Source organism: Mesorhizobium sp. WSM4842 (assembly GCF_055901575.1).
In genome coordinates this window covers 400,794-457,563 of record NZ_CM148372.1, presented here as the reverse complement: position 1 = coordinate 457,563, position 56,770 = coordinate 400,794, and the positions used below count along the sequence as shown (strand labels likewise).

Sequence of the window (56,770 nt, the reverse complement as noted above, 5' to 3'; positions counted from 1 at the left end):
TACGCCCGAACCAGGCGCTGTAGCCGCCGAGGCGGATAGAGCCGGCGGCAGTCTGTCCCGAAAACCCGTGCCCCGGCAAGGGCTGCAGCGAGCGTCGGCCAAGATCGATTTCGGCCGGTCGGCTGCCAAGATTGAAGGCGCAGACGATCTGCTCATTGCCCTCGCGGCGCGTGAAGGCGACCGTATCGCCCTCGCTTTCGATGAAGTCGATATCGCCCTTGGCCAGCGCCGGATGTAAACGGCGGAAGGCAAGAAAGCGCCGGTAATGTTCGAACAGCGAGCTGTCGTCGCCCTGCTGCACATCGACCGCTTGCGAAAGGTGCTTGGCGGGCACGGGCAGCCATGGCTTTGCCTTGGAGAAGCCGCCATTGCTGTCGGCGCCATTCCAGACCATCGGCGTGCGGCAGCCGTCGCGGCCCTTGAATTCCGGCCAGAAGCGGATGCCGTAGGGGTCCTGCAGATCCTCGAATTGCAATTCCGCTTCGCCAAGACCGAGTTCCTCGCCCTGGTAGATACAGACCGAGCCGCGCAGCGACATCAGCAGCGCCGAGATTACCTTGAGATAAGCCGTCTGGTCGGCCTCGCCGGCCGCCCAGCGCGAGGCAGTGCGCATCACGTCGTGGTTGGAAAAGGCCCAACACGACCAGCCGTCGCTGGCGACCTTGCCAAAGGCTTCCAGCACCGAACGCACCTTTGCCGCGCTGATCTTTTCGGGCGCCAGGAAGTCGAACGAATAGCACATGTGCACGCGCTTGCTGCCGGCGGTATAGGCCGCCACCACCTCCAGTCCGCGCTGCGAATCGCCGACTTCGCCGACCGCCGCCGTCGCCGGATATTCGTCGAGCAAGGCGCGGAAGCGCTCGAGGAAGCCGAGGTTTTCGGGGCGGCTCTTGTCGTAGAGATGGTCCTGGTAGTTGTAGGGGTTTACGGAAGGAGCAGTCTGGTCGTTGCGCTGTTCGGGCGGCAGCGGCGGATTGTCCTCCAGGCCCTGGCTGTGGAAGTAGAAATTGATGGTGTCGAGGCGGAAGCCGTCGACGCCGCGCTCCAGCCAGAAGCGGGTGACATCGAGCAGCGCATCCTGGACCGCGCGGCTGTGGAAGTTGAGATCGGGCTGCTCGGCCAGGAAATTATGCAGGTAATATTGCTGGCGGCTGGTGTCCCACTGCCAGGCCGAACCGCCGAAGATCGACAGCCAGTTGTTGGGTGGCGTGCCGTCGGGCTTGGCGTCGGCCCAGACATACCAGTCCGCCTTCGGGTTGGTGCGGCTCGAGCGGCTTTCCCTGAACCACGGATGGATGTCGGCGGTATGCGACAGCACCTCGTCGATCATCACCTTGAGCCCGAGCCTGTGCGCCTCGGCGGTCAGGGCATCGAAATCGGCCAGCGTGCCGAACATCGGATCGACGTCGCAATAGTCTGATACGTCGTAGCCGAAATCCTTCATCGGCGACTTGAAGAACGGCGAGATCCAAATGGCATTGACGCCGAGCGCTGCGATGTAGGGCAGCCTGCGGATGATGCCCCTGAGGTCGCCGATGCCGTCGCCGTTGGAGTCCTGGTAGCTGCGCGGATAGATCTGGTAGATCACGGCACCTCGCCACCAGTCGCGGTCGACGGCGACGTAGGGACTCAACGTCGCTTTCACAGCGGATTGCATGAGCTCAACCTCCTTTCACCGAGCCGGCGAGCAGCCCGCGGACGAAATAGCGCTGCAGCGAGAAGAACACGATCAACGGCACGACAATGGTGATGAAGGCCGATGTCGTCAGGATCTCCCAGTCGCCGCCGCGCGAGCCGAGCAACGCGTTAAGCTTGGCGGTCAGCACGATCTGGTCGCCCTCGGTACCGAGGAAAACCATCGCAACCAGCAGATCGTTCCACACCCAAAGGAACTGGAAGATGGCGAAGGAGGCCAGCACCGGGAACGACAGCGGCAGTACGATCTTGACGAAGATCTCGAAATCACTGGCGCCGTCGATCCGCGCCGATTCCATGATTTCGCGCGGCAGGCCGGCAATGTAGCTTCTGAGGAGATATATGGCGAAGGGCAGGCCGAAGCCGGTATGCGCCAGCCAGATGCCGAGATAGGTTTTCGACGGCACGCCGAAGAAGCTGCCGACGCCGTTGTAGAGCTTCAGCAGCGGGATCAGCGACATCTGCAGCGGCACGACCAAGAGGCCGATGATCACCGCGATGAGCAACGCCCGGCCGGGAAAGCGCATCCAGGCCAGCGCATAGGCCGCGAACGCCGCGATCAGGATCGGGATGACCGTCGCCGGAATGGTGACGGTCAGCGAATTCATGAAGGAGCGGCCGATGCCTTCCGAAAACAGCACCGTACTGTAATTGTCGGTGGTGAATTTCGGCGGCGCCGACGAGGCGTAGTAGACGCGCTGGCCGCGCTCGCCCTCGAAGGCCTTCGTTGAGGTCATGACGAAACTGCCGTCGGCGTTGAGCTGCAAGGTCTCGCCGTCGCCGAGATCGGCTGTGGTGCCGGCGGGATATTGCGTCGGCGCCGACGACTTGACGCCGAAGGCGCTGATGTCGCGGGCCGGATCGTCGCCGAAGATGTTGCCCTCGAGGACGAACTTGCCGTCCTTCTCGACTTGCGCCGAGGCGGGTGGCAGCCGGCCCGCTTCCGTCTGGGTGGAACTGGCGAACGAGTTCCACCAGCCCGAGGCGATGATCTGATCCTTGTCGCGCAGCGACGAGACGAGAATGCCGAGCGTCGGGATAGTCCAGATCGCGACGAAGATGAAGACCGCGATATGGACGCCGAAACGGCTGGCAAAGGACTTTCCGGTCGCCGCGGCCATCTCAATGCCCTCCCGTCTCTTTGTTGGCCTGGCGGATGTTCCAGACCATGATCGGAATGACCGCGATCATGATGATGATGGCGATGGTGGCGCCGCGGCCGAAATCGCCGCCGCCGCGGAACATCCAGTCGAACATCAGATTGGCCAGAACCTGGCTGTTCCATTGGCCGTTGGTCATGGTCAGCACGATGTCGAAAACCTTCAGCACCAGGATGGTGATCGTGGTCCAGACGACGGCGATCGTGCCCCAGATCTGCGGCACCATGATCTTCCAGAAGATCTGGAACGGATTGGCGCCGTCGATGACGGCCGCCTCCAGCGTCTCTTCGGGAATACCCCGCAAGGCAGAGGACAGGATGACCATGGCAAAGCCGGTTTGGATCCAGATCAGGATGATCATCAGGAAGAAATTGTTCCAGAACGGCAGCGAGATCCAGACCTGAGGCTGGCCGCCGAAATACTGGATGATGGCGTTGAGCAGACCGATCTGCGTCTGGCCCGCGCCGCGATACTCGTAGATGAATTTCCAGATGACGCTGGCGCCGACGAAGGAGATGGCCAGCGGCAGGAAAATCAGGCTCTTGGCGATGGTGCCCCACCAGATCTTGTCGGTAAGGACGGCGATGATCAGCCCGAGGAAGGTGCAGGCGGCAGGCACGACCGCCAGCCAGATGATGTTGTTGAAGATGGCGTTGCGGAACTCGCGGTCGCCGAACGCCCATTCATAATTGGCGAAGCCGACGAAATTGGCGCCACCGCGATCGAGCAACGACAGCCTCAGAGTCTCCACGACCGGGTAGATCAGGTAGATGGTGAGGATGATCATGGCCGGGCCGACGAACAGCCACGGCCGGATCATCCCCTGCCGGCGCAGATTGTCGATGGCCGCAGCACCTGCAACGCCGCGCGACGGGAAGATGATGTCCACCAGTTTGTTGGCGCCCCAGAAATAGGCGACGCAGCTGCCGACGCCGACGATGATGACTGTTATGGCCGAGAAAATCTGAGCCGCCACGGGTCCCTCCCTCTGCGCATGATCCGCCAGTCGAGAATGGATTTGGCGACGGGATCATGGGCCGATTCAGTTGTTTGGAACGCAACCGGATGCAAGGCAGGGTTCTGCTCTTGCGGGTCGCGCGTCATGCCGGAATGTGCTCATAAATAAAGATTGCTGCGCCGCGGGCCGCCGGTCGGATCCGGGCCACTGGGGCCCGGATCCATTCAGGATCGGCAGTCCGAACGTTCAGCCGGGCCGCCTACTTGATCGCGTCCCAGCTCTTCTGGATGTCGGTGGCGACATCCTGGGCGGACTTGCCGCCGACGAGATCGATCATGCCGGTCCAGAAGGCGCCGGCGCCGATCTTGCCCGGCATCAGATCGGACCCGTCGAAGCGGAACGTCGAGGCTTCGGCAAGGATTTCGCCCTGCTTCTTCAGCGCGTCGCTGGCATAGGCGTCCTTGTTGGCCGACTTGAACGGCGTCACGAAGCCGCCCTGCGCCATCCAGATCTCATGGGCGAGCGGCATCTTCAGGAATTCGATGAACGCGCGGGCACTCTTGCTATCCTTGGTGATCATGGCCAGCGTGCCGGCGCCGAGCACCGGGGTGCCGAGGTCGGGCTTGGAGGCGTAAGGTGGGAAGTAGAAGAAGTCGACGTCCTGGCCGACCTCAGTGCCTTCCGGGAAGAAGGTCGGGATGAACGAAGCCTGATGATGCAAGTAGCATTTAGGCGGCACCGAGAAGAGGCCTTTCGGGCTGTCGCGGAAGTCGGTCGCCGCAACTGCCTTGGCGCCGCCGTCGACCATCTTGTCGTCGGTCGCGATCTTGCCGAACATGTCGATGGCGTTGACCACCGCGGGGTCGTTGAACGGAATCTCGTTCTTCACCCATTTGTCGTAAGTCTCGGGCGTCTGGGTGCGCAGCATGATGTCCTCGACCCAGTCGGTCGCCGGCCAGCCGGTGGCGCCGCCCGAACCGAGCCCGATGCACCATGGTGTGCCGCCGTCGGCGATGATCTTCTTTTCAAGCTCGGCGAGCTCTTCCTGCGTCTTCGGCACCTCGTAGTCGGCTTCCTCGAAATTGTCCGGCGAGTACCAGACCAGCGATTTCACGTCGGCCTTGTACGGGAAGGCGAAGAAGCCCGGCTTGCCGTCCTTGTCGTTGAAGGTGCCGAGATCGACCCATGACTGGCCGGCGCCGTAATTGTCCTTGATCCAGTTGGCGGTGTCGTCGCCGAGCGGCGTCAGCAGGCCCTTGGACGCCAGATCCTGGATCAGGCCCGGCTGCGGCAGCACGGCGATGTTGGGCGGGCTGCCGGCCTGCGTGTCGATGACGATCTGCTGTTCGTAATTTTCCGACGAGGAGTATTTGATCTCGGCGCCGGTGGCCTCCGAGAAATAGTCGAGAACGGTGCGGATGAGGGCTTCGTCCTCGCCGCGCCATGGTCCGAAGATCGACAGCGTCTCGCCCTTGAGGTCGACCTTCTTGAGCTCTTCGTAGTTCGCCCAGTTGAAGCGGGGGTCTTCACCCGGCTTGAACTTCAGTTCGGCTTGCGCCGGCGCGCCTAGGGCGAGCGTGACAAACGCGGCGCCCAGCAGAAGCATTTTCTTCATCGGTATTCCTCCCAGTGGTCACAAGCACTCGGACGAAACCTCCATTCCGTCCGCCGACGCTGCAGGACTGTGACTCAGTCGGAAAGGAACCGCAACCTTTCGAAGAGTCTTCCAAAGCGCTTTGGTCTGTTCGATCACGCCACTGAATCGATCATAAGTCAAGAGGGGGCAGGCTAATCGATTTAGTATCTGTCATATAAGAGCAAAGAAAGTGCGCTGCAGCATGCTTTTTTGGCGCTGCAGCAGCAAATTTTGCTTCAAACCGGTCAGAAACGGTGCTTATGGTCTTTGCATTCGGCAGCGCCGCCCGTAGCGGTCCAAGCGATCCATAGTTAAAGCGCTTTGAGGCTTGGAGGCCTCCGGTGAACCTCAAACAGCTCTCCCACATGCTGGCGCTTTCGCAGACCACGGTAAGCCGCGCGCTGAATGGCTATCCGGAAGTCAACGAGGAAACGCGCCGGCGGGTGATCGACGCCGCCAAGCGCCACGGCTACCGCCCCAACCCGAGCGCGCGCCGGCTGGCTACCGGCAAGACCGGGATGATCGGTTATGTCTTGCCGACCGGGACGGCCGTCGACATCGACCCGCATTTCGTCGAGTTCCTGTCCGGTCTCGGCGACTACGCCCGTTCGCACGAACTCGACCTGGTGCTGTCCCCGGCCGATGCCGACGACCAGGAGACCACCTATCGGCGCGTCGTCGCCAACCGGCAGGTCGACGCCGTCTATATCTCGTCGCCGAGGCCGGCCGATCGGCGGGTGGCGCTGGTCAACGCGCTCGGCATCCCCTTCATCGTCCATGGCCGCAGCGAAGGCCTGGATTTCGACTATCCTTTCACCGACATCGACAATGAGGGCGCCTTCCACGAAGCGGCACGGCTGCTCGTCCAGCTCGGGCACCGGCGGCTGGCGCTGATCAACGGCGACGACCGCGAGACCTTCGCCATTCACCGCGAGCGTGGCGTGCGCCGGGCGCTGGCGGCGAGCGGTCTGGTGCTTGGCGAAGGCCATGTCTGTTCCCTCGCCATGACCGAGGAGAACGGCTACCGCGCCGCCAGACGGTTGCTCGAGCTGAGCGATGCGCCGACCGCGATCGCCTGCTCCAGCCTGATCATGGCGCTCGGCGTCGTGCGCGCAGTGCGCGACCTCGGCCTGACCATTCCGGGCGACCTTTCGCTGATCGCCCATGACGACGTCTTCCCCTGGCTGAAGCCGGAGAATTTTTCGGTGCCTTTGTCGACGACGCGTTCGTCGATCCGCTTGGCCGGCGCGCGCATTGCCGAGCGGCTGGCGGCGCGGATTTCCGGATTGGAGGAAGGCGCCCGCGGCGAAGTCTGGCCGGTCGATCTGGTGATCAGGGGATCTGTCGCCGGCGCGCCGACGTAGGGATCAAATTCCAATCACTCTGAGCGACCGAGTTCGACCCGCTGCAGACATAAGACCGCAATCACGTTTGAGGCCAACGCTTCTTCGGTGTTTGTGCGGCCAAGGCAATGGTTTTTTCGTCACGTTCGCGAATATCGATCACATCACGGGCGGAAAACGGTAACTCAACCCCACTCCAAAGCTCATCATTCTGATCAACTGCATACGGATCGTTATCGAGGACACCCAAGTAGCCTCCGTCGATCCGCTCACCCACCAGCACCCACATGCGCTCTACGGCGACGGGTTCATTCTCATCATCGACCGAAATTCGAAAGATCAGTTTCGCGAGATCTCCCGGTTGCAACCCTTCTCGTTCATGCGAATCGGGTATCCAGAATGTGTTCGGCGACGCCCGATGATATTCCTCGCCATCATCCAGGCACCACCCGTCCAATTGGAAATCCGGTTCACGCATTGCTCTATCTTAGGGGCCACATGGATGTCGGGAAACCACCCATCTCGGCCATCAGCGACAACGAGTTTTGAGCCTATTCCATGTCGCCCAAAAATGCTGCGGTTTGCGATAATGCATAAAACAGAAGCTTGAAGCGTTAGACCTATTCCTTCGCCGCCTCGGCCGCCTTGGTGTCCAGCAGCCCATAGCCGAAATCATTGTCTCGTCCCTTGGGGCCGAGATCCTTGGCGGTGGCGGCCAGCGCTTTCTCGACCCAGTCGGCGGAACGGTCGGGCGCGGCATGAAAGAGATTGGCGATCGCGCCGGTCACGATGGCTGCGGCAAACGAGGTGCCGGTGACCACATCCGAACCGGCCCCGCTCGGCGCCACCATCTCGACGCCGGGAGCGGAGAGGAAGACGTAGGCGCCGCGATTGGCTTGCTGCATCAGCCCGTCCTTGGCATCGGTAGCAGTCACCGCGATGACGCCGTCGAAGGCGGCCGGGTAGCCGTAGGGCGCCTTGGGTCCGTTGTTGCCGGCGGCGGCGACCAGCACGATGCCCAAGGCGCGAGCATTGCGGCAGGCGATGCCGAGCAGGTCGTTCTTCGGGCCGACGAAGCTCATATTGATGATGCGGACATCCTGCTCCGCCGCCCAGTCGAGCGCCGCCAGGATGACATCCATGGTCGACTTGCCGCCCTCGAAGGCGCGGGCGTGATAGATCTTGGCGCCCGGCGCCATGCCCTTAAGCGCGCCGACGCCGGCGATCAGGCCGTCGATCGAGGTGCCGTGATCGCGCGCCTCGATCGGCACGTCGGGCATGGCGTCGAACTGATCGGCGATGACGCCGGAGAGCGCCGGATTGGTATCGTCGATGGCGGTGTCGATGACGGCGACGCGTACATTCTCGCCGCTCGCCGCTCTCGAATCGAGCGCGATGCGCTCGAAGGCATAGTTGACGATGGTGGCTGCCTGCTGCAGCGAGTAGATATGGTTGGGCTCGCGCCGCAGGGTGCGGCCGTCGGCGGCAAGCTGCGCCAGCACGACACCGACCGGGCGGCCGTCGGGAATGCCGAAGCGCACCAGCGTGGTGCCGAGCAGCTGAGACTGGCGCTGCGAGCGCACCTCGAGGCCAAAGGAAGCGGCGATCTGCTGGACGGCGTCGCCATCCACCGTCACCAGCACCTCGTCGGGCACGAAATCACCGATGACGGCGCGCCGCGGCCCGGCCGCGATGAGATTGGTGGGCGAAACGATCGGACCGCCCGGCGCGGCGGTCTGTATCGCTGCCGCACCGGCAGGCGGGACCGGCGGCGGCAACGCACCGCTGGCCGGATCGCGGCGCGGATCGGGCGTCGGCAGCGGCGCCTGGCCGCCGCCGACCGGATTGGGGAACAGGTCGACGATCAGCGCGGGGAGAAAGACAGCACCTGTCGCGGCGGAACCTGTGCCGGGCCTTTCGCCGCTACCATCCTCTGTGTCGCCCTTGACGCAGTCGGCCGCCGCCGTCCCTCGGTTCAGGCAGTCGATTTCTGCCTGGGTGAGGTTCGGATCATTGGTCTGCGCCAAGGCAGGCGCGGCGGCGATCGTCATCGCCGCCACAACGAGCGCCGCAAATCGAATGACCGCCCTAGCCGCCATCGACCGGCTTCCTTCCCTCGACCACAGCCTCCGCGAAAGGCTGGGCGGCAATAAGCCCAAGCACTTTTTCATAGTCGGCGGCAGTCGTGGCCGGGATGCCAAGGCGGAAGACACCGTCGGCGGTCGGCCCGCCGGCAATCTTCAGCTGGTGTTCGCCAAGAAAAGCGACAATGTCGGCCATCTTCGCGTCCGGCTTGAACTTCACCAGCGCGAACGGCATTTTCGCCAGATCGCCTTGCTGGCCGGCAATTTCGAAATCGCTGTCCAAGCCGCCGGGCTGCTCAAACGACTGCACGACAACAAGCGCCAGCAGAGCCGCGGCCGCAGCCCAGGCGACGGCGGCGGGAACCGCCGTGAAGCGGCCCCACGCTTGTGCCAGCCAGGACGACGACGCCGGCGCGCGCACCGGGCCGGCCTCGGCGTCGAGCGCCCGGGCGAGGCGGCTGAGCGCATCGGCCGGCGGACGGATCGCCTCATTGGATGCAGCGGTGCTGGAGAATTCTGCTTCGGCCTCGCCGAGTGCGGCAAGCGCTGCCGGGTCAGTCGCCAGCCATTCCTCGACGGCTTCGAGCTCCGCACCTTCAAGCGAGCCGTTCAGATAGAACGGCAGCAGCGTTTCCATTTCATCGCGACGCGACATCTTTTCAGCGGCGCTCATGGCCACCCCCTGTCGTAACCGGCGGCCTTGAGGGCCTCGCCGAGTTTCTTGCGGGCGTAGAACATCCTGGTCTTGACGGTGGCAACCGGAATGCCGAGCACCTCGCCGATCTCGGTCACCGACTGTCCGTGGTAATAGGCAAGGTCGATCACCGTTCGGTGTTCTTCCGGCAAGGCATCGACGAAGCGCCGCAACGCGGCGCCCTTGTCTTCCTTCATGGTGACGACTTCCGGCGTATCGGCGCCGTCGGCGATCTGGGCCGCGTCATCGTCGTCGATCCAGTCTTCCTTTTTCTTGCGCAGCGACGACAGCGCCTTGAAGCGGGCGATGCCGAGCAGCCATGTCGAGACTTCCGAGCGGCCCTCGAAGCCGGGCGCCTGGCGCCAGAGTTCGAGAAACACTTCGTTGGCGATATCGTCGGCCATCATTTCCGATCCGGTCTGGCGCACCACGAAACGGTAGACCCGCGCGTGGTGGCGCATGAACAGGAGCCGCACGGCGGCGCGGTCGCCCTTCGCGACCCGGCCGACAAGCGCGCGATCGGTTTCCGTCGCTGCCGTCATGGCCGATCGAGCCGCCTGGCTCCTGTCTGCTCTGTCGCTGATCGGCCCAAAAAGGTTCACCGCTTTCCGCCCGGATTTTCGAAAGCTAACCGAAGAGCGGAGAGGTTGCCAGAGTATACCGTTCCCCCGTTCTTAGGGGTCCAGTCTCAGTCAGGGGCGCCAAGCAAAAGGCGGCCGTCAGGCTCGCAATGACGACGGCCACAAGGCGGCTCATGCGCGTCGGGCAAGGTGCAGTCCTTCAGCCTCGGACGGAGCGCCATTGGACGACACCGCCGCGCAGGATTCCCGACAGTTTTGTAACTCACCGGTCCGCTGCCGGGCGACTAAGGTCCCGATCGCAACCACTAACCCAGCTGAAGAAGCGAATGTCATGACCAACTACAGCTTTGCGGCCGCGACTCGCGGATCGATCGCCGATGCCGGTGTTGGATGCGCTCAATCGTCCATGCGACTGGTGGGGCGCATGAAGCCTTGCGCGGTCGGAAGGAGCTATCCATGAGACAGATTAGGCTGAAAGCGCCGGGAGGCTTGGAAAATCTCAAGCTGGTCGAGACGGATTGCCCGGAACCAGGGCCGGGTGAGTTGCTTGTCAGGATACGGGCGTGTTCGTTGAATTTCCACGACAGCATGGTGGCGCTGGGAAAGAAACCGTGCGCCGATGGCCGTATCCCGCTGTCCGATGGCGCTGGAGAAGTGGTTGCGGTCTCAGATGATGTCCAAGAATTCAAGGCCGGAGATGCCGTCGTCAGCACCTATTGGCCCCATTGGCTGGCCGGCGAACCGACGCCAGCCAATAAGACGGGCGAATTGGGAGATGATGTTGACGGCTATGCCCGCGAATATGTGTGCATGCCGTGGCACGCCTTCACAAGGGCACCGGCAGACTTCACGCATATGGAGGCGGCAACGCTTACCTGTGCCGGCGTTACCGCCTGGAAAGCCCTGATGGTGTGCGGGCAGGTAAAGCCCGGTGATACGGTGCTGGTCCTTGGCACGGGAAGTGTATCGCTGTTCGCGCTGCAATTCGCAAAAATTGCGGGCGCTCGCGTTATTGCAACCTCCTCATCGGAGGAGAAGCTGGAAAAGCTGAAGCGGTTTGGAGCCGACATTGTCGTCAATTACAAGGCAGTGCCGGATTGGGGCCAGAAGGTAAGGATTTTGACGGACGGACGCGGCGTCGATCATGTGATCGAGGTTGGCGGGCCCGGCACGTTGGAGCAGTCGATAACAGCTTGCAGGATGGGCGGCCACATCGCACTAATCGGTGTCTTGACTGGTTTTGCCGGACAAGTTTCGATCCCGGCCCTGTTTTCCAATCAGACTAGGGTAAGCGGAATCTCGATTGGCAGCAGGGCAGACCAAGAAGACATGATTCGTGCCATAGAGGCCAACCGTTTGAAGCCTGCTATCGACCGCGGTTTTCCGCTGCAGGAGATCGCCAATGCCTTCAAGCACTACGAGTCCCAAAAGCATTTTGGCAAGGTCTGTCTCGAACTTTGACTGCTGTATCTGGCCTCCATTTGGCGTTGCGCATTTCGGCCCCAGCTTCATGTTCTCCGTAAGCAAGCAGGCTAGGCACCCCATTCAGTCGAGAAACGACTTGGCCTTCATGGTGGCGGGCACCGGCACGCCGAGGCGCGCTAGCACAGTCGGCGCAAGCTGCAGCTGGTTGAGCAGTGGATCGGCCTCCGGACCCTTGCCCAGTCCGAAATAATACAGAGCAAAATCCTGCATCTCGTCGTCATGGCCGCCATGATGGCCGCGATCGGTCTGGCCGTGATCGGCGGTGACGATGACCTCGTAGCCGGCTTCCCGCCACCTCGGCAGGAAGGTGGCGAGCATGCCGTCCATCGCATAGACGGCATGGTCCATCTCGTGGCAGTCGTGGCCGAAGCGGTGGCCCATCGAATCCAGCGTGCAGGTGTGCAGGATGCCGTAGTCGATGCCGTGGCGTCTGGTCAGCATGGTCAGCGTCGCGAACAGGTCGACGTCGCTCGGCGTCATCTGGTTCCTGGCATTGTAGCCGGTCATGGTGTGGAACCGGCCATGGGTGATCGGCCCGCCCGGCTCGTCGAACTCCATGTCCTCGACCAGATCGAACGGAGAGGCCCGGAAGAATTCGGACCAGTAGGAATGGGTGACCGCACCGGTCTTGCCGCCGGCCCTGCTGACCTCGGAGAAGATGTCCGGCTGCTCGACGCGGAACCGGTTCTCGTTGGACAATATACCATGCACCTGCGGCGCCACGCCGGTGTGGATCGAGGCATAGCAGCAGGCCGAGGTCGACGGCAGCACGGAACGCATCTTCCAGATCCGCGCTTCGCCCGATTGCACCCAGCCTTCGAGATTGCCCATCAGCCGGCGCCAGTTGCGGTAAGGCACGCCGTCGAGGATGATCAGCAGAAGTTTTGTCGTCAGCGCCACCGGGATGTTTAATTCCCCGCGCTGGCCATGCGCCGTCCCTTGATCGCCTTTTCCAGCCAGCCGATCTCCATTTCAGGGACTGAGGACAAGAGAAGGTCGGTATAGGCATCGAAGGGCGGCGCCAGCACCTGGCTCTTGGCGCCGTAGCGCACCACCTCGCCGCGATACATCACCGCGATCGAATCGGCGATCGACTTCACCGTCGCGAGGTCGTGGGTGATGAACAGATAGGCGACGTTTTCCTCCTTCTGCAGCTCGAGCAGCAGCTTCAGGATGCCGTTGGCCACCAGCGGGTCGAGCGCCGAGGTCACCTCGTCGCAGATGATCAGCTTCGGCTTGGCCGCAAGCGAGCGGGCGATGCAGACGCGCTGCTTCTGGCCGCCGGAAAGCTCGGCCGGGTAGCGGTCGACGAAGCCCTTGCCCATCTCGATCTTGTCGAGCAGTTCGGCGACGCGGGCGTCACGTTGCCTTCCACGCAGACCGAAATAGAATTCGAGCGGCCGGCCGATGATGGTGCCGACGGTCTGGCGCGGATTCATCGCCACGTCAGCCATCTGGTAGATCATCTGCAACTGGCGCAGATCTTCCTTGGGCCGGTCGGCAAGTCGGTTGGCGAGCGGACGTCCGTCGAAGGTGACGGTGCCTTGTTCGGGTGGCAAGAGGCCGGTGATGGCGCGCGCCAGTGTCGACTTGCCCGACCCGGACTCGCCGACCACGGCCAGCGTCTGGCCCGGATAGATGTCGACCGAGACGTTCTTCAGCACCTTGATGTGGCTGCGGCCGTAGGCGGCGGTGATGTTCTTGACCGACAGGAACGGCGTCGTGCCGGGCTTCTGCTCCTGGTGCTCGATCTCATGCACCGAGACCAGTGCATTGGTGTATTCCTGGCGCGGTTCCTTGATGATCTGGCGGGTGCCGCCCCATTCGACCAGCCGGCCATGGCGCAGCACCATGATCTCGTCCGACACCTGCGCGACGACGGCCAGGTCATGGGTGATGTACAGCGCTGCGACATGGGTGTCGCGGATGGCGTCCTTGATCGCCGCCAGCACGTCGATCTGCGTCGTCACGTCGAGCGCCGTGGTCGGCTCGTCGAAGACGATCAGGTCGGGCTCGGAGCACAGCGCCATCGCCGTCATCACGCGCTGCAGCTGGCCGCCGGACACCTGGTGCGGAAAGCGTTCGCCGATGCTTTCAGGGTTCGGCAGGCTGAGCTTCTTGAACAGCGCGACGGCGCGTTTTTCGGCTGCGGCCCGTGTCGCCGTGCCATGCAGCAGCGTCGCCTCGACCACCTGGTCCATCAGTCTGTGCGCCGGGTTGAAGGCGGCGGCGGCCGATTGCGCGACATAGCAGACCTCGCGGCCGCGCAGCTTGCGAAAACCCTCCTTGCCGCCCTTAAGGATGTCGCGGCCGTTCAGCATGACCTCGCCGCCGGTGATGCGGACGCCGCCGCGGCCATAGCCCATCGACGCCAGGCCAATGGTCGACTTGCCGGCGCCGGACTCGCCGATCAGGCCGAGCACTTTGCCCTTCTCGAGCGTCAGCGAGACGTCGTGGACCAGCACGATGTTCTTCGGCGCCTCGCCGGGCGGGAACACCGTGGCCTCGATGCGCAGATTGCGGATATCGAGCAGCACGGACTTTGCTCGCTGGTCAGCCATTACCCCCGCCCTCCCTTCAGGCTTGTCGTGCGGTTGAGCACCCAGTCGGCGACAAGGTTGACGGAAATCGCCAGCATGGCGATCGCCGCCGCAGGGATCAGTGCCGCCGCGATGCCAAAGACGATACCATCCTTGTTTTCCTTGACCATGCCGCCCCAATCGGCGCTAGGCGGCTGCACGCCGAGACCGAGGAAGGACAGCGTCGACAGGAACAGCACCGCATAGATGAAGCGCAGGCCGAGTTCCGAAACCAGCGGCGACAACGCATTGGGCAGGATCTCGCGGAAGATGATCCACACGCTGCCTTCGCCGCGCAGCTTGGCCGCCTCGACGAAATCCATGACGTTGATATCGACGGCGACCGCCCGCGACAGGCGGTAGACGCGGGTCGAGTCGAGAATGCCCATGACCAGGATCAGCGTCACCAGATTGGTTGGCAGAACCGAGAGCACGACCAGGCCCATGATCAGCGTCGGGATCGACATCAGGAGATCGACGAGGCGCGACATAAGCGTGTCGAACCAGCCGCCGAAAACCGCCGCCGAGAAGCCAAGGATGGCACCCAGTGAGAAGGACAGCGCGGTGGCCAGAACCGCGATGAACAGCGTGACGCGGGCGCCGTAGATCATGCGTGAAAGAAGGTCGCGGCCGAGATTGTCGGTGCCCAGCCAATGTGTCGCCGACATCGGTCCCCAGACGTCGCCGACGATCTCGCCATTGCCGTACGGCGCGATCCACGGCGCGAAGATCGCCGCCAGCACGAACAGCGCCGTCAGCACCAGGCCGATCAGCGCCGGGATGGGGATGCGTTTTATATCGAGCATGCCCGCTCCCCTTATTTCGGATGTCTGAGACGCGGATTGGCGACGATCGCCGCTATGTCCGCAATGATGTTGAGGCTGATATAAACGGCGGCGAAGATCAGGCCGACCGCCTGCACCACCGGCACGTCGCGCTTGGTGACGTGGTCGACGAGATATTGGCCCATGCCCGGGTAGACGAAGATCACTTCGACCACGACGACGCCGACGATGAGGTAGGCAAGGTTGAGCATGACGACGTTGATGATAGGTGCAATCGCATTGGGGAAGGCATGCCTGCGGATGACGGCGAATGCTGAAAGCCCCTTGAGCTCCGCCGTCTCGACATAGGCCGACTGCATCACGTTGAGGATCGCGGCGCGCGTCATCCGCATCATGTGGGCGAGCACCACCAGAGTCAGTGCCGCCGCCGGCAGCATGATCGCCTGCATGCGCTCGCCGAAAGGCATTCCGTCATAGACGGTCGAGATGCCGGGGAAGATCTGGTATTTCACGGCAAAGAAATAGACGAGCACGTAGCCGACGAAGAATTCGGGAAACGACGTCGAGGCGAGCGCCAGTCCGGAGATCAGCTTATCGACCCAGCCATTGCGGTAGCGCACCGCGATCAGGCCGAGGATGATCGCCAGCGGCACGGCCACGACCGCCGCCCAGAAGGCGAGGAACAGCGTGTTCCATAGCCGTCCCTTGATCGACGTCGCTATATCCTGGCCGCTCGACATGGCGGTGCCGAGATCGCCGGTCACGACGCCGCCGAGCCAGCGGAAATAGCGGACAAAGGCCGGATCGTTGAGGCCGAGCTGCTCGCGCAGATTAGCGAGCGATTCCGGTGTCGCCGACTGTCCGAGGATGGCTTGCGCGACGTCGCCGGGCAGGATCTGGGTGCCGGCGAAGATCAGGACCGATACGGCCAACAGCAGCAGGATGCCCAGCGCAATGCGCTGGGCCACCAGTTTCACGAGGGGTGAGGACATATCCGCAAGGCCGGGCTCAGGCTTCGAGCCAGCACTTTGCCAGAGCGTACCCGTTCATCAGCTCCTGATGCGGATCGTCGACCCAGCCGGCGACCTTGGCGCCCGTCGCGTCGATGAACTGGTTGAACATCGGCAGGATCAGGCCGCCCTCGTCGCGGACGAGCATCGCCATGTCGCGATACATCGCCTTGCGCTTGGCCTCGTCGAGCTCGGCGCGGGCCGCCAGCACCATCTTGTCGAAATCCGGACGCAGGAAACGCGTGTCGTTCCAGTCGGCTGTCGACAGGTAGGCAGTCGAATACATCTGGTCCTGCGTCGAGCGCCCGCCCCAGTAGGAAGCGCAGAAGGGTTGCTTGTTCCAGACCTCCGACCAGTAGCCGTCGCCCGGTTCGCGCTTGATCTCCAGCGTGATGCCGGCCTTGGCCGCGCTCTGCTGAAAGAGCTGCGCTGCATCGACGGCGCCGGGGAAGGCGACGTCGGACGTCCTGAGCAGGACAGCACCGTCATGGCCCGACTTCTTGAAATGGAACTTGGCCTTGTCGGGATCGTATTTGCGCTGCTCGATGTCGTCGGAGAACAATGGGTAGGACGCATTGATCGGAAAGTCGTTGCCGAGCGAGCCGTAGCCCCTGAGGATCTTGTCGAGCATCTCCTCGCGGTCGATCGCCAGCTTCAGCGCCATGCGCAGATCGTTGTTGTCGAACGGCGCCGTGTTGCAATGCATGATGAAGACGTAGTGGCCAGGTCCCGAATGGTTGCGGATGGTGACGCCCGGCAGACGCTTGATCAGGTCGACGATCTTCGGCTCGACGCGGTTGATCATGTTGACCTGGCCGCCTTGCAGCGCCGAGGTGCGAGCCGTGGCGTCGTTGATGACAATGATCTCGATCTGGTCGGCATGGCCCATCTTGTCGCCCTGCCAGTAATTGGCGAACCGCTCGCCGCCATGGCGCACGCCGGGCTCGTTGGTGGTGACCTTGTAGGGCCCGGCGCCGACGCCGGCATCCGCCTTGTCCTTGCCGCCATTGGGCTGGACAATCAGATGGTAGTCGCTGAGCAGATAAGGCAGGTCGGCATTGGCCTCCTTCAGCGTCAGCACGACTTCTTTGCCGCTGGCCTTGATGCTCTCGATGCCCTCCATGTAGCCGAGCGCGCCCGACTTCGACTTCTCGTCCGAATGGCGTTCGAGCGTGGCGGCCACGTCCTCGGCGGTCACCGTCTTGCCATTGTGGAATTCGACGCCGTCGCGAATCTTCAGCGTCCAGACCTTGGCGTCGTCCGACGAGCCGATCTCCTCGGCGATGCGGTTCTCGAGAGTACCTTCCGGGGAAAGCTCGACGATCAGTTCGCCCCACATCTTGCCGAAGGCGAACGGCACCTGGGTCATGAACAGGGCCGGATCGAGGCTGTTGGTGGACTCGCCGCCGACCAGGCCGGCCTTCAGCGTGCCGCCCTTGACCGGACCCGCGGCGCGCGCCGCACTTGAAAGCAGTGAGTTGGCGAAGGTTGCGGTGATGCCGAGCGCTGCCGCCCGGCCGAGAAAATCACGACGGCTCAGTTTGCCGGATGCGACGCGCCGGCTAAGAAATTCCAGTTCGTTCGACATGTTGAGTTCCTCACTCTGTTGGTTCGACCTTATGGTCGTTTTTTTATGGTTTCTTGTGAGGAGAATAATGACCGCAAGGGAACGCCGTAAGCAAGACCGAATGCGACATGCCGTGGCGTAAATCGTACGTCGCAATTGGACCAATCCGCATAAGCGCTCAGAGCAGAGCGCGCGGGATTTTCTCTTCGAAATTACGCTCGAAAACCAGTTTTTCGCCTTCATAGGCCTCGATTCTGGCGCTAACCATGAAGTTTTGCACGTCGGACCGCATCTCGGCGAAGATTTCGGTGCGCACCGACCATCCATTTCGCGACAGCGTCTGCGTCCAGTGCGTCTTGCCCGACGCCGACAGCGGATTGTCGGGATGGATCGCCCATGTCTCTCGCGCGATGCTGCCATTGGCGAGGCCATGCTCCAGATCGCGCACCTCGCCGAAATCGTCGACGATGGAAAGCGTGATTTTCCCGGTCTTTTCGTCGCGATCGACATGACGTTCGCAATTGGCAGCGCGGATCGTTTCGGTCGCCCACGGCGCGGCTGCCTCAGGCGTGGGGAACATGACTTCATCGCCTTGCGCCAGCGGGCGCAGCGGCAATTTCACCGTCGCCGCCGACAGGTCGAGCCGGACCGGTTCCGGCGATGGCCAGATCATCGGCCAGTAGGCGTTCGAAATGGCAATGCGCAGGCGATGGCCTGATGGCACGCGATAGGCGCATTGGTCGAGCACCACCCGGGCGCTGACGGTTTCGCCCGGGACCAGCGCTTGCGGGAATTCGTGCGAGTTGCGCTGCGTCAGGTTGAGCACACCGTAGGAGATCAGCTCGGACGCGCCGTCGGGGTGCACGTCGCAGAGCCGGATCGCGATGTTCGCTTGCGGCCGGTCCGACGAGACCCTGACCAGCACCTCCGGCGCGCCGACAATGTCGATCGCCTCTGTGAGCACCGGCTGGTCGAAACACACCGACAGCGCATCGTCGGAGCGCTGATCGCCGGGCAGTTCCGGGCCGAAGGTGAAGGGAAAGTATTCGCCGCCGGCAAGGCCGCAGCTTTGCGGCGAGGCGACGATGGCCGGCTTGCTGCCTTCGGGGATCAGCTCGATTTCCTGCGTATTGATATCAGGCGACGGCCACACCCGTTCCGCCACCCACCGGCCCGGCCGTTCGGGATGCCAGCGTGCGGGACGGACGCTGTCCATGACATAGGCGCGGTAGGCGGGGTCGGTCTCGACGCCGGTATCGATGTCCTTCAGCCAGCGGTCCCACCAGCGCAAGGCCTCCTGCAGGAAACCCATGCGCGGTTCAGGTGCCGCATAATGCGGGTATTTGTGGATCCACGGGCCGACGATGCCTTTGACCGGCGCCTCGATATTGGCGGCGAGATGGGAAATGGTGTTGCGATAGCCGTCGTGCCAGCCGCCGATCGACAGCACGGCGGCTTGGATGGCGGAATAGTCCTCGCAGATCGAGCCGCGCTTCCAATACGCGTCGCGGTGCTGATGCTTCAGCCACAGCGGCGCCAGGAAGGGCTGGTTCTCCAGCCGGGTCAGCCACAGGTCACGCCACCTGACGTCGCCGGCCAGCAGCGGATCCGGCGGCCGCGACGAGTAGGACAGCATGGTCGAGGCCCAGCCGACATTCTCGATCAGCAGGCAGCCGCCCTTGTAGTGGATATCGTCGGCATAGCGGTCGACAGTCGAGCACAGGCTGATCACCGCCTTCAGCGCCGGCGGCTGCTTGGCTGCCGTCTGCAGGCAGTTGAAGCCGCCCCAGGAGATGCCCATCATGCCGACACTGCCGTTGCACCAGGGCTGGGCCGCCGCCCAGGCGATCACATTGCAAGCATCTTGCAATTCCTGCTCGGAATATTCGTCGTCCATCAGCCCTTCGGAATCGCCATTGCCGCGCATGTCGACGCGGATGGAGGCGTAGCCGTGGCCGGCGAAATAGGGATGCGTCAGCTGGTCGCGAAAGATCGTGCCGTCGCGCTTGCGATAGGGCAGGTGCTCGAGAATCGCTGGCACCGGATCGTCACCGGCGTCGACTGGCATCCACACCCGCGCCGACAGCCTGCAGCCATCCGGCATGACGATCCCCATATCCGGAAACTCAACGACCTTACGGGGAAATTCAGTGACGGTTTTCATGCGGCCACATGATGGAGCCGCTGCCGATGCGTCGTGGGCCAGCCAACGAAATCGGCTGGTCAATCCGCGTCAACTCAGCGGAATGTCGTTTTCGGCCTTGCTCGCCTGGTAGGCGTCGGAAAGTTCGTCGTAGCGTGCGGCGATCGTGCCGATCCGCGTTTCCAGCCGCCGGCGCTCGGCCTCGGGCAACGACCGCACCAGTCTGCGGATCGAAAAGCTCTTCCAATAGGCGTTCTCGGCATTGTAGCCACCTGGGTCGAGGGTGAAGACCTCCTTCAGGATCTTCAGATCGTGCGGGATGGCGAAGCTGTCGCGCGAATCCTCGTGCGAAAACAGATAGTAGAAATTGTCGAAGCCGGTCCAGGTGATCGCCGACAGGCAGAGCGAGCAGGGTTCATGCGTGGCGAGAAAAATCGCGTCCTTGGTATCGATGCGCTCGGCCTTCGGCATTTCATAGAACCGCTTCAGGCAGTGCACCTCGCCATGCCAGAGCGGATTTTCCGTCTCGTTGTTGGTTTCGGAGAGCACCAGAGAGCGGTCGTCCTTCCGCAGGATCGCCGCGCCGAACAGCTTGTTGCCATGGGCAACGCCTTCGGCCGTCTTCGGCAGGATGTCATGCTCGATGACGTCGAGCAGGCGGTCGATCAGCGAGACGTCGACCATCACTGGCTCCCGTCGGGGAGGTCGATCTCGTAGGCGTGCGAGAAATGGCACTCTTCGAGATTGGAGCCGTCGCCACCGCGGTCGACGACGAGAAAATCCTGAACCTCGCCGATCGGCGTCAGCACGCCGTGCCACCGATTGCGGGGGTAATTGACGCCTTGCCCAGGCGCGGTGATGAAGGCGTGCGGCTCGCCCGGACCTTCGTCGCCATCATCGCAAACGATGACCAGGAACGGCCGTGGCGACAGCGGGATGAAAGCTTGGCTGCCGAACGGGTGACGCTCAACCATGGTCAGCTTCAGCGGAAATTCGTAAGGCGTGCCGCGCACCATGGATATCAGCACGCGCGCATTCGGCCCCTGCGCTTCGACGGCGGCGAGGTCATGGTAGCGCTCGGCCTGGCCGCCATTGATCGGGTAGTGATTGTCGCCGCCCATATCGATGACGTCGCCGAACTCGGCAAAATTTTCGCGGGTCAGCGGCCGCGCGATGATGCGGGTCATGGCGCGCGTCTCGCGACGCCGGCGCCGCCAAGCTTGGCATGCCGGTTGACGTCCTTGTAGAGCAGATAGCGGAACTGGCCCGGACCGCCGGCATAGCAGGCCTGCGGGCAGAAGGCGCGCAGCCACATATAGTCGCCGGCCTCGACCTCGACCCAGTCCTGGTTGAGGCGATAGACCGCCTTGCCCTCCAGCACATAGAGGCCGTGCTCCATGACATGGGTCTCGGCGAAGGGAATGACCGCGCCCGGTTCGAGCGTGACGATGGTGACATGCATGTCGTGGCGCATGTCTTCAGGATCGACGAAGCGGGTCGTCGCCCACCGACCGTCGGTGCCGGGCATCGGGCTCGGTGCGACATCTTGCTCGTTGGTGAAGAAGGCCTGCGGCGGATCGATGCCTTCGACGGCGTCGTAGGCCTTGCGGATCCAGTGGAAGCGGACAGCAGCACCGCTCTCGTTGCGAACGGTCCATCCGCTGGCGGGCGGCAGGAAAGCAAAGCCACCCGGCTGCAGGACATGCGTCTTGCCGGCAAGCGAGACGCTTAGCTCGCCCTCGACCACGAACAAGGCGCCCTCGGCGCCGGCATCCGGTTCCGGCCGGTTGCTGCCGCCGCCGGGCGCCACCTCGACGATGTACTGCGAAAACGTCTCGGCAAAGCCGGACAGCGGCCGCGACAGCACCCAGACGCGGGTCTTGTCCCAGAACGGCAAGGCGCTGGTGACGATGTCCTGCATCACGCCCCTTGGAATGACGGCATAGGCCTCGGTGAAGACGGCGCGGCCGGTCAGCAGCTCACTCTGGCCGGGGTGGCCGCCATGCGGCGCGTAATAGGTTCGATCGGCCATTTTCATCGTATCCATCAGTTCAAAGCCTATTGCAGAACCCAAAGCTTATTACGAAAGCCAAAGCTTATTACGGAAGAATGTCCTTGAGGCGAAGCAGCGCGATGCACTCGACCTGTTTGCAGGCGGTTTCGAATTCGACGTCGTGGCCGTTGCCGATGCGCGCCTCGAACTCAGCCAGGATTTCCGCCTTGGTCTTGCCTTTCACCGCGATAATGAAGGGAAAGCCAAAGGAAGTGACGTAGGCGGCATTGAATTTTGAGAACAGCTCGCGCTCCTTGTCGGTCAGCGCATCAAGCCCGACGGAGGCCTGTTCCCTCGCCGATTCCGCCGTCAGCCGCTTGGCACGCGCCAGTTTTCCGGCAAGGTCGGGATGGGCGTTGAGCACGGAGAGCCGCTCGGCCTCGCTGGCGCCGCGAAAGATACGGCACAGCGCATTATGGAGGCCGCCGGCGCTGTCATGCGCCGGGCCGAGTTCCAGTTCGTAGGCGCGCTCGGCGATCCACGGCGAATGCTCGAACACGCCGCCGAAAGCCTGGACGAAAGCCTCGAACTCCATCTTCGACGGGCGCAGCGCCGGCGGCCGGAACGGATGGGTTTCCTGCCAGTGCCTGGCGATGTCGATGCGCCGCGCCAGCCAGACCCTGTCGTGCGATTTGACGTAGTCGACGAAGCGCTTGAGCGCCGCGGCCCGACCCGGCCGCCCAACGAGACGGCAGTGCAGGCCGATGTTCATCATGCGCGGCCGTCCTGCCTTGCCCTCGGCATAGAGCGTCTCGAAACTGTCTCTGAGATAGGCGAAGAACTGGTCACCCGAGTTGAAGCCCTGCGGCGTGGCGAAGCGCATGTCGTTGGCGTCGAGCGTATAGGGGATGATGAGCTGCGGCTTCGCCGATCCGTCAGGCCCGTCATGCTCGAACCAGTAGGGCAACTCGTCGTCATAAGTGTCCGACACATAGTCGAAGCCACCTTCTTCCGCCGCCAGCCGCACGGTGTTGATCGAGGTGCGGCCGGTGTACCAGCCGGTCGGCCGTGCCCCGGTCACCTCGTAGTGCAGTTCGATCGCCTCTTCCATGTCGCGGCGCTCGTCCTCTGGCGCATGGTCGCGGTAGTCGATCCATTTCAGGCCGTGCGAGGCGATTTCCCAGCCGGCCTCCTGCATCGCCGCGACCTGATCGGGCGAACGCGCCAGCGCCGTGGCGACGCCGTAGCAGGTGACCGGCACCTCAGCCTCGGTGAACAGACGCAGCAATCGCCAGAAGCCGGCACGCGCGCCATATTCGTAGATCGATTCCATATTCCAGTGGCGCTGGCCGGGCCAGGGCGCGGCGCCGACGATCTCGGACAGGAAGGCCTCCGAAGCCTTGTCGCCGTGCAGGACGCAGTTCTCGCCGCCCTCTTCGTAATTGACGACGAACTGCACCGCTACATGCGCCCCGCCAGGCCATTTCGGATCCGGCGGATTTGCGCCGTAGCCACGCATGTCTCGTTCGTAACGCATTGTCACTCCTGCCGGATAGTGTGATCAGGATAGTCGAAAGGGCCGCTTGCGCATTCCCCCGAAAATTTTTGAAAGTGTTTTTGCAGCACTTCACTCGACCGGGACTTATGCATCGCCTTTAATTGGCGCACAATTCGTCAAGCACGTTTTGAGTGTACCGGAATGGGAGCAGCCAGTGGCGGAAACGTCGAAAGCCGAAGGCGGACGTCTGACGACCCATGTCCTCGACACCGCGACCGGCAGGCCGGCGGCAGGTTTGTCGATCGAGCTTTACCGCATCAACGACGACATGCGGACGCATCTGAAGACAGCGGTCACCAATGCCGACGGCCGCTGTGACGCGCCGCTGCTTGCCGATGCGGAATTCCGCACCGGCGAATACGAGCTGGTCTTCGCTGCCGGCGACTATCTGCGCCGGCAGGGGTTGAGACTGCCGGAACCGGCCTTCCTCGACAGCGTGCCGATCCGCTTCGGCATGGCCGAGCCGGTGCACTATCATGTGCCGCTGCTTATATCCCCCTACGGCTATTCGACCTATCGGGGGAGCTGAGACATGACGAGGCTCAAAACACGCAGCGAGATACGCTTCATCCTCAATGGCGAGAAGGTTGCGTTGACCAAGGTTGCGCCCGACGAGACCTTGCTCGACTGGCTGCGGCTCGAGCGCTCGCTGCGCGGCACCAAGGAAGGTTGCGCCGAGGGCGATTGCGGCGCCTGCACCGTTCTGGTCGGAAGGCTCTCTGCCGGCCGGCTGGTCTATGAAAGCGTCAATGCCTGCATCCGCTTCCTTGGCTCGCTCGATGGCACGCATGTCGTGACCGTCGAGCATCTGCGTGGCGACGGCGATAGGCTGCATCCGGTGCAGCAGGCGATGGTCGACTTTCACGGCTCGCAATGCGGTTTCTGCACGCCGGGCATCGTCATGTCGCTTTACGCTCTGTGGATGCGGTCGCCGGAGCCGTCGGATGCGGCCATCGAAAAGGCGCTGCAGGGCAATCTCTGCCGTTGCACCGGCTACGAAGCGATCATCCGCGCCGCGCGCGCCATCTCCAGCTACGGCAAGACGGCGAAAGACCCGCTGGCGGCGGAGCGCGAGGCCATCACGGCCAAGCTTGCGGCCGTGAAAGACGGGTCGCGTATCGAGATCGGCGCCGGCAAGCAGCGGCTGATCGTGCCGGCGAATACCGACGATCTCGCCGCTGTGCTCGATAAGGAGCCCGGCGCTACCATCGTTGCCGGTTCGACTGATGTCGGCCTATGGGTGACCAAACATATGCGCGAGATTTCGCCGGCGATCTTCATCGGCAATCTCGACGGGCTCTGCGCGGTTTCCGAGGATAAGGGCATCATCTCGATCGGCGCTGGTGTCACCTATACCGAAGCTTTCTCAATATTGGCGAAGCGCATACCCGCGCTCGGGCCGCTGTTCGATCGCATCGGCGGAGACCAGGTGCGCAATATGGGCACGATCGGCGGCAACATCGCCAATGGCTCGCCGATCGGCGACACGCCGCCGCCGCTGATCGCACTCGGCGCGCGGCTGACGCTGCGCCGGGGCAACAAGCGGCGGACGATCCCGCTCGAAGATTTCTTCATCGCCTATGGCAAGCAGGATCGGCAGCCGGGCGAGTTCGTCGAGGCCGTGCATGTCCCAGTGCCGGGCAGGGACACCAAATTCGCCGTCTACAAGATCACCAAGCGCCGTGACGAGGACATCACCGCAGCGCTTGGCGCATTCCTGCTGACCCTGGCCGGCGACGGCACGGTGGCGGATATCCGGATCGCCTATGGCGGCATGGCGGCAACGCCGAAGCGGGCGGCCGCAGTTGAAGAGGCGCTGCTTGGCAGGCCCTGGACGGAGGCGACGGTCGAGGCGGCCATGGCCGAGTACGCCAAAGACTTTACCCCGCTGACCGACATGCGAGCGAGCGCCGAATACCGGGCGCTGGCGGCGCGCAACCTGCTGTTGCGGTTCTTCGCCGAGACCAGCGGCACCAAGGCGCCGATCCAGATATCGCGCCACGAGGTGGCGTGATGAGCTTGTATATTACCTCAGGCAAACAGACAGCCGAACGATCACGAGTAGCGTCCTTTTCCCCGTTTACGGGGAGAGGATGCCGGCAGGCAGATGAGGGGCGGCGCCGTCCTCGATCGATATTCGCAAGCTCGTCAACGTCAACGCTGCCCCTCATCCGGCCCTTCGGGCCACCTTCTCCCCGTGGACGGGGAGAAGGGAGGAGAGGCGCGCCATGACCCGCCACGCTCCCAACCTCAGGGCACAGAAAATCGCTGGTGGCGTTGCCACCGACCAGCGCCATGATTCCGCCCACAAGCATGTCCGCGGCACCGCCGTCTACATCGACGACATGCCGGAACCATCAGGCACGCTGCATGGCTGCCTCGGGCTTTCGAGGGCCACGCACGCCACCATCACCAGCATGGACCTGTCGGCGGTGCGCGCAGCACCCGGTGTCGTCGACGTGCTGACGGCCAGTGACGTGCCGGGCGAAAACGACATTTCGCCGACCGGCCGTCACGACGAACCGGTGCTGGCCGACGGCAAGGTGCAGTTCTTCGGCCAGCCGATCTTCTGCGTTATCGCCGAAACCCGCGAGCAGGGGCGCCGTGCAACGAGGCTGGCCAAGGTCGAATACAAGGAATTGCCTTTCGTCACCGACATCGGCGTCCTCGATCCCAGGAAGGACAAGCTTGTCACGCCGCCGCTGACCCTGAGGCGCGGCGATGCCGCGGCTGCGATCAACGCGGCGCCGCGCCGGCTGAAGGGAAAAATGCGCATCGGGGGCCAGGACCATTTTTATCTCGAAGGCCAGATCGCCATGGCCATTCCGGGCGAGGATCAGGACGTCACGATTTATTCCTCGACCCAGCATCCGAGTGAAATCCAGCACATGGTCAGCCATGCGCTCGGCGTGCCGAGCCATGCCGTCACGGTCGAGATCCGCCGGATGGGCGGCGCTTTCGGCGGCAAGGAAACGCAGGGCAACCAGTTTGCAGTATTGGCCGCTATTGCCGCGAAGAAACATCATCGCGCCGTCAAAATCCGGCCCGACCGTGACGACGACATGATCGCCACCGGCAAGCGCCACGACTTTCTGGTCGACTACGAGGTCGGCTTCGACGACGAGGGCAATATTCTCGGTGTCGATTTCATGTTCGCGACGCGCTGCGGCTTCTCGGCGGACCTCTCAGGACCAGTGACCGACCGAGCGCTGTTCCACTGTGACAACACCTATTTCTGGCCGGCGGTGCACGCGCAATCGGCGCCGCTCTACACCAACACCGTGTCGAACACCGCCTTCCGCGGCTTCGGCGGTCCGCAAGGCATGGTCGGGGCCGAGCGCGTCATCGAAGAGGTCGCCTTTGCCGTCGGCAAGGACCCGCTCGAAATCCGCAAGAAGAACTTTTATGGCACCAGCGACCGCAATGTCACGCCCTATCACCAGACGATCGAGGACAACATCATCCACCGCATCGTCGCCGAACTGGAGGCGAGTTGCGACTATGCGAGGCGCCGCCGCACCATTGAAGCGTTCAACGCCAACAGCCGCTTCATCAAACGTGGATTGGCGCTGACGCCGGTCAAGTTCGGCATCTCGTTCACCGCCACCCACTACAACCAGGCCGGCGCGCTGGTGCATGTCTACACCGACGGTTCGGTGCATCTGAACCATGGCGGCACCGAGATGGGGCAGGGCCTCTACGTCAAGGTGGCGCAGGTGGTGGCGGAAGAATTCCAGATCGACCTCGACCAGGTCAAGATCACCGCGACGACGACCGGCAAGGTGCCGAACACCTCGGCGACCGCCGCATCGTCCGGTTCCGACCTCAATGGTATGGCGGCGCAGAACGCGGCCCGGCAGATCAAGGAGCGGTTGACCAACTTCGCAGCCGAAAAATACCAGGTGCCGCGCGATCAGGTATTGTTCCTGCCCAACCGGGTGCGTATCGGCAACCAGGAGATCGCCTTCGCCGATCTCGTCAGGCAGGCCTACATGGCGCGCATCCAGCTTTCGGCGGCGGGCTTCTACAAGACGCCGAAAATCCATTGGGATCGCGACAAGGGCGAGGGCCGCCCCTTCTATTATTTCGCCTATGGCGCCGCGTGCTCGGAAGTCTCGGTCGATACGCTGACAGGCGAATACATGGTCGAGCGCACAGACATCCTGCACGAGACCGGCCGCTCGCTGAACCGCGCCATAGACCTCGGCCAGGTCGAGGGCGGATTCATCCAGGGCATGGGCTGGCTGACGACGGAGGAACTGTGGTGGGACGACAAGGGCCGGCTACGCACCCATGCGCCGTCGACCTACAAGATTCCGCTCGCCTCGGACCGGCCGAAGATCTTCAATGTGACGCTGGCCGACTGGCCTGAGGCACACGAGCCGACGGTGCACCGCTCCAAGGCGGTCGGCGAGCCGCCGCTCCCGCTCGGCATGTCGGTGCTGCATGCGCTGTCGGATGCGGTGGCAAGCGTTGCCGACCACCGGATCTGCCCGCGCCTCGACCCACCGGCGACGCCGGAGCGGGTGCTGATGGCGATCGAACGGCTGAAGAGGGAAGCCAAGACCAGCACGTGAACCAGCCTTGGAATCCCAGAAAGCGTGCAATTCAGGCCGAAAAACTCTATATTTCCCGACAGGGAAAGCGAATGATGAACGCGAAAGTGCAAAGCCTAAAAGCCTTTCTTGCCGGCGCCGGCCGGGTCGCCCTGGTCGAAGTGGCCGGGACAAAGGGCTCGACCCCACGCGAGAAGGGCGCCTTTATGCTCGTCTCGGGCTCGGCGATTTTTGGCACGATCGGCGGCGGCCAACTCGAATACATGGCAATCGACAAGGCACGGCAGATGCTTTTCTCCCCCCTTGAGGGGGAGATGGCCGCGGAGCGGCCAGAGGGGGTCGTCTCAGAAGGCACCGCCAGAGCGTCGAGCACTGCCGCGGCGACCCCACCCGACGGCTTCGCCGCCACCCTCCCCTCGAGGGGGAGGGATATCCGCGCCACGCTCGACATCCCGCTCGGGCCGGAGATCGGGCAGTGCTGCGGCGGCAGGGTCGAGGTGCTGATCCGGCTGGTCGACGCGGCGCTGGCGCGAGAGCTGGTTGCTGCGGCGGAAGCCGAGGAAGCGCATCTGCCGCACGTCTACATCTTCGGCGGTGGCCATGTCGGCCATGCGCTGGCTTCGGCAGTGGCCTTGCTGCCGGTACGTGTCGTCGTTGTCGAGACGCGGGCCGAGGCACTGGAGGGCATGCCGGGCGCGGTCGAAACAGGGCTGACGCCAATGCCCGAGGCGATGGTGCGCAAGGCCCCGGCCGGGGCTGCCTTCGTCGTCCTCACCCACGACCACGCGTTGGATTTCCTGATCGTCGCCGAGGCGCTGAAACGCCGGGATGCCGCCTATGTCGGGATGATCGGCTCGAAAACCAAAAGGGCGACCTTCAGGAGCTGGTTCCTGAAGTCGGCGGATGGCAGCGAGGCGGAATTTGCCCGCCTCGTCTCGCCGATCGGCGGCGATGCGGTCAAGGACAAGCGCCCGCAGGTGATCGCGGCACTCGCCGCAGCCGAGATCATGACGGCGTTGGCCGCCCATGCCACGGCATCAGCCGCGCCGCGCCCAGCCTCTCACAGCAAGGCGATGGCCGGCTGACGGCTAATATCCCGCCGAGTTGCATTTTCGCGCAGGCGCGCTTCCGTAGCGTGCTGCTCACATCGGCCGCTTCAAACCCAGATGGTCGCGCAGCGTGGTGCCTTTATAGTCCTTGCGGAACAGGCCGCGCCGCTGCAGTTCCGGCACGACAAGCGTGGCAAAGGCATCGAACTCACCAGGGAAATAAGATGGCATGACGTTGAAGCCGTCAGCTGCGCCGCCCTCGAACCGTGCTTCGAGCTCGTCGGCGATCTGAGCCGGTGTGCCGACGACGCGCCAATGGCCGCGCGCGCCGGCGAAATGGCGCGCAAGCTGCCGAATGGACAGGTTATCGCGGCGTGACTGCTCGATGACCAGCGCCTGCCGGCTCTGCATGCCTTCGCTGGGCGGCAGCTCCGGCAAGGGCCCATCGATGGGATAGCGCGCGAGATCGGAGATACTGAGATAGCTGGACAGCAGCGCGACGCCGACATCGTCAGGGATCAGCTCCTGCAACTCCTCATGTTTTGCCCGGGCTTCCGCTTCAGTTGCCGCCACGATCGGCGCGACGCCCGGCATGATCTTGATGTCGTCCGGCTCGCGCCCATAAGCCGCCAGCCGTCCCTTGAGATCATCATAAAAGGCCTTTGCCTCCTCGAACGTTTGCGCCGCCGTGAACACTACGTCAGCGGTCCGGGCGGCGAGATCCCTGCCCTCGTCCGATGCTCCGGCCTGAACCATGACCGGCGCGCCTTGGGGCGAGCGCGGCAGGTCGAGTGGGTCGCGCACCGAAAAGCTTCTGCCGTCGTGACCAGGTCCGGAAACCCCGTCGAGCTTGCCTCGCCAGAGTGCGGTCACCACGCCAGCGAATTCACGCGCGCGCTCATAACGGTCGGCATGCGGGCGCAGGCCGGTCGAGCCGAAATTGGCGGCTTCGATGTGGCTGGCGGACGTGACGAGATTCCAGCCGGCACGGCCGCTGCTCAGATGGTCGAGCGACAAAAAAGTCCGCGCCAGCCCGTAAGGCTCGTTGTAGCTTGTTGACGCCGTGGAGACGAGACCGATGTGGCTGGTCTGGACCGCGAGAGTTGCAAGCAGGCTGATGGGTTCGAAGCCGATCGAGCGTGACGTCTGGCTGGCAATATTAACATTGGCCTCGCGCACGCCGGCGGCGTCCTCGCAGAACAACAGGTCGAATTTCGCCGCCTCCGCCGTCCGCGCCAGCTGGACGTAATGGTCGATGTCGACCCCCGCCGTCGCATGCGCCTGCGGATGGCGCCAGGCGGCAATGTGGTGGCCTGTTGCCCACAGGAAGGCGCCGAGCTTCATCTGACGGGCGGTCATTGTCCCTCCTCCCCGGCCAGTCCGAGATGGGAGCGCAGCGTCGCGCCGGGATAATCCGACCGGAGAAGGCCGCGGCGACGAAGCTCCGGCAGTACGAGGTCGACGAAATTGTCGAGCACAGACTCGAGCGGCGGCATGAGTATATTGAAACCGTCGCAGCTTTTCGACCGGAAGGACTCTTCGAGCCTGTCCGCGATAACGTCCGGCCTGGCGGCCATTTCAGCACCCGGCGCGACGTTCATCAGCACCTTTATCGCGCCGGGGCTACGCCCGAACGCAAGCGCGCGGCGCTTCAGATCGTCAGCCTTGGCGCCCGCGATCGATGGCTCGTCCAGCAGGATGACATCGGCGACGCGGGCACCGATGTCCATGTCGGGCTCCGACAGGCCTGACATGACGAGCACCGGCATATCCTGCGGCGAGCGTGCAACGTTCAGCGGCCCGCGCACAGAGAAAAACTCGCCCTTGTGGTCGAGCAGGTGCATCTTTTCGGGATCGAAGAAGCGGCCTTCGCTTTTGTCGAACAGCAGGGCATCCGCATCCCAGCCTCGCCACAAGCCTTGCACGATACCGATGAATTCCTCGGCGCGTCGGCGAAAATCGTCGCCGGAAAACCCTTCTGGCCGGCTGAAATTGGCCGCCTCGGTCGGATCCTGCATCATCGTCGAATTCCAGCCGCCACGACCATGGCTGATGATGTCGAGCGATGCGAAACGGCGCGCCAGATTGTAGGGCTGGTGGGCGACCGTCGATGTCGCGGCGACGAGGCCGATCCTGCTGGTCACCGTCGCCAGCGCCGCCAGCAGGGTCGTCGCTTCGAAGGGCAGTTGCCGGTTCGGTGCGTCGCCGCCTGCAGCTGGCGCGGAATCGGCAAGAAGCACCATGTCCAGCCCGGCTGCTTCGGCTTTTTGCAAGAACTGCGCCAGAAGGCTGAAATCCGCGCCGCCGGCTGGCGGCTCGCTGGAAGGAGCATTTCCCGGCAACAAGGAAACGGCGAGATGCATTGTGGGGCCGTTGCCCATCGATAGTCCTTGCAAGGCGAAAGTTCTACCAGAACTATGTTCGCCACCTCCAGGGATGGCAACCGGTTGCGCTGGTCCAGCAAGCCGTCACTTGCCTGCCAGAATATCCTTGATCAGCCGTTGGCAGCGCTCGGCCATGAAGTCGAGCAGCAGCCGCACCTTCGGGTCCTGCAGCTTCTTGTGCGGGTAGACGGCGGCGAACTGCACCGGTGTCGGCGGGGTGTCTGGCAGGATCACCTTCAGCCGCCGATCGCGGATGAACGGCTCGACCTCGAAGCGCGGCTTGTTGATGATGCCGCGGCCGGACAGCGCCCAGCCGGTCAGCACGTCGCCATCGTCGGTGTCATAGGGCCCGTGCACTTCGAATTTCCGCGGGCCGTCGGCCATCTGCAGCGTCCACACATATTCGCGCGCGCCGGCGTAGCGCAGCATCAGGCAGTCGTGCTTCTTGCCGATCAGTTCCTGCGGTTCGTTCGGTTCGCCGCGCGCCTCCAGATATTTCGGTGCCGCCACCAGCACCCGTTCGCACTCCATGATGCCGCGCATCCTGAGGCTGGAATCCTCGATGATGCCGAGCCGGAAGGCAACGTCGATGCCTTCCTTCATGATGTCGACATTGTGGTCGGAAAGCCTCAACCGAACCTCGATGTCAGGATATTTGTCGTGGAAATCCGGGATGCCGGATGCCACCAGCCGGCGGCCGAGGCCGAGCGGCGCTGTCACCTTGATGGTGCCGCGCGGCTGGCCGGAAAGCGCCGAGACGGCGGCTTCGGCCTCGGTGATCGCCTCCAGTACCTGCTTGGCGCCGGAATAGAACACGGTGCCGTGCTCGGTCGGCATCAATTGCCGCGTCGTGCGATTGAACAGCCTGACACCAAGGTGCTTTTCGAGCTCCTTGATGCGGTTGGAGGCGACCGCCGGCGAGATGCGCATGTCGCGGCCCGCCGCCGACAGGTTGCCAAGCTCGACGACGCGGACGAAGACGGCGATGTTGTCGAGATAGGCCATGCGGCTTTAGGGCTCTCATGCGGCTGCGTAGGGATAACCCTAGTATTTTCCAATTTTTTTTGAAAGTCATCGTGCAGCTCGGCCCTTTCCGTTTGCGCTCCAGTCCGTAAAGTCACCCGATCGGCAGGGACGACTTTTCAATGATGGATTTCGCGATTTTCTGGGACTGGCTGAGTTTCGCCGTGCGCTGGCTGCATGTCGTCACCAGCATAGCCTGGATCGGCTCGTCCTTCTATTTCGTCGCGCTCGATCTTGGCTTGCGCCAGCGTCCGGGCATGCCTGTCGGCGCCTTCGGCGAGGAATGGCAGGTGCATGGCGGCGGCTTCTACCACATCCAGAAATATCTGGTGGCGCCGGCCGAAATGCCCGAGCACCTGACCTGGTTCAAATGGGAATCCTACGCCACCTGGCTGTCGGGCTTTGCCATGCTGTGCGTCGTCTACTATGCCGGGGCGGACCTCTTCCTGATCGATCCCAATGTGCTCGCCATGTCGGTGCCTACAGGCATCTTGCTGTCGCTGGCGACGATCGGCGTCGGCTGGGTGGTCTACGATCTCCTATGCCGTTCGCCGCTTGGCAGGAGCGACACCGGCCTGATGCTGGTGCTCTATGGCGTGCTGGTGTTCATCGCCTGGGGTCTTACCCATCTGTTCACCGGCCGCGCCGCCTTCCTGCACCTTGGCGCCATCACCGCGACGATCATGTCGGCCAATGTCTTCATGGTCATCATTCCGAACCAGAAGATCGTTGTCGCCGACCTGATTGCCGGCCGCAAGCCCGACCCGAAATACGGCAAGATCGCCAAGCAGCGCTCGCTGCACAACAATTACCTGACGCTGCCCGTTCTGTTCCTCATGCTGTCGAACCACTACCCGCTGGCGTTCGGCACCGAGTTCAACTGGGTGATCGCCTCGCTGGTTTTCATCATCGGCGTGCTGATCCGGCACTATTTCAACACCATGCATGCGCGCAAAGGCAACCCGACCTGGACCTGGTTGGCGGCGGCCGTCCTGTTCGTCGTCATCATGTGGCTGTCAACGGTGCCGAAAGTGCTGACCGGCGAAGTCAAGGCGTCCTCGGCGGCACAGGTCTATGTCGCCTCGGCGCACTTTCCCGCAGTGCGCGACACGGTGCTTGGCCGCTGCTCGATGTGTCATGCGCAGGAGCCGTCCTACGAGGGCATCTATCACGCGCCGAAAGGTGTGATGCTCGACACGGACGCCGGTATCGCTGAGCAAGCCCGCGAGATCTACCTGCAGGCTGGCCGCAGCCACGCGATGCCGCCCGCCAACGTCACCCATATCACCGACAATGAGCGGGCGCTGCTGGTGGCATGGTTCGAGGAGGCGGGGAAATAAGCATGACCAGCACGCTCCTGCGCGGCCGCACGCTGTCCTTCCTGCGCTGGCCTGAGACCGTCGACGACCATGCCGCCTGGCGCTACGAGGATGACGGCGGCCTGCTGCTCCGCGACGGCAGGATCGTGGCCGCGGGCGCCTATGCCGACGTCGAGAGAAAAGCTCATGAAGGCGTAATAAAGATTGACCACCGCCCGCACCTGCTGCTGCCGGGCTTCATCGACGCGCATGCGCATTTTCCGCAGATGCAGGTTATCGCTTCCTACGGCGCCGAGCTGCTCGACTGGCTGAACACTTACACCTTTCCCGAGGAAACCAAATTCCAGAACGCCCAGCATGGCCGCCGCATCGCCAGGCTGTTCCTCGACGAGATGGTGCGCCACGGCACGACGACAGTCGCCGCCTATTGCTCGGTCCACAGGGAATCGGCCGAAGCGTTCTTCGCCGAGTCGCATGACCGGAACATGCTCAACATCGCCGGCAAGGTGATGATGGATCGCAACGCGCCGGAGGGCGTGCTCGACACGCCGCAATCGGCCTATGACGACAGCAAGGCGCTGATCGCCGAGTGGCACGGCAAGGGGCGCCAGCACTATGCCATCACACCGCGCTTCGCCATCACCTCCTCACCCGAGCAATTGGAGATGGCGGGCGCGCTCTGCCGCGAACATCCTGATCTGCACATGCAGACGCATCTGTCGGAAAACCACGCCGAGATTGCCTTTACGCTGCAACTCTACCCGCAGGCACACGACTATACCGATGTCTACGAGCAATACGGACTGCTCGGGCGCAAAAGCCTGTTCGGCCACTGCATCCATCTGTCGGAACGCGAGGCGGATGCGCTTTCGGACGCGGGCTCGGTGGCCGTGTTCTGCCCGACCTCGAACCTGTTCCTCGGTTCCGGCCTGTTCGATTATCAGCGCTACCGCACGCGCGACAAAGCTCTTCGGATCGCGGCCGCCACCGATGTCGGCGGCGGCACTAACTATTCGATGCTGCGCACCATGGACGAGGGCTACAAGGCGATCGCCCTGAACGGCGAAAAACTCAACCCGTTCCAGTCGTTCTGGCAGCTCACCCGCGGCAATGCCGAGGCGCTGTCGATCGTGGAAAGGATCGGCACGCTCGACCCAGGCAGCGATGCCGACATCGTGGTCCTCGATGCCCGCGCCACGCCGGCCATGCGGTTGCGGATGGAGATGGCGGACACGCTGGCGGAGGAGCTGTTTCTGCTGCAGACGCTGGGCGACGACCGCGCCGTGCGCGAGGTCTACGTCGCCGGGCGGGCGATGAAGACCGATATGGCGGCTTAGCTATCCCACACGTCCCGGCTTGACCCGGCGGCAGCCATCGGTCAAAGCCTGCAGCGAATTTGACAGGGGAACGACATGGCCGTTGCGGACGACATCGCTCTGATCAAGAAACAGGAAGCCACGCTTGTCTTCCCCGTCTTCGACGAGGCTGTCGCCTTCAAGATCGGCTCGGCGATCCGCGACCGGGCGCTAGCCGAAGACCTGCCGATCATCGTCGACATCAGGACCTTCGACCGGCCGCTGTTCTATGCAGCGATGCCGGGGTCGAATGCCTCCAACCCGGACTGGGCGCGGCGCAAGACCAACGTCGTGCGGCGGTTTTTGAGAAGCACCTACCGCCTGGTGCTGGAGCAACAGCGCCCCGACCGCAGCTTCAAACCCGGTGAGGGGCTCGACATATCAGACTATGTGCTGGCCGGTGGTGGCTTTCCCATAACGGTCAAAGGTGCCGGCGTGATCGGTGTGATCGCGGTCTCGGGCCTGCCGGAGCGTGAGGATCACGGCGTTGTCGTCGACGCGCTGTGCAGCCATCTCGGCGTCGACGGGCGTGAGCTGGCACTGCCGCCGGAAGCAAAATGACCGCGCTCGATCCCAAGCCCTTCCTCATCGCCATCTTCAATGCCGCCGTCGCCGCCGCCGATCCGCAGAGGACCATCAGGGATCATCTGCCGGCAAGGCCTAAGGGGCGCACCATCGTCATTGGTGCGGGAAAAGGCTCGGCGCAGATGGCGGCGGCCTTCGAAAGGGTGTGGGACGGGCCGATAGAAGGGCTGGTCGTCACCCGTTACGGCTATGGCGCGACCTGCCAGCGCATCGAGATCATCGAGGCGGCGCACCCGGTGCCGGACGCCGCCGGTCTCGAAGCCTCGCGCCGGTTGCTCGAAAAGGTGCAGGGGCTGACCGCGGATGATCTGGTCGTGGCGCTCATCTCCGGCGGGGGTTCGGCGCTGCTGCCGTCGCCTGCCGAAGGTCTGACGCTGGCCGACGAGATCGCCGTCAACGAGGCGCTGCTTGCCTCCGGCGCACCGATCGCCGCCATGAACACCATCCGCAAGCATGTTTCCACGATCAAGGGCGGCAGGCTGGCGGCAGCTGCCTATCCGGCAAAGGTGGTGTCGCTGGTGGTCTCCGACATTCCCGGCGACAATCCGGCGCTGGTTGCCTCCGGCCCGACCGTTCCCGATTCCGGCAACCGCCAAGAGGCGCTGGCATCGATCGCCGCCTATGGCATGAAACTGCCGGCTTCGGTGATGGCGCATATCAATTCGCCGGCCGCCGATGCGCCGCGCGTCGATGATCCGCGTTTTTCGCGCAACGAAGTGCATCTGATCGCCTCGGCCGGCGTATCGCTGGAAACCGCCGCAGCCGAAGCCAGGCGCCAAGGTATCGAGGCGGTCATCCTCTCCGATTCTATTGAGGGCGAGGCGCGCGAGGTCGGCGGTGTCCACGCCGCGATCGCGCGCGAGGTGGCGACGCGCAACCGGCCTTTCCCGAAGCCTGTGCTGATCCTGTCGGGCGGCGAGACGACGGTGACCTTGCGGGCAAAGGGCCGGGGCGGCCGTAACTCGGAATTCCTGCTCGCCTTCGCCATCGGCATCGGCGGCATGGAGGGCGTCCATGCACTGGCCGCTGACACCGATGGCATCGACGGTTCGGAGGACAATGCCGGCGCCTTTGCCGACGGTTCGACGGTTTCGCGGATGCGGGCGGCAGGCGTCGATGCCAAGGCGATGCTTGCCGGCAACAATGCCTGGACGGCATTCAACGCCGTCGGCGATCTCTTCGTGCCCGGCCCAACCGGGACGAACGTCAATGATCTCCGGGCCGTATTGATCAGATAGGCTCAGGCAGCCATCAGCCTCTTCACCGCCTTCATATCCTTCAGGAACCGCTCGCGTTCGGCCTGTTTGTCCGCCGGCTCGCGGATGCGCAGGATAAAGGACGGGTGGATTGTGACGAAGACACGCAAGCCATCCTCGCGCTCCACGACCGCGCCGCGCATCTTCATGATCGGCACAACTTTACCGAGCAGAGACTGCGCAGCCGTTGCCCCGAGCGCCACCGCCAGATTGGGCTTTATCAGATCGAGTTCCTTGTCGAGCCACCAGCGGCAGGCCTGCACCTCGCCGGCATTCGGCTTGGAGTGGATGCGCCGCTTGCCGCGCGGCTCGAATTTGAAATGCTTGACCGCATTGGTGACATAGACTTTCAGCCGGTCGACGCCGGCATCGTCAAGGATGGCGTCGAAGACCTTACCGGCCGGCCCGACGAAAGGTTTGCCGGCCAGATCCTCTTGGTCGCCAGGCTGTTCACCGACGAAGATCACCTTGGCTTTATCAGGCCCTTCGCCAAACACGGTCTGTGTCGCGTTGCGCCATAGCGGACAGCGGCGACAGGCCTTCGCCACTTCGCTGAGTTCGGGAATGGTGCTTGCGCCATCGTCTTCCGCCGTCTCAGGCAATTCACGGTTGGGCCAGCGTCTTGCCTGCACCTTGGCGTGGTGCGGCGCGGGAGTTGTCTGCATCCTGGCGATCATGGCTGATGCGGCCTTGTCCGCTGCTGCGATCAGATGCGGAATGAGCGAAGCCCCGAAAGGTTCCTTCAAATAGCCCGGACCCAGGCTTTCGCTGGGAGAGTGACCGGCGATGCGATCGCCTCACACCTCATGCAGATAGAGGTGATAGTCCAGTTCGCTGACCGTACGCGCCACCCGCAGATATTCGGATTGCTTGATCGCCACGAAGGTCCGGTGCAGGTCTTCCCCCAGCGCCCCTTTGAGGAATGTGGAGGCCCTTGCCGCCTCGATCGCGGCGCGCCAGTCCACCGGCATGTTGGTGCGCGTGATTGCCGATTCGTAGCCATTGCCGGTGGTTTCAGGGCCGGGATCGAGGCCTTCGTCGAGACCCTTAGTGATGCCGGCCAGCACAGTTGCCGCTACCAAATAGGGGTTGGCGTCGACGCCCGACGGCCGGTGCTCGATGCGCCGGTTTTTCGCGTCACCCGCTGGCACGCGCAGCGCCACCGAGCGGTTGTTGACGCCCCAGGTCGGCGCCACCGGTGCATAGGATTGCGAAACGAAACGCCGCCATGAATTGGCGTGCGGTGCAAACACCAGCATCGATTCAGCCATGGTCTGGATGAGGCCGCCCAGGCCGCGCAGCAGCGGCAAGGACCAAGTCTCGCCGCTGGCTTCGGCAAAGACGTTGTTGCCGGCCTTGTCCTGCAGCGAGACATGGAAATGCATGCCGGAGCCGGCATATTTCTCGATCGGCTTGGCCATGAAGCAAGCGGTGACGCCGTGGCGGCGCGCCTGTGCCCGCACCAGCCGCTTCAGCATTATGAGGTCGTCGGCCGCGCGGATCACGTCCTGGCGGTAGTTCAGCGTCAGTTCGTACTGGCCGGGCGCATATTCGGAAATGACCGTCTCGGCCGGGATGCCTTGCACCTTGGCCGCGGCATAGATGTCGGAAAACAGCGGCTCCATACCGTGCAGATGGTCGACGGAATAGACCTCGGTCTTGGCCGAGCGTCGGCCGTCGAGCACCGCGTGCGCCGGTTGCACCTTGCCGTCGGCGTCGCGCTCGTTGGCGAGCAGGAAGAATTCGAGTTCGAAGGCGCCGGCCGGACGCAGGCCCTTGGCCGCCAGTATCTCCACCTGACGGGCTAACGCCAGCCGCGGGTCGGAGGACATGGGCTGACCGTCGAGATGGTACATCGCCATCAGGACCTGGCCGCGCGGCGGCTGTGTGCCGAACAGCGGCACCAGCGTACCGGGAATCGGCCATGCTCTGAGATCGCCGTCGCCGGTCGTCCAGATCAGCCCAGTCTCGTGCACGTCCTCGCCGGTGATGTCGAGGCCGAGGATCGAGATCGGCATGTGCCGGCCGCCCTCGAAGATGCTCATCAATTCGTGCCGGCGCACGATCTTGCCACGCCCGACGCCATTTGCGTCGGTCAGCACGATGTCGAACGCTTCGATTTCTGGATGAGCGTCGAGAAAGGTTTGTGCCTCGGCGAGGGTCGAGCCAGAAGGGGAGGCGATGATGGCGTTCAAAGTTTGCTTGTGCGCTTCTCTCATGTGCAAGCTTGTCTCATGCCGCGAGCCTTGCCGCAACCGCACCGAAGGCGGTGATCAGACGGTTGACCTGAGTGGCGCTGGTCGCCGGCGAGATCAGCATCATGTTGTGGAACGGCGCGATCAGCACGCCGCGATTGACCAGCGCGACATGGATCGCCGCTTCGAGCTCAGGTGCGTGCGCTGTTTCCGCCTCGCCGCCATTCCTAAGCGGGCCGGGTGCGCAGATGAACTCGACGCGGGCGCCGACTCGGGCAACATGCCAAGGCAGGCAGTAACGGTCGATGACGGCGGTCAGCCCTGCGTCGAGCCGCCGCGCCAGATGGTCCATATGGGCATAATTCCCGTCGGTCATCACTTCTTCGAGCGTGGCGCGCATCACCGCGAACTGCAGCGGATTGGCCGACAGCGTCGTGCCCATGCCGGAATAGCCTGGTTCCTTGGTGCTGTTATAGGCGGCGTAGCGGGTGGCGACGTCTTCGCTCATCCCCCATACACTGGCCGGCACACCGCCGGCGATCGGCTTGCCGAGCACGAACAGGTCCGGCTCCAAGCCGTGTTTCCTCGTATAGCCGCCCGGACCGGTCGAAATCGTGTGCGTCTCGTCGATCAGCAGCAGGGTGCCGGCCGCGCGGGTGAGACGCCGCAGCGCCTCGTGGAAGCCAGGGTCGGGTAGCACCATGCAGGAATTGGTCAGCACTGGCTCGGTGATGACGCAGGCGATATCCTTGTCCCGGAGCACGGCCTCGAGTGCCGGCACATCGTTGAACTCGATGATATCGGTCGTCCGGGTCAGGTCGCGGAATTCGCCGGCCAGTCCCGGCCGGTTGGCCGGTCTGCCGTCGACCAGCCGCACCATCGTCTCGTCGACCGAGCCGTGATAGCAGCCGTTGAAGATCAGGATCTTTTCCCGGCCGGTGATGGTGCGGGCGACGCGCAGCGCAAAGCGATTGGCATCGGTCGCCGTCGTCGCGATCTGCCAGAACGGCAGGCCGAAGCGCTGTTGCAGTAGCGGGCCGATGGCGCGCGCATCCTCGGAAGGCAGCATGTAAGTCAGGCCGCGCCCGGCCTGCCGGCGGATGGCGCGCGCGACCGGCGGCGGCGAATGGCCGAACATCGAGCCGGTGTCACCGAGGCAGAAATCGTCGAGCCGGTTGCCGTCGATATCGGTGATGGTGGCGCCTCTGGCGCTGTCGACCAGGATCGGGAACGGCGTCGGCCAGTCGTTCATCCAGTGCATCGGCACGCCGCCGAAGAAGCCCGGCAGGCCGTTGCCGACCTTGGCTGCCGATTTCGGCCTTGCCTCGCGGAAGGCTTCGGCCTCGGTCTCGCGCAGATCGGCGATGCAGGCGGCGCTGATGCCGCCGATGGAAGTCTTTAAATGGTCGATTGTATGCATGAAGGTCCCTCTCATACGTCACTTTGCCAATCGGCGTCCGGAACCGCAATTGGCCGGACAGCTGCGCTGCATTGGTTCAGTGGCCAAGGTGAAGAGGACGGGCGCTTGACCTGAGGGCATCCTCCAGCATCTATGCGGATAAGGTTTGTGGCTGGGGGAAGAAAGATGCGGACGATCTTCTGTGCAACAACGCTGCTGTTATCGGCCGGCTCGGCCTTCGCCACCGGCGGCATCTGGTGCTCGGCCGAGGATGCAGCGGTGAGATTCCAGGTGGAAGCCGGCGTCACCAGAGGCATGGGCGGTCCAACGTTCAATTTCCGGGGCGATCTCGAAATTCTCGGCAGACCCGTCGGCGACGATTTGCGCAAGACAGTGTTCGAGAATTCCAACCTCACACAATACTGGCTCGACGGCAAGGAATTGCGGCTGCTCGTCTATCGCGAGCACGAGGTCGCAAACACCTACAGCTCTGTCGAACTGACGATCGTGACCAAGTCCAGTGAAGAAGGCACCTATGACGGGCGCTATTCGCTCGCCATCTATGAGGGCACGGCTGACACGGGTGGCGATGGCATGCCTGCCGCGTTGACCGGCAAAGTCTCCTGCGGGGCCGAGTAGAGAACTCCCGGTTATGCGGAAATATCGATGACGCCGCAGTCGCCGGCGGCACTGCCGAAGGCGACGCGGCGTTCCTCCCTATCCCACATCATCGAGGTGATCGCGCCCTTGCCCGGTCGGCGCAGAAGCACCTCTTTGGCGTCAGCGAAACGCACCGCCATCACCATGCCGTCGTCATAGCCGACGGCGACGACATCCTGGCTGGGATGGCAGGCGACCGAGGTCACCATGGCGTTGCCGCGCGTACCGAGCTCCAGCGGCGCCTTGCCCATCGGCCCGTCCTTGCCCGAAAAAGGCCAGACGATCGCCGCCGGCGCGCCGGAACTGGCCAGCCATTTTCCCTTGGCGCTCCACGACAGGCTTTTGACTTTGCCGGGATAGCCGCTCATGCGCATGTGCTTGCCGTCGGCCAGCTTCCAGCCATGCAGCGCGTTCTCCTGCATGGTGGTGACGAGGAAGGCGCCATCGGGCGAGAAGGTGATGCCGGTATGGGCGCCGGCCCACTCCAGCTCGACCGGTTTGCCGTTCGCCGCCGGGAAATGCAGCGTCGCGCCATTGTAGCGGGCGACACCAAAGCGCATGCCCTTGGGCGAGAACGCCAGCCCCTCGACCGAACGCGGATGCATGAATTCCTTAGTCTTGCCGTCGGCAAAGCGCACAAAAGCGAACTTGCCGGAGGCATAGGCGACGGCGCCTTGTGGTCCAGCCGCGACGCTGGTGATCCATTTTTTCCCGGCGCTTGCCAATTCTGCCGCATTGCCGCCAGCGGTAACGGAAAAAATCTTGCCGTCCTCGCCGCCGGTGATCAGCCGGTCGTTGGCCGCATCGTGGAAGGCGGCGAGCAGCCCGTCATTAGCCTGCGCCGTCTTGTGGCCATGGTCCAGCCGATGGATTGTGCCGTCGGCCAGTGCGAAATGCGGCGCGTCGCCAAGGAAGACGGCGGCAACGCAATGGCCATCGAGATCAAGCGGGGCGACTGTGGGCATGTGAGATTATTCCATTCGAGATTGGTGTGGTCGCCCTGCCGCTGCGGAGGAATCGTTAGCGCGGCCAGTTGCGACGCGACCTTCTCCCCTTGTGGGAGAAGGTGGATTGGCGCGCAGCGCCAAGACGGTTGAGGGATGTTGGACGAAGCGCGGTTGGCGCCAAGCTGGAACACCCCTCATCCGACCGAGCTTCGCTCGGCCACCTTCTCCCACAAGGGGAGAAGGAAAGAAGGTGCAGCGCTAGCGTTATAAGGCCTGGAAATCAAGCGGCCTGGCAGGCCTCAAAACTCATCTTCAGCCGCTCGGCGTCGAGCTCGCGGCCGATGAAGACCAGCCGGCTCTCGTGCTTCTCCCCGTCCTTCCAGGCGCGCTGGTGGTCGCCCTCGATGATCATGTGGACGCCCTGGATGACATAGCGCTCATCATCCCCCTTGAGGGCGATGATGCCCTTCAGCCGCAGGATGTTCGGGCCTTCCATCTGGGTGACCTTCTCGATCCACGGGAAGAATTTCTTCGGGTCCATCTCGCCGCCGCGCAGCGACACCGACTGCACCGTCACGTCATGGATATCGGAAGGGTGTGCGTGATGGTCGTGCCCGTCATGGTGATGATGCCCGTCATGATCGTGATGGTCGTGATGATGATGATCGTGGTCGTCATGCGCCTCGAGGAAATGCGGATCGTTCTCCAGCGCCCGCGAAAGATCGAAGGCGCCGCGGTCGAGCACCTCCGACAGCGCCAAGCCGGCGCGAGTGGTGCGATGGATCCTGGCCGCCGGGTTGATCGCGCGGATCGTCGCCTCGACCTTGCTCAGTTCCTCCGGCGTGACGAGGTCGGTCTTGTTGAGCACGACGACATCGGCAAAGGCGATCTGGTCCTCGGCTTCGCGGGAATCCTTCAGCCGCAATGGCAGGTGCTTGGCGTCGACCAGCACCACCACCGCGTCGAGCCTGGTCTTGGAGCGCACGTCTTCGTCCATGAAGAAGGTCTGCGCCACCGGCACCGGATCGGCGAGGCCGGTCGTCTCGACCACGATGGCGTCGAAGCGGCCTGGCCGGCGCATCAGGCCCTCGACGACGCGGATCAGGTCGCCGCGCACCGTGCAGCAGACGCAGCCATTGTTCATCTCATAGATTTCCTCGTCGGATTCCACGATCAGTTCGTTGTCGATGCCGATCTCGCCGAATTCATTGACGATGACGGCGTAGCGCTTGCCGTGGTTTTCCGAAAGGATGCGGTTGAGCAGTGTCGTCTTGCCGGCGCCGAGATAGCCGGTGAGAACGGTTACGGGGATCTGCGTCGTCTGTGCATCGCTCATGTTGGGCCTCGAAAAGGGATTGTTGGATCCATATAGGATGTGCGCCGTGTTTTTGCACGCGGCAAACCGATGGGCCAAACAGGTCGCCAACATTGCCGGACTTTCCCAACATCGCTGGACTTCATTGGCGCTGGCGGGTCTCACTGCCTAGATTAAGAACAAGGTCGCTTGCTCAGAAGAACCAGAAGAGGTGCCGGATGTCCGACAAACCGTCCTCCTTGCCTTTGAGCCGGCGTCAGGCGCTCGGCCTCATTGCCGTCAGCGCGGGCGGCGGCGTCTTTCTGCCGGGCATCGCGATGGCTCAGCAGGCCTCGCCCTATGCCGGGCTTGCCCTGTTCGATAGCGGTGCCGGCGTCTGCGCGATCACGCCGGAAGCGACCGAGGGGCCGTTCTATTTCGACCCGAAGCTCGAACGCGCCGATATCACCGAAGGCAAAGCGGGCATTGGCCTCAATGTGCGGCTGCAGGTCGTCGACGCGGCCTGCCGGCCGCTTGCCGGCGCGCGTCGACATCTGGCATTGCGACGCGCAAGGCCATTATTCGGGCTATCCGGGACAAGGCGACGGCCAGGATGTCGATACGTCAGGCCAGAGTTTTCTGCGCGGCTGGCAGAAGGCGGATGACACCGGCATCGTCTCCTTCACCACCATCTATCCCGGCTGGTATCGCGGCCGCACCACCCACATCCACTTCAAGGTCTTTCCCGATGACAATTCGGTGATGACCGGCCAGCTGTTTTCCCCCGACAGCCTGAGCGAGCAGATATTCACCACTGTCGCGCCCTACACCGATCGGTCCGGCAGGCGGGATACGCCGAATGCCAGGGACGGTATCGCGCGGCGCGCCGGGCCGCTGTCGCAGGCGGCGCTGCGCGAGGTGGCGGACGCCTATCAGGCCCTGATTATCGTCGCAGTAAAGGCTGCATGAGTCCCGTTTCGCGTGTGCGTCGCTCCTGCGGAAAGCTTCCACCTGCACTGAAAAGTCGTTTGTCATCTAACTGAAATAAACTTCTGGCATTAGCCACGGCGGGCATCGCATTGCTTGCCGGCAAAGCTATTTTGCAAAGCCGGATCTGTTTGATCGTCGATTGCCAACCGGGCGGCTGCCGCTATGCTGTCCGCACCGGTTCGGCCCGAAGAGGGATGACCATGGCCAAGGCGGACAAGACTGCGACAATGAGCCGGCTGCATTCGGCGGCGCGGCTGGCGCGTACGGCACTCGCCGCGCGGCTTCTGACCCACGGCTTCTACGCCGGCCAGGACCAGATCATGCTGGCGCTCGACCGTGAGGACGGGCAGACGCCCGGCAATCTCGCCGGCCGCCTCGGTGTGCGCCCGCCGACCATCACCAAGACGATCAACCGGCTGCAGGCCCAGGGCTTTCTGGAAAAGCGCGCTTCTTCCGCCGATGCCCGACAGGCCCACATCTTCCTGACCGACACCGGCCGCGAAATCATCCACGCCATCGAGAAATCGGTGAAAAAGACCGAGAAGCAGGCGCTGAAGGGTCTCGATAAAAGGGACCAGAAGGCGTTGTTCAAGCTGCTCGCCCGCGTCGAGGCGAACCTCTCGAACGGCGAGATGGTTCTCGTCGATGATGAGATCGACGCCGACGAATGATCCGCGGCTGACGCCATCAGGCTGCGGCTGCCGACGATCCATGGACCAATGCCGACCAGCGGCCCGGCGTGACACCGAACGCCTTCTTGAAGTGCCTGTTAAAATGACTTTGGTCGCTGAAACCGGCCGCTATCGCGATCTGCGCCAATGGCTCGCTCGCCTCGATCATGCGGCGTGCTCGTTGAAGCCGGCGCATCAAGTGAAAGCGATGCGGGCTGGTGGAGAAGGCGGCACGGAAATGCCGCGATAGTGCATAGCGATCCAGCCCGGTAATCGCCTCCAGCTCTTCGGAACGGACGATACGGAAAACATTTTCTTCCAGATAGTCGCGTGCCAGGCTGGCAGCCCGCCATGCTGTCCTTGGGATCGGTTTCGCCTGCAGCCCTGCATGCCGTGCCAAGCTTTGCATCAATTGCGCAATGAAGTCGGCGACAAAGAGGTCGTCCAGCTTCTGGTCCAACGGCCCCAGCGCCGAAAGCAGCCTCGTGCGGAAAACAGGATCCGTCACCACGGCATTCCTGACGAAGGGCAGCGATGCGCCTATCGTATCGAGGCAGTCCAGCACGATGGACGGCTCCAGATAAAGCATCCTGTAACGCAAACCGTCTTCGGTGCCGGCGCCGCCGTCGTGCAATTCGTCGGGATGGAGCACGATAATCTGGCCGGGCAGGCTGTGATGCGTCGCGCCGCGATAACGGAAGGTCTGGACGCCATGCAGCGTCACGCCGATGGCGTAGGTATCATGACGATGGAGATCGAACGCGCTGCCGTGGAACCGGGCCTCGATACGCTCCATTCCGACGCAATCGGGGGCCGAGATGACACAGTTCTCAGCCGCGTCAACGCACAAACGTCCAAGACCCTGAAAGGCCTCGCCATCTAGACCGTGTGACATCGCTTCATTTCACAAACTTGAATGGTAAATGTCTAATGTTCGACACGAAATTTGCAATCGTGCTGCAGGACGACCTTCCCGTCTGGCAAAAGCTCAATGTCACCGCCTTCCTGACCAGCGGCATTGTCGCGCAGTATAGCGACATCATCGGCGAACCCTATCGCGACCGCGCCGGCAATATCTACAATCCGCTCTCGATCCAGCCGGTCATCGTGCTTTCGGCCGATCGCCCGACGCTCAGTGCGATCCACCGGCGGGCGCTGGAGCGCGGTGTGACGACCTCGCTCTACGTCGACGAGATGTTTTCGACCGGCCACGACGCGGCGAACCGCGCCGTCTTTGCCGAATTCGCACCCGACGACGTCAAGGTCGTCGGTATCGCGCTGCGCGCCGAAAAGAAGCTTGTCGACAAGATCACCAAGGGCGCCCGCATGCATCCCTAGTGCAGGTCGCCCAAAAGTGCGCAGCGGTTTTGGGACGACGACATGCAGAAAGACCAAGCCTGTGGCGGCTGATTCATCCTTCTGATGCTTAGCGTGTTCGGCGCCGTCTGCCATTGGCACCTGGTGCGGGCTATCGTCTCGGTATTCGCAAATCATTGGGATGATCATTGCCGGCTGGATTGTCTTCAACCAGTTCCCGACCGCTGGACGCTCGTCGGCGCTGCCGTCATCGTCGCCAGCGGCCTTTATAACGTTCATCGCGAGCACCGGCTTCGTGTACAAAAAAACTTTGATTTGTTCCGGAAGGGTGGCATAAGGCCGCGTTTAAACTGTTTAGATCATGATCCCGAAAAGTGGGAATCCGGTTTTCGCTGGAGATCATGGATCGGCTCTAGATCGTCGGGGGAGCGCAAGGCGCTGGCACAGAAGATCAAGCTTTCGACGATCGCGGATGCGCTCGGCGTGTCCACGGCCACGGTCTCGCTGGCCCTGCGTGACAGTCCGCTGGTTGCCGGCGGCACCCGCGACCGCATCAAGGAACATGCCCGCGCCATCGGCTATATCTACAATCGCCGTGCCGCCAGCCTGCGCACCTCGCGTTCGGGCATCGTCGGCGTCGTCGTTCACGACATCATGAACCCGTTCTTCGCCGAGATACTGCGCTCGATCGAAAGCGAGCTCGATCGCAGCCGGCAGACCTTCATCCTGTCGAACCACTACGACCAGCTCGAAAAGCAGCGCACCTTCATCGACACGCTTTTGCAGCTCGGCGCCGACGGCGTCATCATGTCGCCGGCCATCGGCACGCCGCCCGAAGACATCTTGATGGCCGAGGAAAACGGCCTGCCGGCGGTGCTGATCGCACGCACCGTCGAAGGCGCCGACGTGCCGGTGTTTCGCGGCGACGATGCCTACGGCACCGGGCTTGCCACCAACCATCTGATCTCGCTCGGCCACAAGCGCATCGCCATGGTCGGCGGCACCGACCAGACCTCGACCGGCCGCGACCGCTACCAGGGCTATGTCAACGCGATGGAGGCGGCCGGGCTGGAGGTCAGGCCATCCTGGCGCATCGCCGGCCCGCGCACCAAACAGGCCGGTTTCGAAGCGGCGGGGCAGTTCTTGGCATTGAAGGACAAGCCGACCGCCGCCTGCTGCTGGAACGACCTCGTCGCCATCGGCCTGATGAACGGTATTGCACGCGCCGGGCTGGTGCCGGGCATTGACATATCCGTGACCGGCTATGACGATCTCGAGGAGGCGGCGATCGCAACGCCGGCGCTGACCACCGTCTGGAACGGCCAGCGTGAAGTCGGCCGCCGCGCCGCCAGCGCGCTGCTCGACAAGCTCAATGGGCAGATGGTGCGGCCGTCGCAGGAACTGATCAAGCCGGAACTGCATGTGCGTCAGTCGACCGGCAAACCGGTGGAGCGTGCATGACAAAAGCCGAACAGCAGCAAGCAGTCGCCATTCTGGTGCCGGGCCAATTCAACGACCATGCGGTCGGCCGCATCGATCGAATGTTCAGCCGCGTCTGGATCGAACGGCCGGAAGCGTCGCTGGTCACCGACGAGCTGCGCCGGTCGGTGCGCGGCATTGCCGCCTTTGGCGGGATCAATGCAGCCCTCATCGACGCGCTGCCGAATCTCGAGATCATCGCCAATTTCGGCGTCGGCTATGATTCGGTCGATGCCCGTCACGCAGCGCAGCGCGGTGTCATGGTCACCAACACGCCTGACGTGCTGACCGAGGACGTCGCGGACACGGCTCTCGGCCTGCTGATCAACACCATCCGCGAGTTGCCGCGCGCCGAGACCTGGCTGCGCGACGGCAGTTGGGCGCGCGACGGCAACTATCGCTTGAGCCGGCTGACCTTGCGCGACCGTCGTGTCGGTATTTTCGGCATGGGCCGCATCGGCATTGCCATTGCGCGTCGGCTGGAGGCCTTCGGGCTGCCGATCGCCTATCACAACCGGCGCCAGGTCGAAGGCCTGTCCTATGAATACCACGGCACGCTGAAAGGCCTCGCCGAGGCGGTGGATACGCTGATCTCGGTGGCGCCCGGCGGCGCCTCGACGGAAAAGGCGGTCAATGCCGAGATACTGTCGGCGCTCGGCCCGAATGGCGTCTTCGTCAATATCGGCCGCGGCAGCACGGTGGACGAGGCAGCACTTGCGGCAGCCCTGGCCAATGGCACCATCGCCGCTGCCGGGCTCGACGTCTTCGCCGACGAGCCGAACGTGCCGCCAGCGCTGCTCGCCGCTCCCAACACATCGCTTTTGCCGCATGTCGGCTCGGCTTCGGAACATACCCGCCGCGCCATGGCCGATCTGTGCGTCGACAATCTGGTTTCCTGGTTTTCGGAAGGGAGGGCGCTGACGCCGGTGCCGGAAACGGAAAAGGTCAAGGCGCGCAGCTGAGCGGCAAGCTTTCCTATTTGTTAACGTCGGCTTAACGCTTTGAAATCATTTTTTATCTATCGCCAAACACGCGGAGAACGCAGATGAAAGCACTTGCTGCATTGATATCGGTGGCGGCGCTGTTCGGCAGCGTTCACCTGTTTCACGGCGGCAGCGGCGAAGGCCGCACAGCCGATCACTTAACGCAGTCGCCCGGCGATTACAGGCTGGTGGCCAATGGCGACGAAGCGTCCTGCGCGGTCAAGCGCGGCACTGAGGTTGCGCAAGGCCTGTCGCTGTTGACGGTCACTGCGAATTGCCGCCGGGTTTTGCCTGGCATCGAGCGCGCGAAATTCTGGCGTGAGCAGGATGACGGCACGGTCATCTTCAGCGTGAACGGCATCGACCCGATCGTCACGTTCGGCGTCGCCGACGGCGACGGTTATGAATCCTACGCACCAACCCTGCCGCTGCTGTCGCTGGCGGCCAGCAGCCATCGACGTTGACGCCCGACGGCTGAATTATTCCGCGGCGGTGCGCGCGCCGGATTTCGCCGTGGCGTGCAGGCGCACCGCGTCGCCGAAGGCGCGGAAGATCTTTGCCGAGACGCTGTCCGAATTGACCCAGTATTCGGGATGCCATTGGACGCCCACGGCGAAGGCACGGGCGTCCCGCACCGAAACCGCCTCGACCGTGCCGTCGGTGGCGACGGCCTCTATCTGCAACTTCGGGCCGAGCCGGTCGATCGCCTGGCGATGCACCGAGTTGACCATGATGTCGCCCGCCCCGAACACGCCGGCGAGGCAGCTTGCGGGCTTGATCGAAATGGTCTGGCGGATGGCGAAGCGTTCGTCCTGATTGTCGCTCGCCGGTGCGCGATGGTCCAGCGATCCCTCGCGCTCCTGGATTTCTGTGGCCAGCGTGCCGCCCAGCGCCACATTCATCTCCTGGATGCCGCGGCAGATGGCGAGCAGCGGCACGCCGCGCTCCACTGCCTTGCGGATCAGCGGCAGCGTCGTGGCGTCGCGGGCCGGATCGTAGGGGCCGTTGGCCTCGCTGGCATCGCCGCCATAGAGCGTGGGATGCACGTTGGACTTCGAGCCGGTGATCATGACGCCGTCGACCGATGACAGGAGTTCATCGAAATCGAGCCGGTCGCCGAAGGACGGCACCAGCACCGGGAACACGCCGGCGGCCGAAAGCACCGCCTCCAGATATTGCTGCGGAGCGGCATGCCAGGTGTAGTTGTCGAACTGGCGGACATCGGTCGATATGGCGACTAGCGGCTGCTGCATTTTTGATCCGGGTCCATTCAGTGCAAGGATATGTTCTGCCTTTAAAATAGGCGATCCGACGGCGCTTTGCCATGACAAGTTCGGCATGTCGCATGGACCACGGAAGGGGCGTTAGACTTAAGTTGCAGGGAGGTGCGTTCGCGCCGCGTTTTTCGCGAAAACGCCGCCGGCAAAACCGGCTCCCATGGCTAGACTCGACTTCTTGCCCGTGTATTGTTTGCCGCGAAGCCGATCCGGGGCACAGAGCATCTCCCGAACGTCGGTCTGTTGATCCAATAGGGAGGACTTCATGGATCGTCGATCATTCATCCGCAAGGCCGGTGTGACCGGTGTCGGCGCTGCGGCGGCTACGGCGGCGCTTGCCGCGCCGGCTATCGCCCAAACCAATCCGAAAGTGACATGGCGCCTGGCGTCGTCCTTCCCGAAATCCCTCGATACGATCTATGGTGGCGCCGAGGTCTTTTCCAAGATGCTTTCGGAGGCGACCGACGGCAACTTCCAGGTCCAGGTCTTCGCTGCCGGTGAACTGGTGCCCGGCCTGCAGGTCGCGGATGCCACCACCGCCGGCACCGTCGAGGCCTGCCATACGGTGGCATATTATTATTGGGGCAAGGACCCGACATGGGCTTTGGGTGCCGCGGTTCCGTTCTCGCTCAACGCGCGCGGCATCAATGCCTGGCATTACCACGGCGGCGGCATCGACCTGTTCAACGAGTTTCTGGCCACGCAGGGCCTTTTTGGCCTGCCCGGTGGCAATACCGGCGTGCAGATGGGCGGCTGGTTCCGCAAGGAAATCAACACCGTCGCCGACCTTTCGGGCCTCAAGATGCGCATCGGTGGCTTTGCCGGCAAAGTGGTGCAAAGGCTCGGCGTCGTGCCGCAGCAGATCGCCGGCGGCGATATCTATCCAGCGCTGGAAAAAGGCACCATCGACGCCGCCGAATGGGTCGGCCCTTATGACGATGAGAAGCTCGGCTTCTACAAGGTCGCGCCCAATTATTATTATCCTGGCTGGTGGGAAGGCGGGCCGACCGTCCATCTGATGTTCAACAAGGCAAAATACGAGGAGCTTTCGCCGGCCTACAAGGCGCTGGTGCGCACCGCGGCGCAGGCCGCCGACGCCAACATGCTGCAGAAATACGACTTTCTGAATCCGGCGGCCGTGAGGCGGCTGGTGTCCGCGGGCGCCAAATTGCGCCCGTTCAGCCCGGAAATCTTGGCAGCCTGCTCCGAAAAGGCGAACGAGGTCTATGCCGAGATGGAAGCTTCGAACGCGCCGTTCAAGAAGATATGGGACTCGATCAAGGCCTTCCGCAAGGAGCACTATCTCTGGGCGCAGGTGGCCGAGTACAATTACGACACCTTCATGATGGTCCAGCAGCGCACCGGCAAGCTCTGACAACAGTTACGGCGCCACGCGCTCTTCGGACGCGTGGCGCCGTCACATTTCGATTTGCCTGATCAGCGCGGCACCACCAGCACCTTGACTTCGCCTGGCGCAGGCGGATTGGCGATCACCGCAGCCGCCTCCTCCAGCGTCACCTGCCGTGAGATGAGCTTGTCGATCTCGATCGCACCCGAGGCGATGAGATCGGCGGCCCGGCGATGCGTAAACGGATTGAGGAACGAGCCGAGCACCTTCAATTCCCGGAACAACAGGTTGAAAGGCTCGAACTCGGCCTTCATGCCTTGAGGCGTCACGCCGACGACGACCACCGTACCGCCGGCTTTGGCCAGCCGCATCGATTGTTCGACCGTCTCTCTTACGCCGGCACATTCGAACACCACATCGACGCCGCCCGGCATGAGGCCCGACGCACCGAAGACCGTGTCGATGATATCGCAAGCGCTGGGGTCGACCGTCACCGTTGCGCCCAATTCTCCTGCAAGGGCGCGCCGCGAGGCCTGGCGCGTCGACAGGATGATTGTCGTCGCGCCGGCAAGCCTCGCCAGTTGCACGGTGAGCAGGCCGATCACCCCGCCGCCAAGCACGGCGACCGAGGAGCCGGGTCTGATCTGCGCCAGGTCCACGCCATGCAGGCAGCAGCCAAGCGGCTCGCAGAACGCGCCATGCGTCGGCCTCAGGTCTTTCGGAAGGAGAATGGCCTGCTTCTGAGGCAGCACGACATATTCGGCGAAGCCGCCGTCGCGGCGGATGCCGATGGCAACCAGATTATGGCAGAGATTGATGCGACCCGCGTGGCAGTGCGGGCAGTGCCCGCAGGCGATGTTGGGATCGCCGGTAACGCGATCGCCGACCGAAAAGCCGGACACAGCGGTTCCAATCGCCTCGACGATCCCGGAGAATTCATGTCCGAGCGTCACCGGCGGCGTATAGGGAAATTCGCCATGGAAAAGATGCCGGTCGGTGCCGCAGACGCCGCATGCCTCGATCCGCACCAGAAGATCGTCCGGTCCGGCGGACGGTTTGCCGACCTCGCGCAGGGCAATGCTGCCCACGCCCTCCAGCCGCACCGCTTTCATCACTGTTACGCCTCCGGCATCAATTGAAACTCGGTGGTTGGGACAGATCGGGTGCTGGCGCTGCTGGCTTGGCAGGCGGCGTTTCACCGAAATTCGGCGGTTGCGACAGATCCGGTGCAGGCGCGGTCGGCGCCGTGCCGCCATCCGCCGGCGGTGCGCCGAGCGGCGACAAGCTCGGCGTTTCCGGTACCTGGTAATCGATCGTGCCCGGGTCCACTGCCGTGCCCTTGTAGTGCATCACCATCTGCGGGAAGGCGATGGTCAGGCCGATCATGATAACCTGGATGCAAACGAAGGGAACCGCGCCCCAATAGATCTGGCCGGTGGTCACCGGCGCGATCTTCTTGCCGGTGAGGCGATCGAGATAGGGTACCCGGGCGGCGACCGAGCGCAGGTAGAACAGCGCGAAGCCGAAGGGTGGATGCATGAAGCTGGTCTGCATGTTGACGCCGAGCAGCACGCCGAACCAGATCAGGTCGATGCCGAGCTTGTCGGCGGCCGGCGCCAAAAGCGGCACGATGATGAAGGCGAGCTCGAAAAAATCGAGGAAGAAGGCGAGCAAGAAGACGAGGATGTTGACGCCGATCAGGAACCCGACTTCGCCGCCCGGCAGCGATGTCAGGAGGTGTTCGACCCAGATCTGGCCATTGACGCCGTAGAAGGTGAGCGAGAACACCCGCGCCCCGATCAGGATGAACAGCACGAAGGACGACAGCCGCGTCGTCGCCGCCAGCGCCTGCTTGACCACGTCCAGCGACAGCCGTCCCTTCATCGCCGCCATGATCAGCGCGCCGACAGCGCCCATGGCGCCGCCCTCGGTCGGTGTGGCGATGCCCAGGAAGATGGTGCCCAACACCAGGAAGATCAGCGCCAGCGGCGGGATCAGCACGATGATCACCTGCTGCGCCAGCCGCGACATCATGTTGATCTTCAGGCGCTGGTCGGCGATTGCCACGACGTAGATGAGGATCACGCCGATGGTGGCACCGAGAATATCGGCGTTTTGGCCCTGCGAGGGCGCAAGATAGCGATACGCCGCGTAGGAAACCACGACTGCCGCCAACACCGCGAACAGCAGCGACAGGACACCGTGGCCGAGCGTGCGGGCCTCCAGCGGCAGCGCCGGCATCGACTTCGGCCGGACGATCGACATGATTACGATGTACGTCGTGTAAAGGCCGGTCAGAACCAGCCCCGGGATCAGCGCGCCCGCATACATGTCGCCGACCGAGCGGCCGAGCTGATCGGCCAGAACGATCAGCACCAGCGAGGGCGGAATGATCTGGGCGAGCGTGCCCGACGCCGCGATGACGCCGGACGCTACACGGCGGTCATAGCCGTAGCGCAGCATGATCGGCAGCGAGATCAGGCCCATGGCGATGACAGAGGCAGCCACGACACCCGTGGTTGCGGCAAGCAGCGCGCCGACGAAGATCACTGCATAGGCGAGGCCGCCGCGGATCGGTCCGAACAATTGGCCGATCGTGTCGAGCAGGTCTTCGGCCATGCCCGATCGTTCGAGCACGATGCCCATGAAGGTGAAGAACGGGATGGCCAGCAGCGTGTCGTTCGACATCACCCTGCTTCCATAGAAATTTTCCGGAAGCGCATAGAGAAGTGGCCAGGCGAGGTTGATCGATCCGCCCGAATAGGGTGACAGCACAACCCCGATGAAGAAGAAGACCAGGCCGTTGGCGGCGAGTGAGAAGGCGACCGGGTAGCCGATCAGCAGGAAGATGACCAGCGAGGCGAACATGATCGGCGCCATGTTCTGGGCGATGAACTCGATCACGAGCGCACCTCTTCGGCGAGCGCCTTCGCTTCGAGCTCGGCCTGCTCATGCACCGATATGAACGGCGTCGGATCGTCCATGTCGCCGCGCATGATGGCTATCTTCTTGATGATCTCGGAGATGCCCTGGAGCGCTAGCAGGAAAAAGCCCGCCAGCAGGATCGCCTTTGCCGGCCAGATGATCAGCCCGCCGGAATTGTTCGACATTTCGCCACTGCGAAACGACAGCGACACATAGGGAACGAAATAGATCACCATCAGCGTCACGAACGGCATCAGGAAAAAAAGGTGACCGAGAAGGTCTATCCAGTGCTGCACGCGGCGCGAGAACATGCCGTAGACAATGTCGATACGGATATGGTCGTTCTGCTTCAGCGTGTAGGCGGCGGCCAGCATGAATGCGGCGCCGAACAGATACCACTGCAGTTCCAGCCAGGCGTTCGACGACATGTCGAACGTCTTGCGGATGACGGCATTGGCGGCGCTGACCAGGATTGCCAGCAGGATCAGCCACGACACCCATTTGCCGATGAATTCGTTCACCCGGTCAATGGTTCTGGATAGAGCGAGCAGCCCTGCCATGCATTCCTCCCTTTACGCATCGGCCCGAAAATCGGTGTCGATTTTCGGAAAGCACGATGCATGACTCAAAGTATCAGCGGCGCGCCGATTCCCGCTTGTTTTTCCGCCGCCTCGATGTGGCCCAACGGTATGCCGTGCGTGGCCCGGCGGGTCAACACAGGGCAGACCGACTAAAACAATCTTGCGAAGTGAGGAAGGGGCTTTTGAGATGAGGAAGGGGGCGAAACAGCCGGCTGACCCGGCGCATGACCCCGAAAATCGGAATCGATTTTCGCTGGGGATCATGCGCAAAATCAAAGTGCTACAGCGTCCTTTGCGCGTCCGAGAGGACGCGCGCGCTGTAGACGTCATGCAACCAAAGTCTACCCAGGCTTGGTACAGTCAGGCGATCTTGCCCTGATCGCGGCCGGTGCCGATCAGCACCAGCATGGCGACGAGGAACAGATACATCCAGCCATCGCGCCATTCGAGCGGAAAATAGCCGGCCCACAGCGATTCGGTCATGCCGAAAGCGGCAGCGCCAAGTGCTGCCCGCAACGGCGAGAGATAGCCGCCCACCGCCGTCACAAACAGGATTTTCAGCCCGTAGACCAACCCTGTGCCGAAGCTGATGTTGCCGTAGTAGAAGGCGGCGAGCACGCCGGCCAGTGCCGCGCAAAGGCCGCCGAAAAGCACCGCACGCCGAAGCACCGCGCGAACATCGACGCCGCACATCGCCGCCGCCTTGGGATCGTCGGACACGGCGCGCCAGCGCCGGCCGAAGCTTGATTGGGCGAACGCCCAGGCGGCGAGCCCGATAGTTGCCGCGACGACAGCGCAGTCGAGCAACTGGATGAGCGTCAGCGTGGCATTGAAATTGGCCCCCCGCGCAAAAATGATGGGCTGGGCCAGCATTGGCGGCAGCCACAGATCATGGGTTTCGGCGGCGATACGGCTGGCTTCCGACAGGGCCAGCAATATGCCGAGCGTCGTCACCACGATGGCGTTGGGCGAGCGGTCGGCCAACGGTTCGAAGATGCTTCGCGACAAGACACGGCTGAGCAGCGCCGCATAAAGGAACGCCGCAGCTACGCCGAGCGCGATGGATGCAAACAGCGTCAGCCACAGCGCCTGATAGCCGAACGCCGCGGTGAGGATCATCGTATGCCCGCAAAAGGCGAACAGCGCCCCATAGGCAAGATTGGTGCGGTGCAGGATGCCGTTGGTCAGCACGTAGCCGAACGCAAGCAATGCGTAGAGCGCGCCCGAATGCAGCCCGTTCAGAACCTGCTGGAAGAAATAGAGCATGCAATGTCCTCGATGCATGCCCCGCAATCGGGGCGCAGCGGTTTGGGACGAACGACATTCTCAAGACAAGGCAATGGCGATCGCCTCCGTGACGAGCGTTGCACCCGGAATCTAACTTGTCAAACGCGTTTTGTCGGTTAGATTCGCCATATGGCAGTATCCTGGACTCCGCACCGCTTCACCGGTGGCATGCTTGCGCTCGACACGGCGAACACCGTCGTTTTGCGGAACGATCCGGAGAAAACCTTCGACCGGCTCAAAGATCCGGCCGAGATCGCCCGCTTTGCCGAAGCGGCGAGCGGCTTTCGCGCCGCCGAGCTCGGCGGCAGGCCGCTCGCAGCGCCGGCGCCTGGAAAGATCGCGCCGGTGGTGCTGTCGATCAGGGAGACGACCGATCGGCTGTTTCGCCGTGCGGTTTCGGAAGGTGCGATCTCCACCGGAGACATGCCTGAATTCCTTGCAGCCTGCGCCAACGGACTCGCCCAAAGCCGCACCGAAATCGGGAGGCCCGGAAAACCGTTCGGCAATCCGGCGACGCCGATTGCCTTCGAGGCGGCGCTTGCGGTCTCGGCGCTATCGCTGCTGCGCGGCGACACAATCGCCAGGCTGAGGATATGTCCGAACTGCAGCTGGCTGTTTG

The 56,770-nt window shown here is 63.3% G+C and carries 50 protein-coding genes and 1 pseudogene (2 of these 51 only partly in view); 19 read left to right on the top strand and 32 right to left on the bottom strand.

The window, feature by feature from the left end; genetic code table 11:
* From bglA to AC0NIE_RS02035, 4 genes are all read right to left on the bottom strand, one after another.
* Positions 1-1,657 carry the 5' portion of a beta-galactosidase BglA gene (bglA, locus tag AC0NIE_RS02050; RefSeq protein ID WP_473484365.1) on the bottom strand. 8 nt of this gene lie to the left of the window's left edge, so the window shows 1,657 of its 1,665 coding nt (coding positions 1-1,657); the start codon lies at positions 1,655-1,657; its stop codon lies beyond the left edge, outside the window.
* 4 nt (positions 1,658-1,661) lie between these two features.
* Complete coding sequence (locus AC0NIE_RS02045) at positions 1,662-2,816, bottom strand: carbohydrate ABC transporter permease (RefSeq protein ID WP_473484363.1); 1,155 nt, start codon at positions 2,814-2,816, stop codon at positions 1,662-1,664.
* 1 nt (position 2,817) lies between these two features.
* Entirely contained in the window at positions 2,818-3,831 is a 1,014-nt protein-coding gene (locus AC0NIE_RS02040) for a carbohydrate ABC transporter permease (RefSeq protein ID WP_473484361.1), read from the bottom strand.
* A gap of 241 nt (positions 3,832-4,072) precedes the next feature.
* Entirely contained in the window at positions 4,073-5,428 is a 1,356-nt protein-coding gene (locus tag AC0NIE_RS02035) for an ABC transporter substrate-binding protein (RefSeq protein ID WP_473484359.1), read from the bottom strand.
* A 362-nt stretch (positions 5,429-5,790) separates the two neighbouring features.
* Here AC0NIE_RS02035 and AC0NIE_RS02030 point away from each other — a divergent pair, with 362 nt between their 5' ends.
* Complete coding sequence (locus AC0NIE_RS02030; RefSeq protein ID WP_473484357.1) at positions 5,791-6,813, top strand: substrate-binding domain-containing protein; 1,023 nt, start codon at positions 5,791-5,793, stop codon at positions 6,811-6,813.
* A gap of 61 nt (positions 6,814-6,874) precedes the next feature.
* Here the strand turns inward: AC0NIE_RS02030 and AC0NIE_RS02025 are convergent, their stop codons facing one another.
* The 4 genes from AC0NIE_RS02025 to AC0NIE_RS02010 form a co-directional block, all read right to left on the bottom strand.
* The gene (locus tag AC0NIE_RS02025; protein WP_473484354.1) at positions 6,875-7,270 is read right to left on the bottom strand and encodes a hypothetical protein; all 396 of its coding nucleotides are present in this window, start codon (positions 7,268-7,270) and stop codon (positions 6,875-6,877) included.
* Between the two features lie 142 nt (positions 7,271-7,412).
* Entirely contained in the window at positions 7,413-8,891 is a 1,479-nt protein-coding gene (locus AC0NIE_RS02020) for a S8 family serine peptidase (RefSeq protein WP_473484352.1), read from the bottom strand.
* Positions 8,881-9,549 (bottom strand): anti-sigma factor, encoded by a 669-nt coding sequence (locus tag AC0NIE_RS02015; RefSeq protein ID WP_473484350.1) that lies wholly within the window; start codon positions 9,547-9,549, stop codon positions 8,881-8,883. The genes AC0NIE_RS02020 and AC0NIE_RS02015 overlap by 11 nt, the downstream gene beginning before the upstream one ends.
* Positions 9,546-10,112 carry a sigma-70 family RNA polymerase sigma factor gene (locus AC0NIE_RS02010; RefSeq protein ID WP_095493938.1) on the bottom strand — a complete coding sequence of 189 codons (567 nt, stop codon included), beginning with the start codon at positions 10,110-10,112 and terminating at the stop codon, positions 9,546-9,548. Before AC0NIE_RS02010 ends, AC0NIE_RS02015 begins: the two co-directional genes overlap by 4 nt.
* Before the next feature lie 495 nt (positions 10,113-10,607).
* Between AC0NIE_RS02010 and AC0NIE_RS02005 the strand changes: the two genes are divergently transcribed.
* Positions 10,608-11,612, top strand: coding sequence for a zinc-dependent alcohol dehydrogenase family protein (locus AC0NIE_RS02005; RefSeq protein WP_473484348.1), 1,005 nt, complete (start codon positions 10,608-10,610; stop codon positions 11,610-11,612).
* An 84-nt stretch (positions 11,613-11,696) separates the two neighbouring features.
* Here the strand turns inward: AC0NIE_RS02005 and AC0NIE_RS02000 are convergent, their stop codons facing one another.
* The 10 genes from AC0NIE_RS02000 to puuE form a co-directional block, all read right to left on the bottom strand.
* Positions 11,697-12,536 (bottom strand): alkaline phosphatase family protein, encoded by an 840-nt coding sequence (locus AC0NIE_RS02000; RefSeq protein ID WP_473484345.1) that lies wholly within the window; start codon positions 12,534-12,536, stop codon positions 11,697-11,699.
* 8 nt (positions 12,537-12,544) lie between these two features.
* Positions 12,545-14,197, bottom strand: a complete 1,653-nt coding sequence (locus AC0NIE_RS01995; protein WP_473484343.1) for an ABC transporter ATP-binding protein — start codon at positions 14,195-14,197, stop codon at positions 12,545-12,547.
* A complete protein-coding gene (locus tag AC0NIE_RS01990; protein WP_095493936.1) occupies positions 14,197-15,021 on the bottom strand; it encodes an ABC transporter permease in 825 nt (274 codons plus the stop codon). The genes AC0NIE_RS01995 and AC0NIE_RS01990 overlap by 1 nt, the downstream gene beginning before the upstream one ends.
* An 11-nt stretch (positions 15,022-15,032) precedes the next feature.
* Positions 15,033-15,992, bottom strand: coding sequence for an ABC transporter permease (locus AC0NIE_RS01985; protein ID WP_292190003.1), 960 nt, complete (start codon positions 15,990-15,992; stop codon positions 15,033-15,035).
* Between the two features lie 16 nt (positions 15,993-16,008).
* Entirely contained in the window at positions 16,009-17,598 is a 1,590-nt protein-coding gene (locus AC0NIE_RS01980) for an ABC transporter substrate-binding protein (protein WP_473484341.1), read from the bottom strand.
* 157 nt (positions 17,599-17,755) lie between these two features.
* Positions 17,756-19,741: a CocE/NonD family hydrolase gene (locus AC0NIE_RS01975; protein ID WP_473484339.1), complete on the bottom strand. Its 1,986-nt coding sequence runs from the start codon at positions 19,739-19,741 to the stop codon at positions 17,756-17,758.
* A gap of 69 nt (positions 19,742-19,810) precedes the next feature.
* The gene (locus AC0NIE_RS01970) at positions 19,811-20,404 is read right to left on the bottom strand and encodes a nucleoside deaminase (RefSeq protein WP_473484337.1); all 594 of its coding nucleotides are present in this window, start codon (positions 20,402-20,404) and stop codon (positions 19,811-19,813) included.
* The gene (locus AC0NIE_RS01965; RefSeq protein ID WP_473484334.1) at positions 20,404-20,907 is read right to left on the bottom strand and encodes an ureidoglycolate lyase; all 504 of its coding nucleotides are present in this window, start codon (positions 20,905-20,907) and stop codon (positions 20,404-20,406) included. The genes AC0NIE_RS01970 and AC0NIE_RS01965 overlap by 1 nt, the downstream gene beginning before the upstream one ends.
* Entirely contained in the window at positions 20,904-21,752 is an 849-nt protein-coding gene (locus AC0NIE_RS01960; protein ID WP_473484332.1) for a bifunctional allantoicase/(S)-ureidoglycine aminohydrolase, read from the bottom strand. The genes AC0NIE_RS01965 and AC0NIE_RS01960 overlap by 4 nt, the downstream gene beginning before the upstream one ends.
* A gap of 67 nt (positions 21,753-21,819) precedes the next feature.
* Positions 21,820-23,250 carry an allantoinase PuuE gene (puuE, locus tag AC0NIE_RS01955; RefSeq protein WP_473484329.1) on the bottom strand — a complete coding sequence of 477 codons (1,431 nt, stop codon included), beginning with the start codon at positions 23,248-23,250 and terminating at the stop codon, positions 21,820-21,822.
* A gap of 175 nt (positions 23,251-23,425) precedes the next feature.
* Here puuE and uraH point away from each other — a divergent pair, with 175 nt between their 5' ends.
* The 4 genes from uraH (at position 23,426) to xdhC (ending at position 28,912) form a co-directional block, all read left to right on the top strand.
* Positions 23,426-23,800 (top strand): hydroxyisourate hydrolase, encoded by a 375-nt coding sequence (gene uraH / locus AC0NIE_RS01950; protein WP_095493926.1) that lies wholly within the window; start codon positions 23,426-23,428, stop codon positions 23,798-23,800.
* A gap of 3 nt (positions 23,801-23,803) precedes the next feature.
* A complete protein-coding gene (gene xdhA / locus AC0NIE_RS01945; protein ID WP_473484327.1) occupies positions 23,804-25,285 on the top strand; it encodes a xanthine dehydrogenase small subunit in 1,482 nt (493 codons plus the stop codon).
* Between the two features lie 214 nt (positions 25,286-25,499).
* Positions 25,500-27,848, top strand: a complete 2,349-nt coding sequence (gene xdhB / locus AC0NIE_RS01940) for a xanthine dehydrogenase molybdopterin binding subunit (RefSeq protein WP_473484325.1) — start codon at positions 25,500-25,502, stop codon at positions 27,846-27,848.
* A gap of 74 nt (positions 27,849-27,922) precedes the next feature.
* The gene (xdhC, locus tag AC0NIE_RS01935) at positions 27,923-28,912 is read left to right on the top strand and encodes a xanthine dehydrogenase accessory protein XdhC (RefSeq protein ID WP_473484552.1); all 990 of its coding nucleotides are present in this window, start codon (positions 27,923-27,925) and stop codon (positions 28,910-28,912) included.
* Between the two features lie 57 nt (positions 28,913-28,969).
* On the opposite strand, the gene AC0NIE_RS01930 is transcribed toward xdhC, so the two are convergent.
* From AC0NIE_RS01930 to AC0NIE_RS01920, 3 genes are all read right to left on the bottom strand, one after another.
* Positions 28,970-30,235 carry an LLM class flavin-dependent oxidoreductase gene (locus AC0NIE_RS01930; protein ID WP_473484323.1) on the bottom strand — a complete coding sequence of 422 codons (1,266 nt, stop codon included), beginning with the start codon at positions 30,233-30,235 and terminating at the stop codon, positions 28,970-28,972.
* Entirely contained in the window at positions 30,232-31,257 is a 1,026-nt protein-coding gene (locus AC0NIE_RS01925; protein WP_473484321.1) for an LLM class flavin-dependent oxidoreductase, read from the bottom strand. Before AC0NIE_RS01925 ends, AC0NIE_RS01930 begins: the two co-directional genes overlap by 4 nt.
* An 87-nt stretch (positions 31,258-31,344) precedes the next feature.
* Positions 31,345-32,265 (bottom strand): LysR family transcriptional regulator, encoded by a 921-nt coding sequence (locus tag AC0NIE_RS01920; RefSeq protein WP_123146318.1) that lies wholly within the window; start codon positions 32,263-32,265, stop codon positions 31,345-31,347.
* A gap of 140 nt (positions 32,266-32,405) precedes the next feature.
* Here AC0NIE_RS01920 and AC0NIE_RS01915 point away from each other — a divergent pair, with 140 nt between their 5' ends.
* From AC0NIE_RS01915 to AC0NIE_RS01900, 4 genes are all read left to right on the top strand, one after another.
* A complete protein-coding gene (locus AC0NIE_RS01915) occupies positions 32,406-33,623 on the top strand; it encodes a urate hydroxylase PuuD (RefSeq protein ID WP_473484318.1) in 1,218 nt (405 codons plus the stop codon).
* A gap of 2 nt (positions 33,624-33,625) precedes the next feature.
* A complete protein-coding gene (gene guaD, locus AC0NIE_RS01910; protein WP_473484315.1) occupies positions 33,626-34,939 on the top strand; it encodes a guanine deaminase in 1,314 nt (437 codons plus the stop codon).
* A 75-nt stretch (positions 34,940-35,014) separates the two neighbouring features.
* Positions 35,015-35,518 (top strand): heme-degrading domain-containing protein, encoded by a 504-nt coding sequence (locus AC0NIE_RS01905; RefSeq protein ID WP_473484313.1) that lies wholly within the window; start codon positions 35,015-35,017, stop codon positions 35,516-35,518.
* Positions 35,515-36,780 carry a glycerate kinase type-2 family protein gene (locus AC0NIE_RS01900; RefSeq protein ID WP_473484310.1) on the top strand — a complete coding sequence of 422 codons (1,266 nt, stop codon included), beginning with the start codon at positions 35,515-35,517 and terminating at the stop codon, positions 36,778-36,780. The genes AC0NIE_RS01905 and AC0NIE_RS01900 overlap by 4 nt, the downstream gene beginning before the upstream one ends.
* A 2-nt stretch (positions 36,781-36,782) precedes the next feature.
* Here the strand turns inward: AC0NIE_RS01900 and AC0NIE_RS01895 are convergent, their stop codons facing one another.
* The 3 genes from AC0NIE_RS01895 to AC0NIE_RS01885 all read right to left on the bottom strand — a co-directional run bounded on the left by AC0NIE_RS01895 (position 36,783) and on the right by AC0NIE_RS01885 (position 40,413).
* The gene (locus AC0NIE_RS01895; protein ID WP_473484550.1) at positions 36,783-37,508 is read right to left on the bottom strand and encodes a UdgX family uracil-DNA binding protein; all 726 of its coding nucleotides are present in this window, start codon (positions 37,506-37,508) and stop codon (positions 36,783-36,785) included.
* A gap of 87 nt (positions 37,509-37,595) precedes the next feature.
* Positions 37,596-39,017, bottom strand: a complete 1,422-nt coding sequence (locus AC0NIE_RS01890) for a glutamine synthetase family protein (RefSeq protein ID WP_473484307.1) — start codon at positions 39,015-39,017, stop codon at positions 37,596-37,598.
* Between the two features lie 13 nt (positions 39,018-39,030).
* Positions 39,031-40,413, bottom strand: a complete 1,383-nt coding sequence (locus tag AC0NIE_RS01885) for an aspartate aminotransferase family protein (RefSeq protein ID WP_473484305.1) — start codon at positions 40,411-40,413, stop codon at positions 39,031-39,033.
* Positions 40,414-40,578: 165 nt separating this feature from the next.
* Here AC0NIE_RS01885 and AC0NIE_RS01880 point away from each other — a divergent pair, with 165 nt between their 5' ends.
* On the top strand, positions 40,579-41,031 hold the full coding sequence (locus tag AC0NIE_RS01880; RefSeq protein ID WP_473484302.1) for a hypothetical protein: 453 nt from the start codon (positions 40,579-40,581) through the stop codon (positions 41,029-41,031).
* A gap of 11 nt (positions 41,032-41,042) precedes the next feature.
* Here the strand turns inward: AC0NIE_RS01880 and AC0NIE_RS01875 are convergent, their stop codons facing one another.
* Both AC0NIE_RS01875 and AC0NIE_RS01870 read right to left on the bottom strand, forming a co-directional pair.
* Positions 41,043-42,017: a WD40 repeat domain-containing protein gene (locus AC0NIE_RS01875; RefSeq protein WP_473484300.1), complete on the bottom strand. Its 975-nt coding sequence runs from the start codon at positions 42,015-42,017 to the stop codon at positions 41,043-41,045.
* Between the two features lie 262 nt (positions 42,018-42,279).
* Entirely contained in the window at positions 42,280-43,335 is a 1,056-nt protein-coding gene (locus AC0NIE_RS01870) for a CobW family GTP-binding protein (protein ID WP_123146329.1), read from the bottom strand.
* 197 nt (positions 43,336-43,532) lie between these two features.
* On the opposite strand from AC0NIE_RS01870, the pseudogene AC0NIE_RS01865 reads away from it, so the two are divergent.
* Both AC0NIE_RS01865 and AC0NIE_RS01860 read left to right on the top strand, forming a co-directional pair.
* Positions 43,533-44,336, top strand: a pseudogene (locus tag AC0NIE_RS01865) (intradiol ring-cleavage dioxygenase).
* A gap of 147 nt (positions 44,337-44,483) precedes the next feature.
* Positions 44,484-44,954: a MarR family winged helix-turn-helix transcriptional regulator gene (locus AC0NIE_RS01860; protein WP_473484298.1), complete on the top strand. Its 471-nt coding sequence runs from the start codon at positions 44,484-44,486 to the stop codon at positions 44,952-44,954.
* A 16-nt stretch (positions 44,955-44,970) separates the two neighbouring features.
* On the opposite strand, the gene AC0NIE_RS01855 is transcribed toward AC0NIE_RS01860, so the two are convergent.
* Positions 44,971-45,849: an AraC family transcriptional regulator gene (locus tag AC0NIE_RS01855; RefSeq protein WP_473484295.1), complete on the bottom strand. Its 879-nt coding sequence runs from the start codon at positions 45,847-45,849 to the stop codon at positions 44,971-44,973.
* Between the two features lie 35 nt (positions 45,850-45,884).
* Between AC0NIE_RS01855 and AC0NIE_RS01850 the strand changes: the two genes are divergently transcribed.
* From AC0NIE_RS01850 to AC0NIE_RS01835, 4 genes are all read left to right on the top strand, one after another.
* Positions 45,885-46,292, top strand: coding sequence for a DUF2000 family protein (locus AC0NIE_RS01850; RefSeq protein ID WP_473484292.1), 408 nt, complete (start codon positions 45,885-45,887; stop codon positions 46,290-46,292).
* A 417-nt stretch (positions 46,293-46,709) separates the two neighbouring features.
* On the top strand, positions 46,710-47,732 hold the full coding sequence (locus AC0NIE_RS01845) for a LacI family DNA-binding transcriptional regulator (protein ID WP_095494138.1): 1,023 nt from the start codon (positions 46,710-46,712) through the stop codon (positions 47,730-47,732).
* A complete protein-coding gene (locus AC0NIE_RS01840; protein WP_473484290.1) occupies positions 47,729-48,712 on the top strand; it encodes a 2-hydroxyacid dehydrogenase in 984 nt (327 codons plus the stop codon). Before AC0NIE_RS01845 ends, AC0NIE_RS01840 begins: the two co-directional genes overlap by 4 nt.
* 83 nt (positions 48,713-48,795) lie before the next feature.
* Positions 48,796-49,197: a hypothetical protein gene (locus AC0NIE_RS01835; protein WP_473484287.1), complete on the top strand. Its 402-nt coding sequence runs from the start codon at positions 48,796-48,798 to the stop codon at positions 49,195-49,197.
* 15 nt (positions 49,198-49,212) lie between these two features.
* Here AC0NIE_RS01835 and AC0NIE_RS01830 read toward each other — a convergent pair whose 3' ends face one another.
* Positions 49,213-49,986 (bottom strand): gamma-glutamyl-gamma-aminobutyrate hydrolase family protein, encoded by a 774-nt coding sequence (locus AC0NIE_RS01830; RefSeq protein WP_473484285.1) that lies wholly within the window; start codon positions 49,984-49,986, stop codon positions 49,213-49,215.
* A gap of 289 nt (positions 49,987-50,275) precedes the next feature.
* On the opposite strand from AC0NIE_RS01830, the gene AC0NIE_RS01825 reads away from it, so the two are divergent.
* Positions 50,276-51,385 (top strand): TRAP transporter substrate-binding protein, encoded by a 1,110-nt coding sequence (locus AC0NIE_RS01825; RefSeq protein ID WP_123146337.1) that lies wholly within the window; start codon positions 50,276-50,278, stop codon positions 51,383-51,385.
* A 62-nt stretch (positions 51,386-51,447) separates the two neighbouring features.
* Here the strand turns inward: AC0NIE_RS01825 and AC0NIE_RS01820 are convergent, their stop codons facing one another.
* The 4 genes from AC0NIE_RS01820 to AC0NIE_RS01805 form a co-directional block, all read right to left on the bottom strand.
* Positions 51,448-52,470 (bottom strand): zinc-dependent alcohol dehydrogenase family protein, encoded by a 1,023-nt coding sequence (locus AC0NIE_RS01820; RefSeq protein WP_473484548.1) that lies wholly within the window; start codon positions 52,468-52,470, stop codon positions 51,448-51,450.
* Between the two features lie 19 nt (positions 52,471-52,489).
* Positions 52,490-54,262, bottom strand: a complete 1,773-nt coding sequence (locus AC0NIE_RS01815; protein WP_473484284.1) for a TRAP transporter large permease — start codon at positions 54,260-54,262, stop codon at positions 52,490-52,492.
* A complete protein-coding gene (locus AC0NIE_RS01810; protein WP_095493902.1) occupies positions 54,259-54,843 on the bottom strand; it encodes a TRAP transporter small permease subunit in 585 nt (194 codons plus the stop codon). The genes AC0NIE_RS01815 and AC0NIE_RS01810 overlap by 4 nt, the downstream gene beginning before the upstream one ends.
* A gap of 381 nt (positions 54,844-55,224) precedes the next feature.
* Positions 55,225-56,130, bottom strand: coding sequence for a branched-chain amino acid ABC transporter permease (locus AC0NIE_RS01805; RefSeq protein WP_473484282.1), 906 nt, complete (start codon positions 56,128-56,130; stop codon positions 55,225-55,227).
* Between the two features lie 150 nt (positions 56,131-56,280).
* On the opposite strand from AC0NIE_RS01805, the gene AC0NIE_RS01800 reads away from it, so the two are divergent.
* On the top strand, positions 56,281-56,770 hold the 5' portion of the coding sequence (locus AC0NIE_RS01800) for a CGNR zinc finger domain-containing protein (protein ID WP_473484280.1). The gene runs 119 nt beyond the window's last position; only the first 490 of its 609 coding nucleotides appear in the window; its start codon is at positions 56,281-56,283; its stop codon lies off the right edge, out of view.

Coding starts and splice junctions, on each gene's coding strand:
- AC0NIE_RS02045 (WP_473484363.1), bottom strand. CDS start 2,816: ATGGCCGCGGCGACCGGAAAGTCCTTTGCCAGCCGTTTCGGCGTCCAT.
- AC0NIE_RS02035 (WP_473484359.1), bottom strand. CDS start 5,428: ATGAAGAAAATGCTTCTGCTGGGCGCCGCGTTTGTCACGCTCGCCCTA.
- AC0NIE_RS02025 (WP_473484354.1), bottom strand. CDS start 7,270: ATGCGTGAACCGGATTTCCAATTGGACGGGTGGTGCCTGGATGATGGC.
- AC0NIE_RS02020 (WP_473484352.1), bottom strand. CDS start 8,891: ATGGCGGCTAGGGCGGTCATTCGATTTGCGGCGCTCGTTGTGGCGGCG.
- AC0NIE_RS02015 (WP_473484350.1), bottom strand. CDS start 9,549: ATGAGCGCCGCTGAAAAGATGTCGCGTCGCGATGAAATGGAAACGCTG.
- AC0NIE_RS02010 (WP_095493938.1), bottom strand. CDS start 10,112: ATGACGGCAGCGACGGAAACCGATCGCGCGCTTGTCGGCCGGGTCGCG.
- AC0NIE_RS02005 (WP_473484348.1), top strand. CDS start 10,608: ATGAGACAGATTAGGCTGAAAGCGCCGGGAGGCTTGGAAAATCTCAAG.
- AC0NIE_RS01995 (WP_473484343.1), bottom strand. CDS start 14,197: ATGGCTGACCAGCGAGCAAAGTCCGTGCTGCTCGATATCCGCAATCTG.
- AC0NIE_RS01990 (WP_095493936.1), bottom strand. CDS start 15,021: ATGCTCGATATAAAACGCATCCCCATCCCGGCGCTGATCGGCCTGGTG.
- AC0NIE_RS01985 (WP_292190003.1), bottom strand. CDS start 15,992: ATGTCCTCACCCCTCGTGAAACTGGTGGCCCAGCGCATTGCGCTGGGC.
- AC0NIE_RS01980 (WP_473484341.1), bottom strand. CDS start 17,598: ATGTCGAACGAACTGGAATTTCTTAGCCGGCGCGTCGCATCCGGCAAA.
- AC0NIE_RS01975 (WP_473484339.1), bottom strand. CDS start 19,741: ATGAAAACCGTCACTGAATTTCCCCGTAAGGTCGTTGAGTTTCCGGAT.
- AC0NIE_RS01970 (WP_473484337.1), bottom strand. CDS start 20,404: ATGGTCGACGTCTCGCTGATCGACCGCCTGCTCGACGTCATCGAGCAT.
- AC0NIE_RS01965 (WP_473484334.1), bottom strand. CDS start 20,907: ATGACCCGCATCATCGCGCGGCCGCTGACCCGCGAAAATTTTGCCGAG.
- AC0NIE_RS01960 (WP_473484332.1), bottom strand. CDS start 21,752: ATGGCCGATCGAACCTATTACGCGCCGCATGGCGGCCACCCCGGCCAG.
- puuE (WP_473484329.1), bottom strand. CDS start 23,250: ATGCGTTACGAACGAGACATGCGTGGCTACGGCGCAAATCCGCCGGAT.
- xdhA (WP_473484327.1), top strand. CDS start 23,804: ATGACGAGGCTCAAAACACGCAGCGAGATACGCTTCATCCTCAATGGC.
- xdhB (WP_473484325.1), top strand. CDS start 25,500: ATGACCCGCCACGCTCCCAACCTCAGGGCACAGAAAATCGCTGGTGGC.
- xdhC (WP_473484552.1), top strand. CDS start 27,923: ATGAACGCGAAAGTGCAAAGCCTAAAAGCCTTTCTTGCCGGCGCCGGC.
- AC0NIE_RS01930 (WP_473484323.1), bottom strand. CDS start 30,235: ATGACCGCCCGTCAGATGAAGCTCGGCGCCTTCCTGTGGGCAACAGGC.
- AC0NIE_RS01925 (WP_473484321.1), bottom strand. CDS start 31,257: ATGGGCAACGGCCCCACAATGCATCTCGCCGTTTCCTTGTTGCCGGGA.
- AC0NIE_RS01920 (WP_123146318.1), bottom strand. CDS start 32,265: ATGGCCTATCTCGACAACATCGCCGTCTTCGTCCGCGTCGTCGAGCTT.
- AC0NIE_RS01915 (WP_473484318.1), top strand. CDS start 32,406: ATGATGGATTTCGCGATTTTCTGGGACTGGCTGAGTTTCGCCGTGCGC.
- guaD (WP_473484315.1), top strand. CDS start 33,626: ATGACCAGCACGCTCCTGCGCGGCCGCACGCTGTCCTTCCTGCGCTGG.
- AC0NIE_RS01905 (WP_473484313.1), top strand. CDS start 35,015: ATGGCCGTTGCGGACGACATCGCTCTGATCAAGAAACAGGAAGCCACG.
- AC0NIE_RS01900 (WP_473484310.1), top strand. CDS start 35,515: ATGACCGCGCTCGATCCCAAGCCCTTCCTCATCGCCATCTTCAATGCC.
- AC0NIE_RS01890 (WP_473484307.1), bottom strand. CDS start 39,017: ATGAGAGAAGCGCACAAGCAAACTTTGAACGCCATCATCGCCTCCCCT.
- AC0NIE_RS01885 (WP_473484305.1), bottom strand. CDS start 40,413: ATGCATACAATCGACCATTTAAAGACTTCCATCGGCGGCATCAGCGCC.
- AC0NIE_RS01880 (WP_473484302.1), top strand. CDS start 40,579: ATGCGGACGATCTTCTGTGCAACAACGCTGCTGTTATCGGCCGGCTCG.
- AC0NIE_RS01875 (WP_473484300.1), bottom strand. CDS start 42,017: ATGCCCACAGTCGCCCCGCTTGATCTCGATGGCCATTGCGTTGCCGCC.
- AC0NIE_RS01870 (WP_123146329.1), bottom strand. CDS start 43,335: ATGAGCGATGCACAGACGACGCAGATCCCCGTAACCGTTCTCACCGGC.
- AC0NIE_RS01860 (WP_473484298.1), top strand. CDS start 44,484: ATGGCCAAGGCGGACAAGACTGCGACAATGAGCCGGCTGCATTCGGCG.
- AC0NIE_RS01855 (WP_473484295.1), bottom strand. CDS start 45,849: ATGTCACACGGTCTAGATGGCGAGGCCTTTCAGGGTCTTGGACGTTTG.
- AC0NIE_RS01850 (WP_473484292.1), top strand. CDS start 45,885: ATGTTCGACACGAAATTTGCAATCGTGCTGCAGGACGACCTTCCCGTC.
- AC0NIE_RS01840 (WP_473484290.1), top strand. CDS start 47,729: ATGACAAAAGCCGAACAGCAGCAAGCAGTCGCCATTCTGGTGCCGGGC.
- AC0NIE_RS01835 (WP_473484287.1), top strand. CDS start 48,796: ATGAAAGCACTTGCTGCATTGATATCGGTGGCGGCGCTGTTCGGCAGC.
- AC0NIE_RS01830 (WP_473484285.1), bottom strand. CDS start 49,986: ATGCAGCAGCCGCTAGTCGCCATATCGACCGATGTCCGCCAGTTCGAC.
- AC0NIE_RS01825 (WP_123146337.1), top strand. CDS start 50,276: ATGGATCGTCGATCATTCATCCGCAAGGCCGGTGTGACCGGTGTCGGC.
- AC0NIE_RS01820 (WP_473484548.1), bottom strand. CDS start 52,470: ATGAAAGCGGTGCGGCTGGAGGGCGTGGGCAGCATTGCCCTGCGCGAG.
- AC0NIE_RS01810 (WP_095493902.1), bottom strand. CDS start 54,843: ATGGCAGGGCTGCTCGCTCTATCCAGAACCATTGACCGGGTGAACGAA.
- AC0NIE_RS01805 (WP_473484282.1), bottom strand. CDS start 56,130: ATGCTCTATTTCTTCCAGCAGGTTCTGAACGGGCTGCATTCGGGCGCG.